The organism is Psychrosphaera sp. 1_MG-2023 (assembly GCF_030548245.1).
Lineage (GTDB): Bacteria > Pseudomonadota > Gammaproteobacteria > Enterobacterales > Alteromonadaceae > Psychrosphaera > Psychrosphaera algicola.
Genome location: NZ_JAUORW010000014.1, coordinates 1 through 57671, shown reverse-complemented (window position 1 = coordinate 57671; position 57671 = coordinate 1). Strand labels below are relative to the sequence as shown.

At 40.6% G+C, this 57671-nt stretch carries 56 protein-coding genes (1 of these 56 running past the window's edge); 31 read left to right on the top strand and 25 right to left on the bottom strand.

What is annotated here, in order from left to right; translation table 11 throughout:
* From pabC to yceD, 9 genes are all read right to left on the bottom strand, one after another.
* Positions 1-60 carry the beginning of an aminodeoxychorismate lyase gene (pabC, locus tag Q4575_RS14000; protein ID WP_215964782.1) on the bottom strand. 747 nt of this gene lie to the left of the window's left edge, so only the first 60 of its 807 coding nucleotides appear in the window; it begins with the start codon at positions 58-60; its stop codon lies beyond the left edge, outside the window.
* 99 nt (positions 61-159) lie between these two features.
* Positions 160-1398, bottom strand: coding sequence for a beta-ketoacyl-ACP synthase II (gene fabF, locus Q4575_RS13995; RefSeq protein ID WP_303523272.1), 1239 nt, complete (start codon positions 1396-1398; stop codon positions 160-162).
* Positions 1399-1525: 127 nt separating this feature from the next.
* Complete coding sequence (acpP, locus tag Q4575_RS13990) at positions 1526-1759, bottom strand: acyl carrier protein (RefSeq protein WP_215964780.1); 234 nt, start codon at positions 1757-1759, stop codon at positions 1526-1528.
* A gap of 156 nt (positions 1760-1915) precedes the next feature.
* The gene (gene fabG, locus Q4575_RS13985) at positions 1916-2659 is read right to left on the bottom strand and encodes a 3-oxoacyl-ACP reductase FabG (RefSeq protein ID WP_215964779.1); all 744 of its coding nucleotides are present in this window, start codon (positions 2657-2659) and stop codon (positions 1916-1918) included.
* 11 nt (positions 2660-2670) lie between these two features.
* Positions 2671-3594 carry an ACP S-malonyltransferase gene (gene fabD / locus Q4575_RS13980; RefSeq protein ID WP_215964778.1) on the bottom strand — a complete coding sequence of 308 codons (924 nt, stop codon included), beginning with the start codon at positions 3592-3594 and terminating at the stop codon, positions 2671-2673.
* A gap of 13 nt (positions 3595-3607) precedes the next feature.
* On the bottom strand, positions 3608-4570 hold the full coding sequence (locus Q4575_RS13975; RefSeq protein ID WP_215964777.1) for a beta-ketoacyl-ACP synthase III: 963 nt from the start codon (positions 4568-4570) through the stop codon (positions 3608-3610).
* Between the two features lie 33 nt (positions 4571-4603).
* A complete protein-coding gene (plsX, locus tag Q4575_RS13970) occupies positions 4604-5632 on the bottom strand; it encodes a phosphate acyltransferase PlsX (protein ID WP_215964933.1) in 1029 nt (342 codons plus the stop codon).
* A gap of 15 nt (positions 5633-5647) precedes the next feature.
* Positions 5648-5812: a 50S ribosomal protein L32 gene (gene rpmF, locus Q4575_RS13965; RefSeq protein WP_215964776.1), complete on the bottom strand. Its 165-nt coding sequence runs from the start codon at positions 5810-5812 to the stop codon at positions 5648-5650.
* Positions 5813-5821: 9 nt separating this feature from the next.
* Positions 5822-6355: a 23S rRNA accumulation protein YceD gene (gene yceD, locus Q4575_RS13960; protein WP_215964775.1), complete on the bottom strand. Its 534-nt coding sequence runs from the start codon at positions 6353-6355 to the stop codon at positions 5822-5824.
* A gap of 125 nt (positions 6356-6480) precedes the next feature.
* On the opposite strand from yceD, the gene Q4575_RS13955 reads away from it, so the two are divergent.
* A complete protein-coding gene (locus Q4575_RS13955) occupies positions 6481-7089 on the top strand; it encodes a nucleoside triphosphate pyrophosphatase (RefSeq protein WP_272182401.1) in 609 nt (202 codons plus the stop codon).
* 227 nt (positions 7090-7316) lie between these two features.
* Here Q4575_RS13955 and rluC read toward each other — a convergent pair whose 3' ends face one another.
* Positions 7317-8285, bottom strand: a complete 969-nt coding sequence (gene rluC / locus Q4575_RS13950) for a 23S rRNA pseudouridine(955/2504/2580) synthase RluC (RefSeq protein ID WP_303523271.1) — start codon at positions 8283-8285, stop codon at positions 7317-7319.
* Positions 8286-8813: 528 nt separating this feature from the next.
* Between rluC and rne the strand changes: the two genes are divergently transcribed.
* Positions 8814-11681 (top strand): ribonuclease E, encoded by a 2868-nt coding sequence (rne, locus tag Q4575_RS13945; RefSeq protein ID WP_303523270.1) that lies wholly within the window; start codon positions 8814-8816, stop codon positions 11679-11681.
* Between the two features lie 435 nt (positions 11682-12116).
* Here rne and Q4575_RS13940 read toward each other — a convergent pair whose 3' ends face one another.
* From Q4575_RS13940 to Q4575_RS13930, 3 genes are all read right to left on the bottom strand, one after another.
* Entirely contained in the window at positions 12117-12320 is a 204-nt protein-coding gene (locus tag Q4575_RS13940) for a hypothetical protein (protein ID WP_303523268.1), read from the bottom strand.
* A 366-nt stretch (positions 12321-12686) separates the two neighbouring features.
* Entirely contained in the window at positions 12687-13811 is a 1125-nt protein-coding gene (locus tag Q4575_RS13935) for a PilT/PilU family type 4a pilus ATPase (RefSeq protein WP_215964770.1), read from the bottom strand.
* Positions 13812-13823: 12 nt separating this feature from the next.
* Positions 13824-14885, bottom strand: a complete 1062-nt coding sequence (locus tag Q4575_RS13930) for a type IV pilus twitching motility protein PilT (RefSeq protein ID WP_215964769.1) — start codon at positions 14883-14885, stop codon at positions 13824-13826.
* A 34-nt stretch (positions 14886-14919) separates the two neighbouring features.
* On the opposite strand from Q4575_RS13930, the gene Q4575_RS13925 reads away from it, so the two are divergent.
* From Q4575_RS13925 to lipA, 15 genes are all read left to right on the top strand, one after another.
* Positions 14920-15624 carry a YggS family pyridoxal phosphate-dependent enzyme gene (locus tag Q4575_RS13925; RefSeq protein WP_303523267.1) on the top strand — a complete coding sequence of 235 codons (705 nt, stop codon included), beginning with the start codon at positions 14920-14922 and terminating at the stop codon, positions 15622-15624.
* An 18-nt stretch (positions 15625-15642) separates the two neighbouring features.
* Complete coding sequence (gene proC, locus Q4575_RS13920; RefSeq protein ID WP_215964767.1) at positions 15643-16485, top strand: pyrroline-5-carboxylate reductase; 843 nt, start codon at positions 15643-15645, stop codon at positions 16483-16485.
* 19 nt (positions 16486-16504) lie between these two features.
* Entirely contained in the window at positions 16505-17047 is a 543-nt protein-coding gene (locus Q4575_RS13915) for a YggT family protein (protein WP_215964766.1), read from the top strand.
* Positions 17047-17487 (top strand): DUF4426 domain-containing protein, encoded by a 441-nt coding sequence (locus tag Q4575_RS13910; protein WP_252736568.1) that lies wholly within the window; start codon positions 17047-17049, stop codon positions 17485-17487. The genes Q4575_RS13915 and Q4575_RS13910 overlap by 1 nt, the downstream gene beginning before the upstream one ends.
* A gap of 378 nt (positions 17488-17865) precedes the next feature.
* Positions 17866-18501: a GNAT family N-acetyltransferase gene (locus Q4575_RS13905; RefSeq protein ID WP_215964765.1), complete on the top strand. Its 636-nt coding sequence runs from the start codon at positions 17866-17868 to the stop codon at positions 18499-18501.
* 127 nt (positions 18502-18628) lie between these two features.
* Positions 18629-18958, top strand: a complete 330-nt coding sequence (locus tag Q4575_RS13900) for a DUF962 domain-containing protein (protein ID WP_215964764.1) — start codon at positions 18629-18631, stop codon at positions 18956-18958.
* Between the two features lie 102 nt (positions 18959-19060).
* Positions 19061-19399, top strand: a complete 339-nt coding sequence (rsfS, locus tag Q4575_RS13895) for a ribosome silencing factor (protein WP_215964763.1) — start codon at positions 19061-19063, stop codon at positions 19397-19399.
* Positions 19400-19414: 15 nt separating this feature from the next.
* Positions 19415-19885 carry a 23S rRNA (pseudouridine(1915)-N(3))-methyltransferase RlmH gene (gene rlmH, locus Q4575_RS13890; protein WP_272182398.1) on the top strand — a complete coding sequence of 157 codons (471 nt, stop codon included), beginning with the start codon at positions 19415-19417 and terminating at the stop codon, positions 19883-19885.
* Between the two features lie 20 nt (positions 19886-19905).
* Positions 19906-21840, top strand: a complete 1935-nt coding sequence (gene mrdA, locus Q4575_RS13885; RefSeq protein WP_215964761.1) for a penicillin-binding protein 2 — start codon at positions 19906-19908, stop codon at positions 21838-21840.
* Between the two features lies 1 nt (position 21841).
* A complete protein-coding gene (gene rodA, locus Q4575_RS13880; RefSeq protein ID WP_215964760.1) occupies positions 21842-22957 on the top strand; it encodes a rod shape-determining protein RodA in 1116 nt (371 codons plus the stop codon).
* 1 nt (position 22958) lies between these two features.
* Positions 22959-23726 (top strand): septal ring lytic transglycosylase RlpA family protein, encoded by a 768-nt coding sequence (locus tag Q4575_RS13875; protein ID WP_303523266.1) that lies wholly within the window; start codon positions 22959-22961, stop codon positions 23724-23726.
* Positions 23727-24205: 479 nt separating this feature from the next.
* The gene (locus tag Q4575_RS13870; RefSeq protein WP_215964758.1) at positions 24206-25360 is read left to right on the top strand and encodes a serine hydrolase; all 1155 of its coding nucleotides are present in this window, start codon (positions 24206-24208) and stop codon (positions 25358-25360) included.
* Between the two features lie 87 nt (positions 25361-25447).
* Entirely contained in the window at positions 25448-25720 is a 273-nt protein-coding gene (ybeD, locus tag Q4575_RS13865) for a DUF493 family protein YbeD (protein WP_215964757.1), read from the top strand.
* Between the two features lie 5 nt (positions 25721-25725).
* On the top strand, positions 25726-26421 hold the full coding sequence (lipB, locus tag Q4575_RS13860) for a lipoyl(octanoyl) transferase LipB (RefSeq protein WP_215964756.1): 696 nt from the start codon (positions 25726-25728) through the stop codon (positions 26419-26421).
* A complete protein-coding gene (gene lipA / locus Q4575_RS13855; RefSeq protein ID WP_215964755.1) occupies positions 26408-27379 on the top strand; it encodes a lipoyl synthase in 972 nt (323 codons plus the stop codon). The genes lipB and lipA overlap by 14 nt, the downstream gene beginning before the upstream one ends.
* A 156-nt stretch (positions 27380-27535) precedes the next feature.
* Here the strand turns inward: lipA and Q4575_RS13850 are convergent, their stop codons facing one another.
* The 3 genes from Q4575_RS13850 to Q4575_RS13840 form a co-directional block, all read right to left on the bottom strand.
* Positions 27536-28819, bottom strand: a complete 1284-nt coding sequence (locus Q4575_RS13850; RefSeq protein ID WP_303523265.1) for a vWA domain-containing protein — start codon at positions 28817-28819, stop codon at positions 27536-27538.
* Between the two features lie 153 nt (positions 28820-28972).
* Complete coding sequence (locus Q4575_RS13845) at positions 28973-30667, bottom strand: NAD-dependent malic enzyme (protein ID WP_215964753.1); 1695 nt, start codon at positions 30665-30667, stop codon at positions 28973-28975.
* A gap of 176 nt (positions 30668-30843) precedes the next feature.
* Entirely contained in the window at positions 30844-32634 is a 1791-nt protein-coding gene (locus Q4575_RS13840) for an alpha-amylase family glycosyl hydrolase (protein ID WP_303523264.1), read from the bottom strand.
* A gap of 210 nt (positions 32635-32844) precedes the next feature.
* Between Q4575_RS13840 and hisF the strand changes: the two genes are divergently transcribed.
* Positions 32845-33618 carry an imidazole glycerol phosphate synthase subunit HisF gene (gene hisF / locus Q4575_RS13835; RefSeq protein ID WP_215964930.1) on the top strand — a complete coding sequence of 258 codons (774 nt, stop codon included), beginning with the start codon at positions 32845-32847 and terminating at the stop codon, positions 33616-33618.
* Between the two features lie 105 nt (positions 33619-33723).
* Here hisF and Q4575_RS13830 read toward each other — a convergent pair whose 3' ends face one another.
* Positions 33724-34815, bottom strand: a complete 1092-nt coding sequence (locus Q4575_RS13830) for a PQQ-dependent sugar dehydrogenase (RefSeq protein ID WP_303523263.1) — start codon at positions 34813-34815, stop codon at positions 33724-33726.
* A gap of 155 nt (positions 34816-34970) precedes the next feature.
* Complete coding sequence (locus Q4575_RS13825) at positions 34971-35792, bottom strand: DUF3025 domain-containing protein (RefSeq protein ID WP_303523262.1); 822 nt, start codon at positions 35790-35792, stop codon at positions 34971-34973.
* Between the two features lie 216 nt (positions 35793-36008).
* Between Q4575_RS13825 and Q4575_RS13820 the strand changes: the two genes are divergently transcribed.
* From Q4575_RS13820 to raiA, 6 genes are all read left to right on the top strand, one after another.
* Entirely contained in the window at positions 36009-37637 is a 1629-nt protein-coding gene (locus Q4575_RS13820) for a M28 family metallopeptidase (protein WP_215964750.1), read from the top strand.
* Between the two features lie 280 nt (positions 37638-37917).
* On the top strand, positions 37918-39597 hold the full coding sequence (gene asnB, locus Q4575_RS13815; protein ID WP_215964749.1) for an asparagine synthase B: 1680 nt from the start codon (positions 37918-37920) through the stop codon (positions 39595-39597).
* A gap of 153 nt (positions 39598-39750) precedes the next feature.
* A complete protein-coding gene (locus Q4575_RS13810; RefSeq protein ID WP_303523261.1) occupies positions 39751-40137 on the top strand; it encodes a tautomerase family protein in 387 nt (128 codons plus the stop codon).
* A 365-nt stretch (positions 40138-40502) separates the two neighbouring features.
* Positions 40503-41063, top strand: coding sequence for a MotA/TolQ/ExbB proton channel family protein (locus Q4575_RS13805; RefSeq protein WP_303523260.1), 561 nt, complete (start codon positions 40503-40505; stop codon positions 41061-41063).
* Positions 41063-41416, top strand: a complete 354-nt coding sequence (locus Q4575_RS13800; RefSeq protein WP_215964746.1) for a DUF2149 domain-containing protein — start codon at positions 41063-41065, stop codon at positions 41414-41416. Before Q4575_RS13805 ends, Q4575_RS13800 begins: the two co-directional genes overlap by 1 nt.
* A 303-nt stretch (positions 41417-41719) precedes the next feature.
* Complete coding sequence (gene raiA / locus Q4575_RS13795; RefSeq protein WP_215964745.1) at positions 41720-42079, top strand: ribosome-associated translation inhibitor RaiA; 360 nt, start codon at positions 41720-41722, stop codon at positions 42077-42079.
* An 80-nt stretch (positions 42080-42159) separates the two neighbouring features.
* On the opposite strand, the gene Q4575_RS13790 is transcribed toward raiA, so the two are convergent.
* Positions 42160-43344, bottom strand: a complete 1185-nt coding sequence (locus tag Q4575_RS13790) for an acetyl-CoA C-acyltransferase (protein WP_303523259.1) — start codon at positions 43342-43344, stop codon at positions 42160-42162.
* A 562-nt stretch (positions 43345-43906) separates the two neighbouring features.
* Between Q4575_RS13790 and Q4575_RS13785 the strand changes: the two genes are divergently transcribed.
* The 7 genes from Q4575_RS13785 (at position 43907) to Q4575_RS13755 (ending at position 51866) form a co-directional block, all read left to right on the top strand.
* Positions 43907-44293 (top strand): MerR family DNA-binding transcriptional regulator, encoded by a 387-nt coding sequence (locus Q4575_RS13785; RefSeq protein ID WP_215964743.1) that lies wholly within the window; start codon positions 43907-43909, stop codon positions 44291-44293.
* Positions 44294-44384: 91 nt separating this feature from the next.
* Positions 44385-45554 carry an isovaleryl-CoA dehydrogenase gene (locus tag Q4575_RS13780; RefSeq protein ID WP_303523258.1) on the top strand — a complete coding sequence of 390 codons (1170 nt, stop codon included), beginning with the start codon at positions 44385-44387 and terminating at the stop codon, positions 45552-45554.
* A 158-nt stretch (positions 45555-45712) separates the two neighbouring features.
* Positions 45713-47320, top strand: a complete 1608-nt coding sequence (locus tag Q4575_RS13775; protein WP_303523257.1) for a carboxyl transferase domain-containing protein — start codon at positions 45713-45715, stop codon at positions 47318-47320.
* Between the two features lie 9 nt (positions 47321-47329).
* Positions 47330-48160, top strand: coding sequence for an enoyl-CoA hydratase/isomerase family protein (locus Q4575_RS13770; RefSeq protein ID WP_303523256.1), 831 nt, complete (start codon positions 47330-47332; stop codon positions 48158-48160).
* Between the two features lie 5 nt (positions 48161-48165).
* Positions 48166-50280 carry an acetyl/propionyl/methylcrotonyl-CoA carboxylase subunit alpha gene (locus Q4575_RS13765; protein ID WP_303523255.1) on the top strand — a complete coding sequence of 705 codons (2115 nt, stop codon included), beginning with the start codon at positions 48166-48168 and terminating at the stop codon, positions 50278-50280.
* Entirely contained in the window at positions 50277-51191 is a 915-nt protein-coding gene (locus tag Q4575_RS13760) for a hydroxymethylglutaryl-CoA lyase (RefSeq protein WP_303523254.1), read from the top strand. The genes Q4575_RS13765 and Q4575_RS13760 overlap by 4 nt, the downstream gene beginning before the upstream one ends.
* Positions 51192-51368: 177 nt before the next feature.
* On the top strand, positions 51369-51866 hold the full coding sequence (locus Q4575_RS13755; protein WP_303523253.1) for a GNAT family N-acetyltransferase: 498 nt from the start codon (positions 51369-51371) through the stop codon (positions 51864-51866).
* Positions 51867-51946: 80 nt separating this feature from the next.
* Here the strand turns inward: Q4575_RS13755 and Q4575_RS13750 are convergent, their stop codons facing one another.
* The 6 genes from Q4575_RS13750 to Q4575_RS13725 all read right to left on the bottom strand — a co-directional run bounded on the left by Q4575_RS13750 (position 51947) and on the right by Q4575_RS13725 (position 57360).
* Positions 51947-52405 (bottom strand): hypothetical protein, encoded by a 459-nt coding sequence (locus tag Q4575_RS13750; RefSeq protein WP_303523252.1) that lies wholly within the window; start codon positions 52403-52405, stop codon positions 51947-51949.
* A 421-nt stretch (positions 52406-52826) separates the two neighbouring features.
* Complete coding sequence (locus tag Q4575_RS13745) at positions 52827-53108, bottom strand: hypothetical protein (RefSeq protein ID WP_215963122.1); 282 nt, start codon at positions 53106-53108, stop codon at positions 52827-52829.
* 60 nt (positions 53109-53168) lie between these two features.
* Positions 53169-53747, bottom strand: coding sequence for a CBS domain-containing protein (locus tag Q4575_RS13740; protein WP_303523251.1), 579 nt, complete (start codon positions 53745-53747; stop codon positions 53169-53171).
* Positions 53748-53800: 53 nt separating this feature from the next.
* On the bottom strand, positions 53801-54103 hold the full coding sequence (locus Q4575_RS13735) for a hypothetical protein (protein ID WP_303523250.1): 303 nt from the start codon (positions 54101-54103) through the stop codon (positions 53801-53803).
* Between the two features lie 1338 nt (positions 54104-55441).
* Positions 55442-56230, bottom strand: coding sequence for a hypothetical protein (locus tag Q4575_RS13730; protein WP_303523249.1), 789 nt, complete (start codon positions 56228-56230; stop codon positions 55442-55444).
* Positions 56231-56637: 407 nt separating this feature from the next.
* The gene (locus Q4575_RS13725; RefSeq protein WP_215963126.1) at positions 56638-57360 is read right to left on the bottom strand and encodes a YebC/PmpR family DNA-binding transcriptional regulator; all 723 of its coding nucleotides are present in this window, start codon (positions 57358-57360) and stop codon (positions 56638-56640) included.
* Positions 57361-57671: the final 311 nt, after the last annotated feature.

Genomic DNA, 57671 nt, shown 5'->3' with positions numbered 1-57671 from the left:
AAACCAGTCGTCCGATAGGTCGACTTTATATCCGTCTGAATTAAAGCAAAAAAATGACATAAAAAAAGCCCAATAGATCCATTGGGCTTTTGTACCAAAATTTAGCGCAAAATTCACTAAACTCTGTATTTATTTAGTCGTTTTGTTACTACTTAGCGGTTACATCTTTTTGAAAAGCAATGAACCGTTTGTACCACCAAAACCAAAAGAGTTACATAACGCGTACTCAATTGCCGCATCGCGGGCTACGTGTGGAACATAATCTAAGTCACAATCAACATCTGGGTTATCCAAATTAATTGTTGGTGTTATTTTCTGCTCCAATAAACTCATTACTGTCACAATTGACTCAACAGCGCCTGCTGCACCTAATAGGTGTCCTATCATCGACTTAGACGAACTCACCATCACAGATGACGCACTATTACCAAAGACACGTTTAACCGCTTGAGTCTCAGCTTTATCGCCTGCCGCTGTTGATGTACCGTGAGCATTAATATATCCCACTTGTTCAGCATTCACTTTTGCGTCGTTTAGTGCATTTTCCATTGCACGACCTGCGCCTTCACCGTTTTCAGGCGGTGACGTCATATGATAAGCATCACCGCTCATGCCAAATCCGACTAATTCTGCATAAATCTTAGCACCACGGGCTTTTGCGTGTTCGTATTCTTCAACAACCATAATCCCGGCACCATCTCCAAGCATAAATCCATCACGGTCTTTATCCCAAGGACGGCTAGCCTTTGATGGATCGTCATTGCGTGTTGATAACGCACGAGCCGCACCAAATCCGCCAATGCCCATTTCAGTAGAAGCTTTTTCTGCCCCACCGGCTACCATCACATCCGCATCGCCGTAGGCAATCATTCGGGCTGCATGGCCGATGTTATGTACACCAGAGGTACATGCGGTCGTAATCGAGATATTAGGACCTTTAAGTCCGTACATAATCGACAAATGACCAGCAATCATATTAATAATGGTCGATGGCACAAAAAATGGAGATAGTTTACGTGGTCCTGAAGCAAGCATTTTAGTATGATTTTCTTCAATAAGACCTAAGCCACCAATTCCAGAACCAATTGCAGCACCTATGCGGTGTGCGTTTTGTTCAGTAATTTCAATACCCGAATCTTTTATTGCTTGCTGTGCAGCAATGATCCCGTACTGAATAAAAAGGTCCATTTTTTTAGCTTCTTTACGCGGAATAAAATCCGTCGTTTCTAAGCCTTTAACCATGGCGGCAAATTTAGTACCGTAATTAGTCGTATCAAAGTGATCGATAAACTGCGCGCCACTTTTACCCGCTAACATATTATTCCAGGATGTTGCCACATCATTACCTAATGGTGACAACATGCCCATACCCGTTATAACTATCCTACGTTTCGTCACGTTCTTTCTCCGGAAACTGCCAAGAATATTGATTCTGATTGTATTCTAAGTTTAAAACTCAAGCGGAATTTATATTGAGGCGAAAAAAAGGGCAGCGTGTGCTGCCCAATTTCAAATACAAAATCGATTATTCAGCGTGTGCTTTGATATAGTCAATTGCAGATTGAACAGTTGTGATTTTCTCTGCTTCTTCGTCTGGGATCTCTGTGTCGAATTCTTCTTCAAGAGCCATAACCAACTCAACAGTATCTAGAGAATCAGCGCCAAGATCATCTACGAAAGAAGACTCAGATTTAACTTCTTCTTCTTTAACACCTAATTGCTCAATAACGATCTTTGCTACGCGATCTTCAATACTCATTTTTATTTTCCTTATCATTTTATAAGATAATGTTTGAATGCGCGTAGTTTAAAAGAATGACTACGTCGTATTCAAGTTATAATTTTATTTATTGCGGTGGTCAAACCTGATGACAGTTTCGACCCTTTTGCTATCAAAATCAAACAATTTCAATAGCTATACCATATACATGCCACCATTTACGTGGATTGTTTCACCCGTAATGTAGCCAGATTCACTGCTTGCAAGGAATGCAACCGTCGCCGCAATTTCTTTCGGATCACCTAACCTGTCGGCTGGAACCTGATCTGAAATCGCTTTTCTTTGGTCATCTCCCAACGCTTTAGTCATATCTGTATCGATAAAACCAGGTGCAATTACGTTAACCGTAATGCCACGTGAGGCAACTTCTCGCGCCAATGACTTAGAAAAACCAATAACACCCGCTTTCGCTGCTGCATAATTAGCCTGACCGCCATTCCCCATAGTACCAACGACAGAGCCGATATTAATGATACGACCATGACGTTTTTTCATCATAGGACGTAATACCGCTTTCGACAAACGGAAGATTGAGGTCAAATTGGTTTGAATAATTTCATCCCATTCAGACTCTTTCATGCGCATCAAAAGATTATCGCGGGTAATACCAGCATTATTCACTAATACGTCAACGTCACCCATATCAGCTTTAATTGCTGCTAACGTTTCGTTAACTGAATCGATATCCGTTACATTTAATGCGTAACCTTTACCATTTTCACCCAAATATTCTGAGATATTCGCTGCACCACTTTCTGATGTAGCCGTACCTGCAACTTTCGCACCTTGGGCAACAAGTTGCTCTGCAACTGCTTTACCAATACCACGAGACGCGCCGGTAACTAATACCACTTTGCCTTCTAAACTAAATAAAGACATCTATATCCCTCTTATTTAACTATTGCCAACAAGCTATCGCTGTCTGAAACAGACACACAACTTACTGACTTATCGATACGTTTTGCTAGACCAGAAAGTACTTTCCCTGGGCCAAATTCAAAGCTGTCTGTGATCCCTTCAGCTGCAAAAAACTGAATGGTTTCTGTCCAACGTACAGGACTATATAACTGCTTAATTAATGCTTGTTTTATCGCTTCAGGGTCCGATTCAACTTTGACATCAACATTATTAACCACTGAAATTTCAGGTGTATTAAATTCTAAATTAACCAAATCCGCTGCCAACATATCAGCCGCAGGTTTCATAAGTGCACAATGAGACGGTACAGAAACTGGTAATGGCAAGGCACGTTTAGCGCCTGCTTCTTTACACAATTCCATTGCACGTTCAACGGCAGCTTTATTGCCCGCGATTACAATTTGACCTGGTGAATTGAAGTTCACCGGTGAAACGACTTCACCCTGAGCGGCTTCACTACAGGCCTTAGCAATTAAATCGTCAGCCAAACCTATAATGGCGGCCATTGCTCCGGTTCCTGCGGGAACCGCCTGTTGCATATATTGACCACGCTTCTCAACAAGTTTAACGGCATCTTCAAGACTTAGTACCCCAGCGCAAACTAAAGCTGAGTACTCACCTAAACTGTGGCCTGCTAAATAACGAGGAACAGAACCGCCTTCAGCAACGTAAGCACGCCAAACCGCAACTGACGCTGTTAATAAAGCTGGCTGAGTAAATTCGGTTTGGCTAAGTTTACCTTCAGCATCGTCTTTAACTAACGCCCATAAATCGTAACCAAGGGCATCTGATGCTTGATTAAACGTTGATTGTACAACATCAAACTTGTCATAGAGGTCTGCTAACATGCCTACAGACTGTGAACCCTGACCAGGGAAAATGATTGCTTTTGTCATCTAAATCTCTTTCTTAATATTTAATCAGTGCTGATGCCCAGGTGAATCCACCACCAAATGCATTAAACATTAGGTTGTGTCCACGTTGAATTCGGCCATCGCGAATTGCTTCATCTAGCGCGGTTGGTACAGTTGCGGCTGATGTATTGCCGTAACGGTCTAAGTTGATAACAACCTGATCCATTGACATATCGAGCTTTTTGGCTACCGCAGAAATAATTCTTAAGTTCGCTTGATGAGGCACTAACCAGTCAATTTGTGACTTATCAATACCATTGTGTTCAAGCGTTTCGTCTACGACTTCTGTTAATTTTGAAACCGCAACTTTAAATACTTTATTGCCTTCCATAGAACCCCAGTTCGTATGAACTGATGCTTCATCACCACGTGTCGGAATTCCAACTTGGAGTAATTCTGTGTAGTTGCCGTCTGAATGGATGTGTGTGGACAACACGCCAGGCTCTTCTGATGCCTCAACAATAACAGCTCCAGCAGCATCACCAAACAAAATCACCATTGAACGGTCTTCAGGACTCATTAATCGACTTAAACAATCAGCGCCAATGACTAAGGCTTTTTTTGCTTGCCCAGTTTTAACATAGGCATCTGCCACGCTAAGTGCATAAACAAAACCGGAACAGGCTGCTGATACATCCATAGCTGGAACACCTGACTTTAGCCCTAAATCTCGTTGCACTTCACATGCTGCACTTGGCAACGAGCGGTAATGACTCGTAGTACCAACAATAACAAAATCTATTTCATCAGCGTCTATACCAGCCGCTTCAATCGCCTTTTTAGACGCTTCAACAGCCATTGATGCCAATGTTTCACCTTCACCAATGATGCGGCGTTCTTTCATGCCAGTACGCTCTTGGATCCACTCATCACTAGTGTCGACCATTTTTTCTAAATCTGAATTGGTACGTATATGAGGCGGGAAATAACTACCTGTGCCTATAATTCTTGAAAACATGAATCCTCTCAATGTCGCTAAGACTTTTTGTTATTATTCCTCGTCTTTGAGGACCTGTTCCACTCTATCTTTAATTTTATGTGGAACTTGACGCTGCGCTTCTTTTACCGCTTCTTTAATCGCGCTATAAAAAGCTTTAGCAGACGCATTACCATGGCTCTTAACCACAATTCCGCGCAATCCTACCAGACTCGCACCGTTGTAGTGGTCGGGGTTCATCTTTGAAAACAGTTTTCTGATCCCTGGCATTAAGATACCAATCATTATTTTGGTAAACAAAGACTTTTCACTTAAGGCTCTAAGCTTAGATATAATAAGCTTTGCAACGCCTTCAATGGTTTTTAATGCCACATTGCCGACAAAACCGTCACAGACAATAACATCGGCTTTTCCTGAAAAAATATCGTTACCTTCAGCAAATCCAACATAATTAATGTGTTTGCATTTGGACAACATTTCTGCAGCTTGCTTTAAATGGTCACTGCCTTTGATCTCTTCTTCACCAACGTTTAGCAAGGCTACCCTAGGGTTTTCAATACCTTCAACTTCGTTTGCCATCACAGAACCCATTACGGCAAACTGAAACAAGGTCTCTGGGCATTGGTGTATGTTTGCACCTAAATCCAGCAAATAGACTTTTTCGTTTTCATAAGTAGGTAGTGAACTAATTAACGCGGGACGTTTGATTAACGGCAACGTTTTTAGTACATATCGCGCCATCGCCAATAAGGCACCGGTATTTCCGGCGGAAACGCAGGCATCCGCTTGGTCTTGCTCAACAAGATCGAGGGCTTTGCGCATTGATGAACGATTTTTACGACGTAAAGCAATATCAGGTCGTTCATCTTGATTAACAACTTGTTCCGTATGGACAACTGTCAAGCGAGGATGATTTAACGCATTATGCTTATTTAAAAACGTGTGAATACTTTGCGAATGACCACAAAGATATAGATGTAAATAGGGGTATTTTTCAACAGCGCGTATGGCTGCTGGAATAGTAGCTCGGGGGCCATAATCGCCCCCCATCATATCTAGCGCGATGCGAATATCACGCATAATTAAGTCTACTTTCGCTTACTTAATTTTACGGCCTTTGAAATAGCCGTCTGCAGTCATATGATGACGACGGTGAGTTTCACCAGTCGTTTGATCTACAGAAAGATTCTCTGCAGTTAATGCATCATGTGAACGACGCATGCCACGTCTAGCACGGGATTTCTTACTTTTTTGAACTGCCATTGCCGTCTCCTAGTTCTTAAGTTTTTTCAATACATCAAACGGATTCGATTTTTTCTCTTCCGTCGCTTCTGGCGCCAATTCACCAAATGTCATGTCAGTCTCTTTGAGTTGACAATCTTTTAGCTCATGCATTGCTACAATAGGTAGCGCCAACATTAATTCGTCTTCGATTAATTCAACGAGGCTGACCTCACCAAATTCATTTAGTTCGATTTCTTCGTACGCATCTGGTATCCGTTCGTCACTCTCTTCAGCCGACACATTTACCGGAGTAAATGCGAACTCTGTAGAAATGTGGGTTTTTAAACCCGTTCCACATCGTTGACATACTAATTCTAAATTAGCAGCCGCGTTGCCTTTAATCACAACTAAATTCTGGGCATCAATACCACATTCAATAGTCACGTTTATGTGATCGTCTAAAACAGTTGCCACTTCTTTAATACGAACAAACTCACTCTTAACGATAATACCGTCATAAGTCATTCGTTTAAGCGCAGCTCTTGCTGGTGCGATCGAGATAGGAATTTTTACCATTTGCATAGGGCGCGCATAATATAGTTAGTGTTCTCTATAGTCAAAAGAAAATAGTACGAAACACGAAAAAAAGCTAAACTCCGGACATAATCCACTATTAATTAACAAATTGCTAATTTTCTGAGCAAAACATGACTAAAATTAAAACACCCACAATAGTACTTGGTTCAACATCGCCATTTCGCAAACAAATTCTCGATAAACTTAATATCAAATTTGTTACGGATAAACCAGAAGTAGATGAAACACCTCTATTAAACGAAACACCACAGCAGCTTGTTGAACGTTTAGCGATTTTAAAAGCGAATGCTGTTGCAGTACGTCATCAAGATGCCCTTATTATTGGTTCAGATCAAGTTGCGGTTTTCGATAATCGTATTTTAGGAAAGCCACATACCCACGAAAATGCCGTCAAACAGCTTTCAGAGTTCTCGGGTAATAAAGTCACCTTTCTAACGGGTTTAGCGGTTACGTGCTCTGCTACTGGCAAAACAACGGCTATTGTAGAACCATTTGAAGTTCATTTTAAAGCGTTGAGTCGTGATCAAATAGAAAACTACCTGCTTGCAGAAAAACCATATAATTGTGCAGGCAGTTTTAAAAGTGAAGCATTGGGCATTTGCTTATTTGAAAAACTGGTTGGCGACGATCCAAATACATTAATTGGGCTACCTTTAATTAAATTAACTGAAATATTGTCGCAGTTTGGATTTCATGTATTAGAACAACAAGCCACATAAAATCACAAAAGCCACATTCAATAAATTAAGATGTGGCTTTTTAATGGCTATTCTTTTTAATTACGTTATCGCAATCGCCAAACGAAATGATTCAATTGTTATACCCACTAAACTTTACTTCTATTAGCACTTCTATTAGCACTTCTATTAGCACTTTTATTAGCACTTTCATCATATCGTTTTTGAACCGCGTTTGTATTAGCTACTCAACTGGTTTATAGCGCTGGTTAATCCGACTTAATCCTAAACGCTTCAATTGCATTTAGTAGAGCAGGTTCCAATTCGGCTTCAAATCGCACAGTGGTTTCAGACACAGGGTGGTAAAACGAAATTTCCTTGGCATGTAAAAATAATCGTTTTAACCCCAGTGAATTCGCTCGAGCCGCAAATGCTTTGTCACCATATTTATCGTCACACGCAATAGCATGACCTTTACACGCCGTATGCACTCGAATTTGATGAGTACGACCGGTTTGCGGTCTTGCTTCTATCAATGTTGCGCCGTCGAGCGGTTCGACAACATCAAACATAGTGCATGAGCTTTTGCCTTGTTCTCTATCAACAACAACGATGCGCTCACCAGATTTTGTATTGATTTTTAACAGGGGCTCTTGCACTGAACGTACTGACTTATCCCATTCGCCTTCAACCAATGCCCAGTAGATTTTGTTCATCGACTTACTTCTTAGTTGCTCATGTAGCGCCACTAAAGTAGAACGTTTTTTAGCAATCAATAAAATACCTGACGTGTCGCGATCTAATCGATGCACAAGTTCAAGCATCTTTTCTTTAGGTCTAAGTGCACGCAACCCTTCGATAACCCCAAAACTTAATCCGCTCCCCCCGTGAACAGCAATACCAGATGGCTTATTTAATACGATAAGATACTTGTCTTCATAAATGATCGCTTGTTCCAATTTTTGTACAGATTTCAGTCCACTAGATATATTTGACTCTTGGTCACTTTTTACTCTAACGGGGGGAATTCGGACAACATCGCCATTTAACAATTTGTATGTCTGTTTAATACGGCCCTTGTTAACTCGAACTTCGCCTTTTCGCAAAATTCGGTAAATAACTGATTTAGGAACCCCTTTCAATTTGGTAATGAGAAAGTTGTCTATTCGTTGCCCTTCATGTACCTCGTCAATTTCGACAAATTGAACTTTCGGGAATTCTGTGGTTTGTTCGGTCATAAAAACGTCATTACCTGTCATTTTTTCAACAATTATATGAAAAACTGCTTTAATTATGTTGCTATATCTGGCAATGCGACTGATAATGGCCGCGCTCAGTTGAGCAACTGATTGAACTGCCTCACTCAATGGACGTAAGAGTCATGTAACGGAGCAGGGTTTGAGAACTCGATAATATCAGAAAACTTCCACAGCGCACATCTATAATCGGTGCCAGGAACATAATCTCAAACCTCCACGCCACTTAAGTACGGTAATGCGTGTAACATATTACCCTCTTCTTTAACCGTTCAGACCTGTCAACTAAAAGAGGCGTTAATTTAACCAGTGCCACGTATTCCAAAAGCATTTTTAGCAATTGGCACATGAAGTATTCTGACAAATAGAATTTGAAACCCTTGATTACAATCGAGACGATTGAAATGAAGCAATAACTAGTTGAGAAACTATACAGCGCCTAGGTGTGTTCAATAGTGCAGGTAAAAATGTGTGAAACGTGGCCCTAAAAAATAAAGAGCTACTATATATATGAAACGCATGTTAATTAATGCCACGCAACAAGAAGAAATGCGTGTCGCGTTGGTTGATGGTCAGCGTTTGTATGACCTTGACATCGAAAGTCCAGGTCATGAACAAAAGAAGGCCAACATCTACAAAGGAACTATCACTCGAGTTGAACCGAGCCTAGAGGCGGCATTTGTCGACTATGGTGCGGATAGACACGGATTCTTACCTCTCAAAGAAATTGCCCGCAATTACTTCCCTGACGATTATAAATTTCAAGGCCGACCTAACATCAAAGAAGTGGTGAAAGAAGGTCAAGAAGTTATCATTCAGATTGAAAAAGAAGAACGCGGTCAAAAAGGCGCAGCCCTTACGACGTTTATCTCTGTAGCTGGAAGCTATTTGGTATTAATGCCAAATAACCCACGCGCAGGCGGTATTTCACGTCGTATCGAAGGTGACGAACGCACACAACTTAAAACAGCGCTAAACAAATTAGAATTGCCTAAAGGCATGGGTCTAATTGTTCGTACTGCTGGTGTTGGTAAATCGTATGAAGAACTTGAATACGACTTACGTGCACTACTATTACATTGGGATAAAATCCAACAAGCTGCTGGCGGTCGCCCTGCTCCATTCCTAATTCACCAAGAAAGTAACGTCGTATTCCGTGCGATACGTGACTATCTTAAGCGTGATGTAGGCGAGATTCTAATCGACAGCCAAAACGTATTTAATGAAGCAAAAGGTCATATCGAACTATTTAGACCTGACTTTGTTGAACGCGTTAAGCTTTATAAAGGCGACGTACCTTTATTTACTCATTACCAAATTGAGTCGCAAATTGAATCGGCATTCCAACGTGAAGTTCGTCTTCCGTCTGGTGGCTCAATTGTTATCGACCCAACTGAAGCCCTAGTATCAATTGATATTAACTCTTCAAAAGCAACTAAAGGTGGCGACATCGAAGAAACGGCCCTAAATACCAATTTAGAAGCCGCTGAAGAAGTTGCCCGTCAACTGCGCCTTAGAGATTTAGGTGGTTTGTTGGTTATTGACTTTATTGACATGACACCACCAAAACATCAACGCGAAGTTGAAAACCGTCTAAAAGACAGTGTTAAACAAGACCGTGCACGCGTGCAAATTGGTAAAATCAGTCGTTTTGGTTTGCTTGAAATGTCACGTCAACGTTTACGTCCTTCATTAGGCGATGCAAGTCAACATACTTGCCCTCGTTGTGATGGCCAAGGCACAATCCGTAGTAATGAGTCTTTAGCACTTTCTATTCTTCGTATTATTGAAGAAGAGGCTATTAAAGAAAATACAGCTCAAATTCAAGCGCAAGTGCCTGTTCCTGTATCGTCTTATTTGTTAAATGAGAAACGTGACTCTATTCGCCACATCGAAATTAACAATAAAGTTAACGTAATGATCATCCCTAACATCCATATGGATACACCACATTATGATGTTGTGCGTGTTCGTATAGATGAAGACATTGCTGACTCAAGCTTTAAACTTGTGACCAAACCTGAAACTGCAGAATCAACTCAAGAAATCGTTATTCCGATGAAAAAAGAGATTGAACAACCGGTATTAAAAGGTTTTGCAGCACCTGTTGCTCCGGCGCCGACTGCGGCTCCAGCAAAAGCAGCAGAACAGGCTAAGCCAGCTGGTCCAAGCTTATTTAGTAAACTTGTTAAGTTTGTTACTGACTTATTCAAATCTGAAGAAGAAACGACTAAGAAGACGCAAAATAAATCACGTAATACCAACAATGGGCCACGTGAAGACAATCGTCGTAATAACAACAAAAATCGCAGTCGCAATCGCAACCAAAATGCTGATGGCAACCGTAATCGTAATCGTAACAACAAACGCGATAACGAAGACCGCGATGACAAACGTGCAGAACAACCGCGTGGTAGAAAACCACAGGAACGCACGAATAAGCCTAAGAATGACAATCGTCAAAAGAATGCGCCTCGTACTAATGAAAACGAAGATGCAACGACAACCAAAACAGCAGCGCCTGCTCCTAAGAAAGAAGAGAAGCTCGCTGAACGTCGTCAGCGTCGTAACAATCGTAAGCGTGTTCGAGTTCAAAAAGACGACTCGGCAGTAGCGGCGAAACAAAACGTTAAACCTAAAGTTCAAAACGAACAAAAGGCGACCAACGTAGCAGAGCCTGCTAAAACTGAAGTTGCTAAAACTGACGTTGCTAAAAAAGCACCGACAAAACAGCCAGAAGCAGCTAAACCAGTTGTAGAAAAAGCGGTTGTTAAAGTGACGGGTTTAGATAGGTTTAAACGCCCACTAAGAACAGATAAAGTCTTTGTTACTAAAGCACAACGTTTATTGATTAAACAACTCGCATCTGTCAAAACTGTTGCTGAAGTTGAAAGTCGTTATCCTGAGTCTGATTCAACATTTGAGCAAACGCATGAACATTTGACACCTGCTGCCAAAACGATTGAAGAAGTTCAAAGCGTCGATGCTCCGGTATCTGTCCCTGAAGCTGAAGCGGCTCCTGAGGTGAAAACTGACGTTGTCGATACGCCTAAAGCTGAAGTAGAACAAGTTGAAGCACCAATTACGGAAGAGCCTAAACCGGCTGAAGAAGTAAAAGAACCTGCTAAAACCGAATTGAAAGCTGAAGTTGTAAAAGCTGAGACTAAGGTCGAAACTGAAATTGTTAAACCAAAATCAGCAACGATTGGCTTCGCTAGCGCACCGATGACAAAACCAACGCCTGTAGTAGCAGGTACTGGTGAAAGTTTAGTGGCTATGGCTATCGAGTCACGTCCTGCAATTACGGTATCAGGCCGCTCTGCTGGTGCATCTAATGCAACCAACAGTGCAACATCTGAAGCGACTAAAACACTTTAACGTTAAGTCGTTTAAAAAACCGCTCTGATGAGCGGTTTTTTTATGTCCAAAATTTGGGCTTTAATACTGACAAAATATGCCATCCCCACGCAACTACGACTTCCTTAGCTTTACTCATGAACATTTTAAATCAAGAATAAAAAAGTCATTCCTTAACTTGTAATAGCACCTAGCCACTGTGATATTTGGGATTTCTATCGGGTGTGGATGATTAAGTTAAGTTTATTTGTGATGAGTTACTCGTGGTGAGTTACTTTTGATGAGTTACTAAGTTAACAACTAAACACCAAATTTAAGACGAAAAAAAACCGTTTAACTAAACGGTTCTTTAATAATTCTTTATGTAAATCAGGATAAAACTAACGCGGATAAAAACTCAGCCATTGTGCATTTTGGAACCATATAATATATGGAAATGCTAATAAACTGGTGTAATTATTCAGCGTTTTCGTTAACTGATGTTTGTTTGTCAAGTTTAGCTGCAAATACAGGTTTTACTTGGTGTTCAAAATTAATCAAGCTAAGTTCTGATTGTAAAGAGTTTTGAATTTCAACTTTGATAATATTTTTATCAATTGCCGCTGCATCTATTGGAGTTGCTGTGATCAATAATGTTGTTGCGAGTTCTGCGAAAGTCATAATTGCTATCCTTTAAAAATAAATTAATGATTGAGTTTATACTCTAAATTAATAGAGTGTATATTCTAATCAATTTTTAGAATAAAAGCACTAATATATTGTGTTTATTTTACACTTTTAGTTATAAGCTAATTTAATGACCTATCGATTGCATTTATCACAGCAATTTACGTTTTCACAATGTGCTAGCTAAGCGTCTATGGCCTAGAGAGTCACATCAAACTAGGTTCCATTTAGCACTCATCGGATTTTGTTTCGAAGTTAAGAGGGATAATAATGCTTGAAGTTCGATTAGAATAACTATGCCGACTGTGCGTCGGCATAGTAAATAAAACTAAATTACAATTGTGAATGACAAGGCTATTTCTATTCGTCTTTCTCTAAGCCGTCAACAGTCACACCTTGAAGAAAACCAGAACCCGTCTGCTCATTGTTTCTCAATTTAATCATCAATCGTAAATCATTTGGTGAATCTGCATGATGCAAGGCGTCTGCATAACTGATCCGAGATTGCTGATACAATTCAAACAATGCCTGATCAAAAGTTTGCATTCCCATTTCTTTGGATTTGGCCATTACCTCTTTAAGTCCAGAAATATCACCTTTCTTAATCAACTCAGCAACCATAGGAGAGTTTAGCAGTACTTCTATGGCTGCCACACGCCCTAACCCATCAGATGTCTGAATAAGTTGTTGGGCGACGATTGCTCTTAAGTTCAAGGCCAAATCGTATTTAAGTTTGTCGTGTTTTTCTTTTGGCACTAAATGCATAATTCGGTCAATTGCTTGGTTCGCATTGTTTGCGTGTAATGTGGCTACACATAAATGACCTGTTTCAGCAAAAGACAGTGCATATTCCATAATATCTTGGGAACGAATTTCACCAATTAGGATCACATCAGGTGCTTGTCGCAACGAACTTTTCAGTGCAGATTCAAACGATGGTGTATCAATACCAACTTCGCGTTGGGTAACGATGCATTTTTTATGATCATGAACAAATTCGATTGGGTCTTCAATGGTTAAAATATGCCCTTTTGAATTACGGTTTCGATAGCCTAACAACGCGGCAAGACTTGTTGATTTACCTGTGCCAGTGCCGCCGACAAATAACAATAAACCACGTTTAGCCATGATCATGTCTTTAAGGATTGGTGGTAAGCCTAACTCATCCACATCAGGTATTTTGGTTACGATGCGTCTTACAACCATACCAACTTGATCGCGCTGCCAAAACGCCGAAATACGGAATCGACCGACATCATTCGCCACCGCGAAATTGCATTCTTTAGTTGTTTCAAACTCAGTTTGTTGCTTGCTACTCATGCAACTAAAAACAAGTTCCTGAGCTTCGTCTTTTGACAAAGGCTCACTTTCAAGTGGTGTTAATTCGCCATTAATCTTCGCACTTATTGGCAAACCTACCGTGATGAAAAGGTCTGACGCTTTTTGCATCGCCATCTTTTCAAAAATTTTATCTATAGAATCCATATAATTTCCGTCCTAGAATCCGCCGCCGCCAAAACCTTGGCTAAACATATTTTTGTCATTCGCTTTTGTTAATGCTTCATCTCGTGTAATCAAGCCCATATTAATGAGATTCATTAAACACTGATCCATTGTTTGCATGCCATGTGCTGCACCAGTCTGAATCGAAGAGTACATTTGCGCGACTTTGTCTTCACGAATTAAGTTACGTATTGCCGGAATACCAATCATTATTTCATGAGCAGCGGCACGTCCACCACCGACTTTCTTACATAAGGTTTGAGAAATTACCGCGCGCAGAGATTCAGATAACATCGACCTAACCATGCTTTTTTCTTCACCTGGAAATACGTCAATAATCCGGTCTATTGTTTTAGGGGCCGATGTTGTATGCAAAGTACCAAAGACTAAATGGCCGGTTTCTGCTGCGGTCATTGCTAATCGTATGGTTTCAAGATCTCGTAATTCACCAACTAAAATAACATCTGGATCTTCACGCAATGCCGAACGTAATGCATTACTAAAACTGTGCGTATCTCGATGTACTTCTCGTTGACTAATTAAACTGCTCTTATTGTTGTGAACAAATTCGATAGGGTCTTCAATTGTTAAAATATGGTCGTGACGTTTAGCATTAATATAATCAATAATTGCTGCTAACGTTGTTGATTTACCCGAGCCGGTAGGGCCGGTTACTAGAACTAGACCACGAGGGTTATCAGCAATATCTCTGAAAATATCAGGAGCGCCAACTTCTTCTAATGACAACACTTCTGCCGGAATTGTTCTAAATACCGCACCAGCACCACGATTCATGTTAAATGCGTTAACACGAAAGCGCGCCAGATCTGGAACTTCAAACGAAAAATCCGTTTCTAAATTTTCTTCGTATTCTTTACGTTGCTTATCATTCATAATATCGTAAATAAGCGATTGAACTTCTTTCGAGTCCAATGCCGGAATATTTACGCGCCTCACGTCGCCATCAACCCTAATCATTGGTGGTGAGCCAGCTGACAAATGTAAATCGGATGCTTTATGTTGCACACTAAACGCTAATAATTCGGTAATATCCATACTAATAACCTAGAGTTAATTAAAGTCAAAAATCATGTCGGAAAAAGAACTTATAAATACCATAGCAAATAGCCTGTCAACTGCCCACGACAATATTCAAATGGCGGCTCAAAAAGCTGAAAAATCAGCAACTAATGTAAAACTTATGGCGGTAAGTAAAACCAAACCCTTATCAAACATTATAGCGGCATATGAATGTGGGCAACGTATATTTGGCGAAAATTATGCCCAAGAACTAAATGAAAAATATAAGGCTCTGGCACATCTAAAGGACATTAAATGGCATTATATCGGCCCTATTCAAAGTAATAAGACGCAAATCGTAGCAGAAGCCGCTAATTGGGTAGACAGTGTTGACCGTGAAAAAATCGCAATTCGACTCAATAATCACGCACAACAACTGGAAAAAAATCTGAATATTTTGATCCAGGTGAACATATCAAACTCTGACAAAAAGTCGGGGGTATTAATAACAAAGGTAGAAGAGTTAGCAGACGTTATAAACAATTTACCGCACTTGACTCTAAAAGGCCTGATGGCTATTCCCGATCAACATGACGACAAACAACAACTTAAAAATGAATTTATCCAAATGCACACTTGTTTTATGCAATTGCAACATCAATATCCTACAGTTGACACTTTGTCGCTAGGAATGTCTGGTGATATGGATTTAGCAATCGCGAGTGGTAGCACAATGGTAAGAATTGGCACTGCCATCTTTGGCTCAAGAAACTAAAAAGACAAGAAACTATTTATGACATTAAATCAAACATTCGCATTTATTGGCGCAGGCAATATGTCTGGCGCAATTTTAACTGGTATGGTTAACGCTGGCGTCCCAGCCACACAAATTTATGCCACCAATCGAAGCAAAGAGAAAAACGAAAAACTGCATGCGGAGCTCGGTGTTATTACAAATTGCAGTAACCGTCAGGCTATCGAACACTCAGATGTTGTTATCCTTGGCGTCAAACCGCAAATGATGTTGCAAATGCTTAAAGAGTTGGTGGCAGACGGCGTCGATTTTAGTTCAAAACTTGTTGTCACCGTTGCTGCAGGTCTTAATAGTCAAAGCTATAAAGACATTATTGGCAATGTTAGGTTTATCCGCACTATGCCAAATACGCCGTCAGTATTAGGCCTTGGCATGACGGGCATTTATTCAGCGTCTGACATAACAACGTTTGATCAGGATGTAATCGAACAGGACAAAGCGGTTGCTGAGAATGTATTTAAATGTGTTGGCGAAACGGTTTGGCTAAATGAAGAAGCACAAATTGACGCTGTAGCGGCGATTTCGGGCTCCGGTCCGGCGTATTTTTTCTTGTTTATGGAAGGACTAATTGAAAAAGCTAAATCGCTAGGATTCTCTGACGAAGAAGCTAAACTGATGGTAAAGCAAACGGCTATTGGCGCAACAACAATGGCGCAACAAGCCACGATTGAAGTTGAGCAACTGAGAAAAAATGTCACTTCGCCCGGTGGCACAACCGCAGAGGCGATCCGTTGTTATGAACAGAATAATTTGTCCGCCATATCTGCCGATGCTTTAGATGCAAATATCGCAAGAGCAAAAGAGCTTAGCCAATTATCATAATTATTAAGGTACTTTATATATGCAAGCGTTTCACTTTTTAATTTCAACCTTATTTGATTTATATCTCATGGTTGCCATTCTGCGTGTTTGGCTACAGTTGGTTCGAGCTGACTTTTACAATCCTGTTAGCCAATTTGTAGTTAAAGCGACAAATCCGCTTTTAGTTCCGTTACGTCGAGTTGTTCCCGGTGTTGCCGGTATCGACTGGGCTGGCGTTGTACTTGTTTACTTAGTGGCGACACTAAAAATAGTCGCAATCCAAGCCTTGTTTAGTAACGGATTTCCAATTCCTGAAATTTTAATTGCTGGCTTATTTACTGTGATTAAAGAAATATTCACTATTGTTTTCTGGGTAACAATTATCCGCGCCATCATGAGTTGGATATCACAGGGTTATAATCCGGTCGAAGCGTTATTACACCAACTAACAGACCCTATATTGGCGCCCATTCGTAAAATCATTCCACCAATTGGTGGATTGGATTTAAGCCTAATTGTATTTTTAATCGGACTGCAGTTTGTTCAAATATTAGTTAATGAAATGTTAAAAATGGTATTTTAATGAGCAGTCAAATAAATTTAAAAACACTGTGTTTTATCTGCGTTATGGTCCTTACGTCATGGACTGTATCGGCAGAACAAAAGGTCGTAAAGGGTGATTGGGATATTCATTACATCGCCTTTCCAAGCTCCTTTCTAAACCCAACGGTAGCTAAAACTTACGAATTGCAGCGTAGTCGATATATGGGGGTTGTAAATATTTCCGTTCTAGACAATCAAAATAATGACGCTGCAAAAAATGTCTATGTTACCGGAACAGCAAGAAACCTACTTGGCCAAACTAAATCGTTATCATTTAGCAAGGTGAAAGAGGGAGACGCTATTTATTATTTAGCACAACTGAAATTTAGTAATGAAGAAATCTATAAGTTTGATATTGATATCAAATTAGGTGACCGGTCAGAAAAATTAAAATTTGACCAAAAATTTTATGTTGATTAACCCCCTCCTGAGGAATTTAGGTTAGCGTGAAACCATTAAGTCGTGAGGTCAATTCTTTTCAATTGACCTCACTTCTTGTTTTGACAGCCACACCTGTAAAAGCCAGCCCTAAAATCGACCTTTGCACTAGCCCTCGTTATACCTCTTTATACCTCGTTGTAACTGCCAAATAACATCCCAACATTCCATTATAAAAAAATTAGAACGGAGCAAAGTCATCTATCAATCAGAAAGCATATTGTGAACCAATCTTCAGAAATATTTTGCCGTTTTAAACTAAAAATTGTAAATTCAGTGAATCGTTGAATATTTATACTTGGCGATTTGAAAATATATTGGTACGTTATGTTCACTCAAATGAATAAGGATTGTAAACGAATGTCTGCTACACAAGAACACTCGGAAGACTTAGGAATTAAAGCAATTTTATTAACGGCAGAAGAAATTAATCTCGCAGCCTCGTTGCTTTATGTTGCTTATCACGAAGATCCTGTATTTAAACATATTTTCGAAAGTGAGCGTCCAGATTACGATAAGCGTCTTCGTGCTGCGATCCGCGAAGAACTTGCGGCTTTTTGGCAAACTGAACAGCCTATGATTGGCCTCTATTCTGATGAACATTTACTCGCTGTTGCGTGTTTAATTGAACCGCAAACCGGATTGGAACCAGAACGTTTTTGGCACTGGCGCTTAAAAATGATGATCAACGCAGGCTATTTAAGCACTAAAAACATGATCGAAAAAGAAAAACGTGTCGCCGCTGCTATCCCATTTGACCACTATCATTTATTAACATTTATTGCCGTTCACCCTGACCATCAACATTTAGGATTGGGCCATTATTTGATCAAAGCCGTTGATTCAATTGTTAATGAAAATAGCCTATCTAAAGGTGTTGCGGTTTTTGTTACAAAAGAAAAAAACAAGCCTCTGTTTGACGGTGGCAATTATAAAGAATTAGAAGATATCACCATCGGCGATGTTTGCGGTACGCTCATGTTTAGAGAGAAGTAAAACGTCATTCAATACAGACTTAGCGGCAAACAAGTTAACCTTATAGTCTGATAATGTTTTAGATAAACTGAATGTAAATTCGAAACAAAAGTGAAAAAGCATAACAACGACAAAGGGAGATGAATAGATGAACGATGCACCCCCTCAAAAATTTTCATCATTTGCTGAATTTTATCCTTTTTATCTTGCTGAACACAGCAAACCAATGTGCCGAGCCCTTCATTACGTTGGCTCAACATTGGTACTGTTAACTTTGTTTTATGGTCTGTTCACATCCCAATATTATGTATTTTGGTATTTGCCACTACTAGGTTATGGCTTTGCTTGGATCGCTCATTTTTTTATTGAGAAAAACCGCCCCGCCACTTTTACCTATCCTTTCTATAGTTTTCTTGGTGATTGGGTCATGTTAAAAGATTTTTTATTTGGAAAGCTTCCAAAATCCACCTCAAAATAAGGTTTGTGCCATTAATTTGGGATTAAATCCGCGAACACTTTTACAAATCGGGCTGTGACGCGTAAAATTACAAACCTTAATTATAAATAGGCCAAACTTACTTTGTTAAATAAAGAAATATTAAATGCTGTTTTAGAAAATATAGACAGTCTTAAAGCTCGTGATGTTCAAACTATAAATGTCAGCAAAACATCTTCGATTACCGATTACATGGTAATTTGTTCAGGCAACTCTAAAAAACATGTGCAATCTATTGCAGACCACGCATTAACTGAAGCTAAGCATTCTGACAATCCACCGATTGGTATTGAAGGATTTACTGAAGGTGAATGGGTTTTAGTGGATTTAGGCGGCGTTGTTCTGCATGTGATGCAAGATGCCACTCGAGACTTCTACCAATTAGAAAAACTTTGGCAAGCCTCCAGCTCAAATGACGAATAAATTGCGACTGACCAAATGAAAATTCAGTTAGTTGCTGTTGGCACCAAAATGCCCAAGTGGGTAGAAATCGGTTTTGCTGAATATCAGCGCCGATTTCCAAAAGACTGCCAGTTTGACCTCACCGAAATTGCCGCCGGGAAGCGCGGTAAAAACGCAGACATACCTCGTATTTTGCAAGCCGAAGGCGAAAAAATGCTAGCGGCTGTGCCTCAATCAAATCGCATAGTAACGTTAGAAGTTACCGGTAAACCTTGGGATACTCACCAACTGTCTAAGCAACTGAGTCGTTGGCAGATGGACGGTAGAGACGTCAGTCTACTTGTCGGTGGCCCTGAAGGTTTGTCACCTGAGTGTATTCAACGTTCAGAACAAAAATGGTCCCTATCACCTTTAACCTTGCCACATCCGATGGTTCGCGTTATCGTGGCGGAAAGTCTATATCGAGCTTGGAGTTTAAATAATAATCATCCTTATCATAGAGAATGATTTTTATATAATTCAATCATATGCGCCGTAACTCCTATCAAATCCAAGACCATTCTGCTGAAGCAAATTTATTTGCGCGTCGAGCTATAATCTCGTTTGTTTTTGTGGTTTGCATGATGGGGGTATTAATCGGTAATCTCTATTATTTACAAGTCGCTTCTTACCAATCTTACCAAACTCGGTCTAACGACAATCGAATAAAAGTCCAACCGATTGCACCTAATCGTGGTGTAATTAAAGACATTAATGGCAATGTGCTGGCAACCAATGAACCCACGTTTTCATTGGAGATCATTCCCGAACTCGTCGACGATATGGATGAAACTATCGCTGCGGTTAGTGAGGTTATCGAACTTTCAGAAGAGCACATCAGCGCGTTTAAAAAATCAATAAAATACCAGCGTCGCTTTAAAGGCATGCCGATTAAGACAAAATTGACTGAAAAAGAAGTTGCATCCTTTAGTGTTCACCAACACAAGTTTCCAGGTGTTTCTATCGAAGCTCGTTTAGCGCGTTATTATCCCTATGATTCATTTCTGACCCATGCAGTAGGTTATGTCGGAAAAATAAATAAAAAAGACATTCATCGCTTAGAACAAAACAGTCAAATTCAAAACTATGCCGCAACACGGAGTATCGGAAAATTAGGAATTGAACGTTTCTACGAGACGCAACTCCACGGCATAACTGGCAGTGAAGAAGTTGAAGTTAATCACCGTAGTCGAGTGATTAGACAACTTAGTGTCACGCCGCCTATTCCTGGCAGCGACTTACACCTGTCCATTGATGTTGAAATGCAGAAAAAGGCCCAGGAAATTTTAGACGGGAATCGTGGAGCTATTGTCGCAATGGATCCACGCGACGGTTCAATATTAGCTCTGTACAGTAATCCAAGTTATAACCCTAATTACTTTGTTAGTGGTATAAGCCAAAAACTTTATTCTAAGATTGTTAATTCTAAAGACAAACCTATGTTAAACCGGGTAACGCAGGGCCAATATCCACCGGCTTCAACCGTTAAACCACAATTAGCATTACTTGGTTTGCATAACAAATTGATTACCCCAGAAACCACTATATGGGATCCTGGCTATTGGCGATTTCCAAACCTAGATGTTAAACGTCGTTTTAGAGATTGGAAACCATCTGGTCATGGCCATGTTAACTTGTCATTATCTATCCGCCAATCCTGCGATATTTATTACTATGATTTAGCCTATCGGCTAGGGATCGATGAAATTAGTAAATTTGGGCATCGGTTTGGCTTTGGCAATTACACTGGCATCGACTTAAAAGAAGAATCCAAAGCCAATATGCCTTCGAGGGAATGGAAAAAAGAACGATTTAAGCAACCTTGGTACAAAGGCGATACAATTTCTATTGGTATAGGCCAAGGATATTGGACAGCAACGCCAATTCAACTTGCGATGGCAACATCGGTTATGGTCAACAAAGGTACGGTCATCGAGCCTAGGATCGTCACAGGGATCACTAATCAAGGCGAATATCAAGCAACCCCCGTTAAAATCCGTGAGCCAATTGATGACGTAGAAACTGAAAATTGGGATCTCATTTTAAAGGCCATGTACGATACTGTAAATGCTGATAACGGTACGGCCCGTTCGGCCTTCGTAGGGTCAGTTTATAGTTCTGCGGGAAAAACCGGAACGGCGCAGCTTTTCTCTCTTGGTGAAGACGAAGAGTATGAAGTAGAAAAAGTTGCTGAACGTCAGCGCGATAACGCCATGTATATTGGTTTTGCGCCTTTTGATTCACCGTCAATTGTTATCGTGGTTGCCGTCGAGAATGCTGGCGGTGGTGGTTCTAACGCAGCGCCGATTGCACGGCAAATGATGGATTTGTATTTTGCTCTAGGTATTCCGAGTAAACGAAAAGTTGCTCCGTTAATTGATATCGTAGCGCCCGTTTCAACTACAGTTAAGGCCGGAGAATAAGATGGCAAAAACTGAACACGAAAAACGTCGTAGTTCGTTGTTTTTTCGCTTTCATATCGACATTCCGTTATTGCTCGGAATATTGACACTAATGGCGCTGAGTATGTGCGTCGTATATAGTGCCGGCGGTCAAAACATGGATATGGTTATTCGACAAGCGGTTAGACTTGGCATTGGCATCGTTGTGATGATTGTCGTCGCACAAATATCCCCATTTACTTACCAAAAATGGGCACCCCACTTGTATATCCTTGGCGTTGCGTTTTTACTCGCTGTATTGTTATTTGGCGATATGGGTAAAGGAGCCCAACGTTGGCTCGATTTAAAAATCGTTAAATTCCAACCATCTGAAGTAATGAAACTCGCTTTACCTATGATGATGGCGTGGTTTTTAAGTGTATTTACCTTGCCCCCTTCGAGTAAAAATACGCTATTTAGCTTTATAATAATCGCTATTCCAACGCTACTTATTGCCAAACAGCCTGATTTAGGCACCGCCATATTAGTTGCCAGCAGTGGATTTTTTGTGTTGTTTTTGGCGGGTTTAAGGTTTCGGATAATTATCGGTTTGCTCAGTGCATCTGTGCCGTTCCTTTATATCCTCTGGAACTTCTTGATGCATGGATATCAAAAGCAACGTGTGCTTACTTTCTTAAACCCCGAAAGCGATCCACTCGGTTCTGGCTATCATATTATTCAATCAAAAATTGCCATTGGCTCAGGCGGCACAAATGGTAAAGGATTTTTACACGGGACACAGTCGCAACTGGAATTTTTACCAGAACGCCACACCGACTTTATCTTTTCAGTCTTTAGTGAAGAGTTTGGGTTTATTGGGGTTTTAATGCTGATGTCTGTATATGCCTTTATTATCGCCCGAGGTATTTATATTGCGGTTCGGGCTCAAGAAGGCTTTGCTAAATTGCTGGCTGGCAGTTTGATCTTAACCTTTTTTGTTTATCTCTTTGTCAATATTGGAATGGTTTCCGGCCTTCTCCCTGTCGTTGGTGTACCGCTTCCACTCGTCAGTTATGGCGGCACCTCTATTGTGACGTTAATGGCAAGTTTTGGTATTTTAATGGCAATTAGCACCAATAAACGTTTATTAGCGAGTTAACATGAAGTTTGTATTTATCTTTGTAGCCTTATTATTGGCGTCTTGTACCAGTGGTCGATATGATCACAAACACGATAGCGCACCCGTTCGCCCGCCAACGGCAATGGAACTCGAAGATGCAAAAGTAGTGCACGAGCCTGTGGGACGTGGCAATAATCCTTACATCGTTTTTGGAAAAAAATACAAACCAATGCGAGATAGGAAACCTTATTCACAGCAAGGCATTGCTTCTTGGTATGGCAAAAAATTCCATGGGCACTTAACCTCAAATGGCGAAGTTTATGACATGTATGCCATGTCGGCGGCGCATAAAACTCTGCCTTTACCTAGCTATGTAAAAGTAACCAACCTTTCAAATAATAAAACCGTAGTGGTCCGAGTGAATGACAGAGGGCCATTTCATGAAAGTCGTATCATTGACTTATCCTATTCAGCGGCAGTGAAAATTGGGGTTTTTGACACCGGTACTGCCAATGTGAAAATCGAAACGATATTACCACCCCCTCTCAAACCTAAAAAGCCTACTGTTGCGCTTGAATCGTCACAGTATCAAATAAGAGTTTCTGGGTTTCAATCTCGTGATGAAGTCCGCGATACCGCTGTAGGGCTTAGTCATATGTTACATATTGACTCAAAGTTTATTGACGACTCACATCACCAAACCTTGATAATTGGCCCATTTGGCTCAGAAAAAGATGCCAAGCAGCTTAAACAAAAAGTACATGACTTTGGTTACCCAGAAGCAACATTGGAAGCCTATTCAAAATAGTCGAATTTCCGATTTCAGACTTTTAGATTGCTTACATTTGGGTTCTCGACTTTTAGCACTCTTAATAAGAACATACTATTTATCATACCGCAGAGCTAAACGGACCCACTTTAGTTTTCGTATTCGTTGTCGTAAATTCGCTTTGACGACCAACAAACAGTTACTTTGACCTGAAATAGTCACGCCTTCACTCGACATTTGTGTTGCAATCTTCCTCTTGGCTAGGCAATAGGCAAATTTTTGCGTCCATTTAGGCCACCGCATGAATTTATCTCAAACCTTATTTATTTCGTAAAACCCTGAACTCCATAGCCATTAATTTGTCACTTGTTAGGGGTATACCATTAGATTAAACAAATTGTCGGTTATTTCACTGGTCTGCTAGACATGCTTAGCTAACGTGTGGATAATATCGACCCTAAATAACACGCCTCATCCTTTTGTATTTAACTACTGTTATTGGAATTCAATTTTAAAACATGAAAAAATTATTAACTCGAATTATCTTAGTATCTGCCACGGTTTTCACCCTGAACGTTAACGCCAACTTTTTAGTCCCAAACCCGCCTTTAGTTAATGCCAAGGGTTACATTCTAATTGACTTTGACACTGGTAAGGTTCTCGCTGAAAAAAATGCGGATGAGCAACTTAACCCTGCAAGTTTGACAAAAATGATGACGAGTTATGTTATTGGTCGTGAAATTCAAAACGGCACAATTTCATTAACGGACATGGTAACTGTTAGTCACAAAGCCTGGTCAAAGAACTTCCCAGAATCATCAAAAATGTTCATCGAAGTCGGGAAAGAAGTTTCTGTTTCTGACTTAAATCGGGGCATTATCATTCAATCAGGTAACGACGCATGTGTGGCAATGGCAGAACATATTGCCGGGAGTGAAGATCAGTTTGCACAATTAATGAACTTGTATGCTGAAAAAATTGGCCTACATGATTCTCATTTTGTGAATAGCCATGGCTTAACTGCAGATGGCCACATGACTACCGCCCGCGATATGGCTAAACTTGGTGCCGCTTTAATACGCGACGTACCTGAAGAATACGCAATCTACCAAGAAAAAGACTTTACGTTTAATAACATTTCTCAAATTAATCGTAACAGTTTGTTATGGGATAAAAGCCTCAATGTAGATGGTATTAAAACCGGTCATACAGACGCTGCTGGTTATTCACTTGTATCATCAGCAACCAAAGGCGAAATGCGCCTTATCGCGGTTGTTATGGGTACCGCAAGTAAGCGAGCGCGTAAAGTTGAAAGCAAAAAGCTATTAAATTACGGATTCCGATTCTTTGAAACTTTAACCGCTTATGAAGCCGGTACTGAGTTTGCCAAGCAAAAAATCTACATGGGCGACAAAGATGAAGTACGTTTAGGTATAAACCAAAGCACTCCAATTACTATCCCTCGTGGTTATAGAGAAAAATTAACAGCAAGTTTCACTCTTGATAAAGAGTTAGAAGCCCCAATTAATAAAGGCGCTGTTGTTGGGACTCTGACGTTAAAAATTGAAGACGAACTCATTACCCAATATCCATTAGTTTCACTCGATGAAGTGAATGAAGGCAGTGTCTTTAAAAAGATAAAAGACTTCGTCAAAAAGAAACTCGACCTATAATAAATACGTTGAGTAACAAAAAACCGGTCTAAAGATCGGTTTTTCGGTTTTATTAAACCTTACCCCTACGAAACATGAGGTTTTAACATGACAGTAAAAGATACGAAATTTGACGAGTTATTGGATTTTCCTTGTCAGCAAACGTTTAAAATCATGGGCGTGGCGCACGACGACTTACCGGTTCACGTCATAACCGTTTTACAAAGGCTCGCTCCGGGTGATTACGTCCCAAAAATAAAGCCGAGCAGTAAAGGCAATTACCATTCACTTTCTATATCGGTAACTGTGACAAGCAAAGACCATATGGAACTTGTTTATAACGAACTTGGTGCACTTGAACTTGTGCGTGTGGTACTTTAGTCGTCATGACCAACCTAAATGACAAGCTTGTTATTCGTCAACTTGGTCGTTCTGATTACGAGCCAATATGGCACAAAATGCAGGACTTTACAGACCGCAGAAACGACGACACCGTCGATGAATTATGGGTGGTCGAGCACAACCCGGTATTTACACAAGGCCAAGCAGGTAAAGAAGAACATTTGTTAAATACCGGTGGAATTCCGGTCATTAAAGTAGACCGTGGTGGTCAAGTCACTTATCACGGTCCCGGCCAACTTGTTGTTTACTTATTGCTTAATTTACGTCGCCGTAAGATAGGTGTTCGTGAATTAGTTACTCAAATTGAACAATCAATTGTCGACTTACTGGCACAATTTGATATTGAAGCATATCCAAAAAAAGACGCTCCTGGTGTTTATGTTGATCAGAAAAAGATCGCATCCCTAGGATTGCGGGTTCGTAAAGGTTGCAGTTTTCATGGCCTTGCGTTAAACGTAGATATGGATATGGAACCGTTTTTGCGAATTAATCCATGTGGCTACGCTGGACTTGAAATGGTCCAGTCTAATCAGATTGGCGGGCCTTCCCACGTTTCTGATGCTGCAGATAGACTGACAAAAATACTGGCGCTTTCGCTTAATGCGAAGGACATTGAAATCACACAAGGCATAACGGATCTTGAACAAAGGTTAGTTGAAAAAAACGATGAGCAGAATTAAAACATCTCAATTAGAAGCAGGCGTTAAATTACGTGATGCAGACAAAATGGCGCTAATTCCGGTAAAGATCATGCCGACTGAACGCGAAACCATGTTAAGAAAACCTGATTGGTTGAAGATCAGATTGCCTAAGTCGAGCGAAAAAATCGACAACATCAAAAAAGCGATGCGTAGCCAAGGGTTAAGTTCTGTATGTGAAGAAGCGTCATGCCCTAACCTGCCAGAATGTTTTACCCACGGCACGGCAACTTTCATGATTCTAGGTGACATTTGTACTCGCCGTTGTCCATTTTGTGACGTTGCTCATGGACGCCCATTGCCTCCAAGTGCTCAAGAGCCAGAAAAGCTCGCCATAACCATCAAAGAAATGGGCCTTAAATATGTTGTTATCACCTCTGTTGACCGTGATGACTTGCGTGACGGCGGTGCCCAACACTTTGCTGATTGTGTGACTGAAATTCGTAAACATAACCCTGGCATTAAAGTTGAAATTTTGGTTCCTGATTTCCGTGGAAGAATGGACACTGCTCTGGAGATTTTAGGGACCGCACCACCGGATGTGTTTAACCACAATTTAGAAACAGCGCCTCGTATGTATCGTTTAGCTCGTCCAGGTGCTAACTACAAGTGGTCACTAGAATTACTTCAAAAATTCAAAGCACAACATCCAGAGGTTGATACTAAATCAGGGCTGATGGTTGGACTTGGTGAAACAAACGAAGAGATAATTGAAGTACTAAAAGATCTTCGCGAGCACGACGTAGACATGTTAACTATTGGCCAGTACTTACAACCAAGTAAACATCACTTGCCAGTAGAACGTTATGTACCGCCTGCTGAGTTTGATATCTTTAAAGCTGAAGCTGACAACCTAGGTTTTAAACATGCGGCCTCTGGTCCATTTGTACGCTCTAGTTATCATGCGGACAAACAAGCAGCTGGTGAAGAGGTTAAATAAAAATAGTCGACTGTAAAATCAGTCTCTATTAGATAAAAGGCGCCCATTGCAATCACATTGGGCGCCTTTTTTACATCGCTTTATCGTATAACCAAGATTAATCATTTAATCCTAAAGTTAACACCTAAAGTGCGATATCACATGAATGATTGCGCACTATTCTCCACAGATGCCATTTTGATAGTTACCTTTGGTTCGGACAATTTCGTTTTCTGTTGGTTCAGTACGAACGCCTGTGAACAAATCCAATATCACTCGACGGATATTACTGTCGAGACGTGTCACAACATAACAGTCTGCTGTTGGCTCTTCATGGGTGCCACCAACGCCTGAATCATCGGTTAGGAATATATACCGACTGTGTGTTAGCGCCGCCAAACCGCGCATTACAAACTCAGCTTTTAACGCTACACCACTGGCTGCGATCGGGATGATATGAATTTGCTGTTCACGTGCCTGTTGGCCAAGTTCCCAGGTTGTTATTAACGCTTCGTCGTGTGGTGGCGCGTCAGCGACTAACAACATCATTTTGGTCGCCTGTCCACGCCATTGTTGTTGTAATGCCTCGCCAATACCTCGTTCCATCGCCTCTGGGTAATCACCACCACCATCGTAATTCTGTTCTGACAAGTCATCGAGAATTTGGTCGACATCACTTGATAGGTCAAAGACTCGAGTAACATAAAGATCGCCATCATCACGGTACATAACCAATCCTAAATTAAGGTCAATGCCGCCTAATGAAACTGAGAGTTCATTCAATATCGAAGCCAGTTCAACTTTAAGATAAGCCAGTTCGTCCCCCATACTTCCTGTTGTATCAATTACCACCATCAAGTCTAACATTGACGGCGAATTTGCAAAGTCTTCTATTTTGAAATCAACAGTACGTTGGTCGCCTAATTCGCTAATTTTTATTGTTTTTGAAACTGAATAAGTATCATAAGTAACCGTAATATCAACCGTATCTGATAGGCTATCTAATGCAGGATAAAGGTGAACCCAACCAGCGCTAGGTGTTGAAAGTGAATACCCAGTATCACCAGACTGTATTGAAATCGTTGCACCACCGAATGGTTTGTCATCCATATCAACAACAGACAATTTAATTGCATTAGTAATATCAAAGGTAGGAAATTCAGAAAATTCTTCTGACCCCTGTAAAATAGAGGTTATATAATCTGAATAAAGTGCAGGATTAAGTAAGTCGTCATAATCGCCAGACGTTAATGTGCCGGCTTGAATTTCGGTTTCCGTACCGGTAGACGGGCTGACTTCTCCAGACCATAAAGCATCAGAATCGACACTTGTTTTGTCTGTGCCATCAGCAACGGGAGTCTCTGTGACGATTTCTGTATCGGAGTCAGCACTTTCAGTAACCACTTCACCACAGCCTCCTAACAAAGCCAATACAAAACACATTGTGGTAATTTTATTCATTCTTTCGTCCTTAATTTAATCCAGTCCATAATCTAGCAGGTCAAGTAACACCATGATGTAATCATTTGTTATCGAATGTTACTTGACCATTAATGCAGCTAGAGCTTGCAACAAGCTTTAAATCCGAATGCGTTTATAACCACAAACGTTCGATTAAACACTTACCCGCTTATACGGTCTATATTCTGGTTGCCAGAAGTTTTTATTAATTTTATCGCGTAATTGTTCATCGGATAACGGCAGCGCTAAACCTTGCTCTATAGCAACTTTAGCCACATTAAATGCGATGGTTTTACTTAACTCTGGTAAATCCACCAGCTTAGGTAATAACGCGCCATCATTATTTTCTACAACCGGACTCGCGTCAGCCAAGGTAACACTTGTGGCCATTAACATTTCATCACTAATCAACTTAGCACCGACTGCAATCACACCTAACCCAATACCTGGGAAGATATAAGCATTATTACACTGGGCAATTTCAAACGTTTCTCCATCAACTTCAACTTTACTAAATGGGCTGCCAGTGGCAACGATGGCTTGACCTTTAGTCCATTTCAGAATGTCTTCCGGACGGGCTTCTATTTGTTTAATTGGATTACTTAGTGGGAATATAATCGGTTGTTCTGTGCCTTTTGACATGGCTTTAACAACTTCTTCGGTAAACAATCCTGGTACGCCAGACACCCCGATTAAAATTCCCGGTTTGGCACAATGCATAACATCCAATAAACTTGGGTAGTCACCTGAGTACTGCCAGTCTTTTAGATTTTCTGCACTTTGAGTCAAAACTTGCTGAAAATCTCGTAAGTCCGTCATACCTTCTGAAACCAAACCGTGGCGGTCAATCATAAAGACTTGGCTACGTGCAGTTTTGTCGTCAACCCCCTCTGCCTTCATCTGCATAATGATTTGCTCAGCAATCCCACAACCGGCAGAACCAGCACCTACAAACACGACTTTTTGTTCAGATAGTTTTTCGCCTTTTTTGCGACATGCGGCTAACAAGGTTCCAACGGTTACCGCAGCGGTTCCCTGAATATCGTCATTAAAACAACAAACTTCGTCTCGATAACGTTTTAATAATGGCATTGCGTTTGGCTGTGCAAAATCTTCAAATTGGATCATAACGCCAGGCCAACGCTTTTGAGCCGCGCGTATAAACCGTTCAACAAATGCATCATATTCCTGTTGAGAAACTCGTTTGTGACGTTCGCCCATATACATTGGGTCGTTTAATAGCTTTTCGTTATTTGTGCCTACGTCTAATGTGATAGGCATAGTATATGCGGGGCTGATCCCACCACAGGCTGTATAGAGACTCAATTTACCAATTGGGATCCCCATACCACCAATACCTTGGTCACCTAAGCCTAAGATCCGTTCGCCGTCGGTAACTACGATAACCTTAACTTTTTGTTTAGTTGCGTTGCGTAGGATATCTTCCATTTGATCGCGTTCGGTATAGGAGATAAACAATCCCCGGTTACTGCGATAAATATCAGAGAATTTCTCACAGGCATCGCCCACCGTCGGGGTGTATATAATCGGCATCATTTCTTCAATATTGCGCTGCAACAATTTAAAAAATAAAGTCTCGTTATTGTCCTGAATTGCACGTAAATAGATGTGTTTGTTGATCGGATCGTCAAAACTTGAAAACTGGCGGTAAGCACGATCGACTTGTTCTTCTATCGTTTCATAACGAGGTGGTAGCAACCCCATCAAGTTAAAATTAGTTCGTTCCAATTTACTAAATGCTGTGCCTTTGTTTAACAACGGCGTTTCAATCAGTGCAGGACCGGAGTGGTGAATATACAGTGCGCTTTTTGGCTCAGGCTGGATCATTACTTTCCTAATTATTATTGTTGTCGGGTATCTGCCTATTTTAGTAATTTTTTAGCCATTTGTGAAAGACTTAGCGGTATTAATAGCAATTAATTTTAATTTAGTTAAAAACACCTTTAAAACAAAAAAGTCCCGAGCAATTTATTTGTCCGGGGCTTTTTCTGCGTTAGCGTAAACTATCGACCAATTCGGTATATACTCATACTTAATGCAGGTAACGTCGTCGAAACATCCCTGTTTTTCACATTCGCCTTTTTACCATAAATTAATTCAGCTGAATGACCTTCAATTGATTGGGTAAAGTTTTTTTCCTCAGTTGCAGAGTTAAAAACAACGATATAGTCTTCGTTATTAGCAAAAGAACGTTTGATCGCAAAAATCCCTGGTTCATCACTTGTTTGTAAAACCGTTTGTTTGCCCTGACGAAGTGCTTTGTGCCCATGGTATAACTCAGCATATTTAGCAAACTGCTGGTAAATAGGATGCGAAGGGTCAAAATTGTCATCGGCTGTGGTTTTACTCGTGCCATACAGATTATTATCATTATACTCTGGCGTCACTGAAGGCATCATGTCTTCGCGCGCACCGCGGTCCCCACCGTCGCCAGTGAATCCCTGCTCATCACCATAATAAATAACAGGAATACCGCGCGCAAAATACATCATCGCATTGGACAATAAAAAGCGTTGTATTTTTTCGTCTTCATCTGCATTTGGCAACGATTGGTCAAGCGTATAAGCAAGTCGTCCCACATCATGGTTACTGACAAAATTCATCAACAGATCAGCAGAGCTATTATGATCTTCGTATTTTACATCATGGCTAAATAAGTCCGCCAAATTGTCAGTGCCTTTTTGACTGGCAAATACATCCTTAACTCGATATTGAAATGCAAAATCTAAAACAGAAGGCATATCACCTGTAGTTGTGTAATGACTTAATACGTCGGTATCACCAGAGAAAACTTCACCAAACACAAAAAATTGTGGGATCCCAATAGACTGAGCAAACTCAGTTATCGCGGGAGTAAATTGCTGCCAAAATTCAATATTCACGTGTTTGACGGTATCAATTCGAAAACCGTCTGGTTTAAATTCTTTAATGAGATTATTGAATATTTCAATCATGCCTTTTACAACTTCAGGGTTGTCGGTATCAACATCATCAAGTCCCATAAAGTCACCATAAACAGAGTTTTCGCCCTGCCATGTACTATCACCTTGATTGTGGTAAAACTTAGGGTCATTTAACCATGCAGGGCTTTTTAACTCAGCGGTCCCCTCAGGTAAATATGGCGTATAACCCTTACCAGCTTTTGTATCGGCGATTGAACGATAATCACATAATGCGGTAGAAGTACTAAATTGAGGTTGGTCACTGCCATGGCATTCTTTGAATTTAATCACATCTGCGGTGTGGTTTGTGATGATGTCAAAAAACACTTTTATATTTTTAGCGTGGGCTTTGTCTATAAACTCTTTTAGATCCACATTGGTACCCAAATGAGGGTCAATTTCCGTAAAATCTAACGGCCAATAACCATGATAACCTGACGAATCGCCCTGCACTGCTTGATTACGGAGGATAGGCGTAAGCCAAATTGCCGAAATCCCTAAATCTTTTAAATAATCTAAACGCTTAGTAAGCCCCTTAATGTCGCCACCATGGTAATGCCCAGTGCTTTTTGGATCGAATCCACCAGAGCTAATTTTGATGGTTTTAGATCCTAAGTCATTGCTCGGATCACCGTTATCAAATCTGTCTGGCATAACAAAATAAAACACATCATCACGGACATCCCGAGTCAGATAATGTTCTGAAAATTCTATATCACCCGTAGCGTTTATTTTATTGCTTGCGTCTATTGATGTTTCCATCGAGCTTTTACCGCAACCACTTAACATTAAAAGAGAAGTTGTCACGGCTGCCATGCTAAGTATTTTCATACCTAAATATCGTTTTGTCATAAATTTAAAGCCAAATCCACTGTTGTTGTGACGTCAATTTAGCCGATCACAGGGGGCTTTGGGAACCTATTTACTGATGACTACGTATGCACTTTACGGATGTTAGGCATTTAATATAATTAATTCCTGAAAATAAAATTCTAGAGTCTTGACACTAAACATGTGGTCAGCGACCATTACGGTCCAGAATTTGTCATAGTTGAAGTATATATGTTAGCCAAACGGATCATTCCTTGTTTAGACGTTAAAGACGGTAAAGTTGTTAAAGGTGTTCAATTCAGAAACCATGAAACGATTGGCGACATAGTGCCATTAGCTGAACGTTATGCTGCCGAAGGCGCTGACGAACTTGTCTTTTATGATATTACCGCCTCTAGTGACGCTCGCGTTGTTGATAAAAGTTGGGTTTCTCGAATTGCTGAGGTTATCGATATTCCATTTTGTGTTGCCGGTGGAATTAAGAGTGTTGAGCAAGCCGGTGAAATTTTGGCAATGGGTGCAGACAAAATCTCAATAAACTCCCCAGCCTTGTTAAACCCAAGTTTAATCACTGAGCTGCATGACCGATATGGTCAACAATGCGTTGTAATCGGGATTGATTCATTTTTTAATGCGGAAACTGGTGAGTACGAAGTCTACAAATTTACCGGTGATGAATCTCGAACTCAAAAAGCAGGTTATCGTACACTTGATTGGATAGAAGAAGTGCAGTCTCGAGGCGCAGGAGAAATTGTATTAAATTGCATGAATCAAGATGGCGTTCGTAAAGGATATGACATCGAACAACTCGCTAAAGTTCGTGAGAAATGCAAAGTCCCTCTCATTGCTTCTGGTGGCGCTGGTGAAATGTCGCATTTCTATGACGTTTACCAACAAGCTGGTGTCGACGGAGCCCTTGCTGCGTCAGTATTCCATAAAAAAATCATCGACATTCAAGAGCTAAAATCGTATTTAATTAGCAACAATATTCCAATCAGAACCTAATAGTTAACGGAGCGAGTTTACCTAATTCGCTCCTTTTATCATCATAAACATTTTGTCGCAAAGTCAGTTCCACTGCCTGCTAGGGGTTTAGTGAAACTGATTTAACTAAGGTTTTGTCAGGCGAAGTAACTTACCACTGTCGGTGATCAAATATATCCGGCCAACGTCATCCAATTCAATATCTCTAATTCGCTCGCCGCGGTCTTTTAAATACACTTCTTGTTTCACTACTGACACTTGACCATTTTTATCGTTTAATCTAACAACTCTCATCTGCGTAAACTTTAACGCTGTTGCCAATATATGGCCATTTAGATCAGGGAACATTGCGCCATAATAAACCAACATAGATGACGGCGCGATGGACGGTGTCCATTGCAATAAAGGCTGTTCCATCCCCGCTTTATGAGTTAAATCACTGATGATATCCCCAGAGTAATCAACACCATAGGTAATTGCAGGCCAGCCATAGTTTTTCCCAGCCTGGATGATATTAATTTCATCACCGCCTTTCGGGCCATGTTCGTTAGAAAATAGAATTTTGCGTTTGTTGTCAAAAAACATGCCCTGTGGATTACGGTGGCCATAGGAATATATTTCAGGCAGTGTGTTCTTTTTACCAATAAACGGATTATCTGCCGGAATAGAACCATCGTCATAAAGCCGTATAATTTTACCAAGGTGTGAGTTTAGTTCCTGAGCTTGTTCTTTGTATAGGTAACCGTCTCCAACCCCAAAAACCATTGAATTATCTGCTAAAAAGCTAATTCGCCCTGCGTAGTGCAACGCTTGTTTTTTAGTCGGGGAAGCCATAAAAAGTGTTTTTACGTCGACAAACTCAGATCCCGTAAATTTTGTTCGGATAAGTTTAGTGTAGTTTTTCGTCGCCGTCCCTTCACCAAATGTAAAGTAAACGTACTTGTTTGATGCATAATTAGGGTGAGCATATACATCTAACAAGCCTCCTTGCCCAACATTATAAACGGAGGGTAAACCTTGAAGTGCAGGCAGCATAGTTTTGCCATCATAGAGTCGCACATCACCATCTCGTTCAGTAATTAACATTTTGCCACTGCCTATGTGACTTATGCCCCAGGGCCGTTGCAAATCGTCGGCTAATACATCTACTTTAAAGTCGAATTCAGCATGACTGTAAAAACTAACCACAGCCAACATACTCAAAATCATTTTTAACATACTGGTTCCTAGATAGTTATGAAATTAGCTCATCAAAGTTTGGCATATGACTCTAACAAAAAAATACCAATTAGTGCCCACCGGTTATGCTCTATCAGACAAACACTAATGATATAAACTCTACATTCAACCGCTGTTACTTAAATCGCAATTAATTATTTTCGTTTTGGCTGAAAATAATCTTCATTTAAATAAAAATCAGGATGTTCATTTTCAGAATACCAGTTAGGTACGCCTAACAATGGCAGCGGGAATAACTTTTGATTGTCGTCAAGGGCACCGGATTTAATATACTTTGCTAGTCTTTCGTCCACCATTCGATATTGAACGTTTAATGGTAACGACAACAACTCAGCGCTCATCTCTAGCGCTAGCCATTTTCCGGTTAAGCCGATATACGGTTTTGTTAACATCTCATAATTTGCATGTCCAAACTGAAACACACCAACCCCGTCGGCTTTAGCGCAGTGCCAAAGTTCGCGATTATCAACAAACGTTTCAGTCCATTGATGCGACTCCAATTTCGTTAAAACCTCTTTGTTTGTCGTTACCAATACGACTCCGCATTCATCAAACAAAGTTAAGGCGTTTCGTAATTTAGAACGTTGTTCCTTGCCATTTTTTTGGATGTCGTCAAAGTGCAATTTGTTAATTAACGCTTTAGTCTGCGGGAACAAACTCCATGTTAACGCGCCAAACACATCGTGCCACGACTGTTCACGAGTCGGTATTTTACCGGTTGTGTAAATCACTTCTTCGTAGGCCACAGCGCTAAAGTTTTCGCTGACCTTTTGCGGCACAAATTCAATCGCTTTGTTATTTAGATTGGTAATGTCATAAGGAAAAAGCGTCGCAAGCTCTTCACACGTTGGCCAGTTAGACCACTCGTCAAAGGCGACCAATCGATTAATATCGTCAAAAACACCTTGCGCTGCAAAGTCAGTGGTCCAATGGGTAAGTGGTTGGAATTTTTTCATTATTAAATATTACGCTTATTAAATACTTCCTCAATCAATAACTTAAAACAATATAATCGAGGATAAAATCGAATAAGCTGAGTATATCAGAAACGAAAAGTTTACACTTTCCAATATCTGAATTACTGCAGCATTATTTGCCACACGGTTCGCCTTGCGTATACTGATGAAGTTAAATGTTTCATTTTAAAACATTGCATTTATAGGAAATTGTTCATGTTTCGACACCCAGCTTTAAGAAAATGGATTGTTGCTTTATCCGTTGTAACAAGTCCATTGTTTGCTGCCAATGACAAAATGTCAGCTGCATACCTTTCTATTTCTGATCAAGACCTCGCCACTCACGTTAAAGAAATTGCCTCAGACAAATACATGGGCCGATTGCCTACTGGTCCGGGAGAGCAATTAATGCTTGATTATTTAACGACTAATTTTAAAAAATATGGTTTTCAACCTGGTAATGGCGACAGTTTTTTACAACCTGTTGATCTGGTCGAAATCGTTGCAAGTGAAGACCAAGTATTAACACTTGGCAATAAAAAATATCAATTTAGAAAAGACATGGTCATGGGCACCAGTCGCACAAGTGAACTTGAAAAACTAAAAAACTCAGAGCTTGTTTTTGTAGGTTATGGCATTAACGCACCAGAATATAACTGGAATGACTACGCCAATGTCGATATGAAAGGCAAAACCGCCGTTATACTTGTCAACGATCCGGGGTTTGAATCCGGCGACGACAGTAAATTCCAAGGTAAAACCATGACCTATTACGGTCGTTGGACATACAAATATGAAGAAGCGAGCCGTCAAGGTGCTGCCGGAGCTATTATCATTCATGAAACAGCGCCGGCATCATATGGCTGGAGCGTCGTAGAAAATAGCTGGACAGGCCCGCAATATGGACTTTGGAAAGACGACGGTAATAAGAGTCGAGTCGCCGTTGAAGGTTGGATCCAGCGTAATGTTGCCGTAGAGCTATTTAATCAGGCTGGACTCGATTTTGAAACTTACAAAAAACAAGCAATGAAAAAGCCAACAGCTGTAAATTTGAGTGGTTTAAAAGCTTCGGTCGTTGTTAATTCAAAAGTAAAAAAATCAACCAGCTATAACTTTATTGCAACCCTACCCGGCGCTAAACGCCCTGACGAACACATCATTTACACCGCCCACTGGGATCATATTGGTTTTGACGACACTAAAAAAGGCGACAAAATCTATAATGGGGCCCATGACAATGCTACGGGCATTGCTGGCTTATTGGAGTTAGGACAAGCATTCAGCATATTAAAAAATCGGCCAGACCGCTCAATTACTGTGCTGGCCGTTACAGCGGAAGAGCAAGGTTTGTTAGGCTCTAAGTTTTATGCTGAAAACCCAATTATCCCACTGAATAAATCCGTCGCGAATATCAATATGGACAGTCTTAATATTCTTGGAAAAGTCAAAGAAGTGGCTGTTCAAGGCTTAGGTAAATCAGAACTCGACAATTACCTTACTGTTGCTGCAGCAAAACAAAACCGAACTTTAATTAAAGGTAAAAACCCATCTGCGGGTTACTATTATCGCTCGGATCATTTTAACTTTGCCAAAGTGGGTGTTCCAGCCCTTTACGCTGGCAATGGCGAAACCCCTGTCGATGAAAAAACGGCGAAATACAGTAAAAAAATGAAGTTGGTTGTGCGCGGTTGTTACCACCAACCATGTGATGAATATCGTCGTAATTGGGACCTCACCGGAGCGCAACAAGACGTACAACTCTTTTTCGATATTGGCTATTCATTATCGACTAACGAAGACTGGCCAAAATGGTCAAAAACGTCCGAGTTTCAACGTTCAAAATAGTCAGATATTTAGTATTGTCTAATCTTCTGCGGCCCTTTCAATACGGGCCGCTTCAATCGAGTCCCAACCTCCAAAATTGTTCAATAAGTCTTCGTTTAATCGCCTACATTTATTAATTGCACAAAAATCACTTGGCATAATTTAAAGTTTATGACAGTGTGCGATAAGAGTTAAAGTACTAACTCTAATTACACTTATACAACTGCTTAGGCCAGTGACCGCGCCAAAGTCAAACCTAAGCACCGTGATTTTGATTATTAATTTTTGGAGTACAACACCTATGTGTTCGATTTTTGGAATTCTGGACATCACTACTGATGCCACAGAATTGCGCCCTAAAGCGTTAGAATTATCTGGTTTATTACGTCACCGTGGCCCTGATTGGTCTGGTATTTGGAGTAACGACAATGCGATTTTAGCCCATGAGCGGTTAGCGATTGTCGATTTAGAGAATGGCGCGCAACCTCTATTAAATAATAATCGAAATCACATATTAGCCGTTAATGGCGAAATTTATAACCACAAAGAATTGCAGGCCGAACTGACCGTCGACTATCAATTTCAAACCCAATCTGACTGTGAAATCATTTTAGCGCTATATGAACAGGAAGGTTTAGGGTTTATCGACAAGCTTAAAGGCATGTTCGCGTTTATCTTAGTTGATGAAACAGATAACAGTTACCTAATTGCACGTGATCACATGGGGATCATCCCTCTGTATTATGGTTATGACATGCATGGTCAACTGTATGTGGCTTCTGAAATGAAAGCACTTGTACCAGTTTGTCGTACCGTAACTGAATTTCCTCCTGGCCATTACTGGTCAAGCCGTGACGGCAAAATTACGCCATATTATTCGCGTGACTGGAGAGAGTTTGACAACGTTAAAGACAACAAAGGTTCTGCAAAGGAAATTCACGACGCATTATCTAACGCTGTTAAGTCTCATATGATGTCTGACGTACCATACGGCGTATTACTTTCAGGTGGCCTTGATTCATCTGTAATCTCTGCTGTTGCGCAAAAATACGCGCAAAAACGCATTGAAGATGATGGCCAATCAAAAGCTTGGTGGCCACAACTGCATTCATTTGCTGTTGGTCTTGAAGGCGCACCGGATTTAATCGCAGCGAAAAAAGTTGCCGACGCGATTGGTACGATCCACCACGAAGTGCATTACACTGTACAAGAAGGTATCGACGCCATTCGTGACGTTATTTACCATTTAGAGACATACGATGTAACAACTATCCGTGCCTCTACTCCAATGTATTTGATGGCGCGTAAAATTAAAGCGATGGGCATTAAAATGGTTCTTTCTGGTGAAGGTGCAGATGAAGTGTTTGGTGGTTATTTGTATTTCCACAAAGCACCAAATGCAAAAGAATTCCATGAAGAAACCATTCGTAAATTAGACCGTTTGCACATGTTTGACTGTGCTCGTGCTAATAAAGCTATGTCGGCATGGGGTGTTGAAGCCCGTGTACCATTCTTAGACAAAGAATTCTTGGATATCGCAATGTCGATAAACCCTGAACTAAAACTTTGTGGTAGCAATGGTAAAATGGAAAAACACGTTTTACGTGAAGCGTTCGAAGGTTATTTACCTGAAGAAGTATTGTGGCGTCAAAAAGAACAGTTCTCTGACGGCGTTGGCTACAGTTGGATTGATTCTCTTGTTGAAGCAGCGGAATCTAATGTGACTGACCAAATGATGGCAAGCGCGGAATATCGCTTCCCTCATAACACACCACAATCTAAAGAAGCGTATCATTACCGCACAATTTTTGAAGCGCACTTCCCATTAGATTCAGCAGCTGAATGTGTCCCTGGCGGTAAGTCAGTTGCATGTTCAACGCCTGAAGCGATTGCATGGGATGCTAAATTTGCAGCCAATGCTGACCCATCTGGCCGTGCTATGTTTGATGTTCACTCGTCAGGATATAACGACAAATCGTAATACCGACATAACACAAAACAAACATTAGAAACGGCGCTCAATTAGCGCCGTTTTTTTATACCTATTTAATCAAACTGTACAATCTGCTGGAATAAGAAAACAAGAAGTTATTATTAATATTAATGTATTAACAGGATCAAAAAAGGAAACATTATGATTGTCATTTATGGAATTAGAGAAACGTTAAACCCAATAAAAGCCACTCTATCTGATGTCATCCACGCGAGCCTTGTCGCCGTATTAGGATTGCCTGAAGATAAACGTATTCAACGATTTATGCCGATGGACGCTGATAATTTTTATTACCCAAGTGACCGAAGCACCCAATATACCATCATTGAAATTAACATGATGGAAGGACGCACCATAGAAACCAAAAAAGCGCTAATCAAGCGCCTATTCACGTCGATTGAATCGACATTAGGTATCAAACCTATTGATGTCGAGATTACCATTCATGAGCAACCAAAACATTGCTGGGGATTTAGAGGCATTACTGGAGATGAAGCAAACACCTTAAGCTACAAGGTAGATGTTTAACACACAACGAATTGCAATTGATTTCAGGGACTAGCTTTAAATGAAAAAAGCCAGTGTGTGCGCACTGGCTTTGACTTCCAACATAAACAAAAACTGCTCTATTAACTTCGATGTTAATAAACCAAAAATTAAACTACCACGTCGTAGTTTAATCTTGATTTGGTACGGATATAAATACCAAAGGCCTGTAATCCAAAGTATTTAATGTGTCATACCAAACCACGGAAAGATAATGACACACCGCAAAATTTAAGTCAAATGATAATGATTCGTATTTACATTTTATTTTATTACTTTACAATACAGCTCTGAAATCAATTTATTAAGTAAGGTCCACCGTGTTAATCAGTCAAATTGAAACTCTAATGGCAGACATGTCAGAACTATTTATCGTTCCGGTACTATTTTTAATTTGCGGCATGTTCATCTATGCCCTTTTTGAACTGGGTAAGTTTATTTCCCAATCAATATTACGTCGTAAACATTCGGTACAGTACGAAACAAGTTTAAAACGAGGACTAGCCAAACCTATTGCAGGTTACCCAATTCATAATTATTTTATTGCCAACCCTCAATGTGATGAAGATGAAGTCGATGTGTTTGCTTTAAAGCAGTTGGAGTCATTAAGGATCGTCACTAAATTGAGCCCAATGTTAGGCTTAATTGCAACAATGATCCCAATGGGACCGGCACTAAAAGCACTTGCTGATGGTAATATTCAAGGGATAAGTGAAAACCTCATCATTGCTTTCGCTGCGGTTATTTGGGGATTATTGGTTTCGACCATTACATTTTGGCCTGCGTCAGTTAAAAAGCGCTGGTACGCCACTGAGCTGATCAATATTCGCAAATTCAGACGCAATGATGATCAAGTGACAACAAATGAACCTGAATTTGAAACCGAGCTTGTACAAGGAGCAGCGTAATGCGTTTGCTCAATGAAGACGAAGAATTAAACCCAATGAGCAGTGCGGTCAATTTGGTGGATGTATTTTTGGTAATCATAGCGGCCCTGCTCATTGCCTTAGCCCAAAACCCGCTAAGTGTGTTTTCCAGTGATGATGTCACAGTCATAAAAAATGCCGGTAAACCAAATATGGAGGTTATTGTTAAAAAAGGAAAAGAAATTAAAGAATACAAGTCCACCGGGGAAATGGGTTCAGGTGAGGGGTCACGTGCTGGGGTTGCCTACAAAATGGCAGATGGCAGTTTTGTTTATGTCCCTGAAGATGGTGACACAAAAAACGATCCCACGAAAAATAGTCAACCTAAGAATTAATCGCTGAAAGCAAAACCAGCATGTAATACCAACACAATTTATTGCCCTTTTGTTATGTTAAATTAACTCACCACAAACCGCATAAAAATGGCTTAAAAATGACGTTAGAAAGTTACTGCGACATTGCATAAAAAAAACCGCCTCTTTATGGCGGTTTTTTAACTTTTATAAAACTAAATTTGTAATAAAATCGTCAAGTTGGTGAAATAAACAGCAAACAAACCAGTTAGCACTGGAAAAATAAAATAAGAGGGCCATAGTTATTAATGAGCGTATGCTCTGCATATCTAAGGACAAAGTTTTATGAAGATAAATATTTCTGGTCATCACCTCAGTGTTAAAGATTCTATTAAAGAACATGTTGAGGAAAAACTAGCAAAAATCAGTGAGCACTTTCCTGAACTTATTTCGACAAACGTCATACTCACTATAGATAACAAGAAAAATGCGATTGCTGAATTTGAAACCGTATATCACGGACACAAAGTCGCAGTTAAAGATTCAAAGGACAATATTACTGTTGCCATAAACAGAGCAACCGATAAGCTTCACCGTGTATTAGTCGACCGAAAAGGTATCGAACAAGCCGCACGCAACGATAAAATAGAAGAAGTAGAGCAAGATCATACCCATGAACATCTGCAAAACTTGCAGCTAAATTAATCTCACTTCCAAAAAAAAACGCTAGGTTCTATCCTAGCGTTTTGATTTACAGACAAGACATTCGTCTAACACCGCAACGATTACAACAATTCGAAAGCCATTGCAGTCGCTTCACCACCGCCAATACACAACGACGCTACACCGGTTTTTAATCCACGATTTTTAAGAGCATGTAATAAAGTGACAATAATTCGTGCGCCCGATGCACCTAATGGATGACCTAATGCACAAGCACCACCATTGATGTTCACTTTCTCTGATGACAACTCTAAATCTCTAATGGCCGCCATAGTTACCATTGCAAACGCCTCGTTAATTTCAAACAAATCAACGTCACTGGCCTTCCAACCGGCTTTCTCTAATACCGATTGCATGGCCCCAACAGGCGCAGTAGTGAATTTCTCAGGTTCAATAGAATTTGTCGCCTGGGCAACAATTTTTGCCATTGGCGTTAAACCACGTTTTTGTGCTTCAGATAACTTCATCACAACTAATGCCGCAGCACCGTCACTGATTGAAGAAGAGTTAGCCGCAGTAATAGTGCCATCTTTCGCAAAGGCTGGACGTAAGGTTGGGATCTTATCCATCTTGGCATTACCCGGTTGTTCATCGACGGATACGGTTATATCGCCACGACGGGATTGTATGGTTACAGGTGATACTTCATTATCAAATCGACCACTGGCAATTGCCTCTTGAGCTCGAGTCAGTGAGCGAATGGCGTATTCGTCTAATTGCTCGCGGGTAAATTGGTACTCATTAGCCGTGTCTTGAGCAAAACATCCCATTGCTTTGCCTTGGTAAGCATCCTCAAGACCGTCTAAGAACATATGGTCCATGGTTTTGCTATGACCCATTCTCATGCCTGAGCGAGCTTGCGGTAACATATATGGTGCATTGGTCATTGATTCGAAACCACCAACAACTGCAATATTAATAGAACCTGCCGTAATAAAATCATTGGCCATCATGACCGCTTTCATTCCAGAACCACAAACCTTGTTTATCGTTGTGGCGCCAGCAGCTAATCTAACATCTGCTTTAATGGCCGCTTGTCGAGCTGGCGCTTGCCCTAGTCCTGCGGGTAATACACAACCCATAATGACTTCATCGATGTCATTACCTGAGATGCCTGCATGGCTAATTGCAGCTCGAATTGCACTTGCACCTAATTCCGGTGCTGTTGCGCCACTTAACGCGCCCTGAAAACCGCCCATTGGCGTCCGTTGTGCAGATACAATAACGATTGGATCAAGATCAGACATAATGCTTACCCTTCTATTTTGTTGATGACCTAATTGGTACTAAAGCGTGGGGCTTAGTTTACCCCTTATAATTTATGCTGGGGATACTACGATGGTTGCATGAGTAAACCAATTTTCAACACTGATTTGCTTAACCACCAGTTGGAAAATATTATTTACACAAAAACAAAAAAGTTATTTAAATACATCAACCTAAGCACAAACCAACAGATAAACACCCCTTAAAACGCCGCCTCGAAGAAAGACTTTTACCCACATTTTTAATTTCAACGACATTAAATTCACTTATAAACCAATAGATAAAACCTAAATGATCATATTAGACGCTTATTTGATCCCTGCCGAGAGTTACTAATTCAACGTCTATTCAACACCATCGTTTACAAACATGCCGTTGTGTACCTGAGTCATTGCCAAACAAAGGAAATGAACTGAAATACAAATCTAAAACGACATTGTGCGAATTTATTTACAGTTGGAGAAAATGATAAAAAACATCTAACTTTACGTTTACGTAAACTTACCCTAATATTTGTAAAAATTAATTTGTAGGAAGTTCTTAATGACAACTCAAAACCAAACAACATTCACTATTGGTGAGTTAGCAAAAGAGTTTGATGTCACGACCCGTAGTATTCGTTTTTACGAAGACGAAGGATTGTTATATCCCAGTCGTAAAGGGCAATCGCGAGTTTACAGTTCAAAAGACAGAACTCGTTTAAAGCTCATTTTACGTGGCAAACGTTTAGGCTTCTCATTAGGCGAAACTAAAACGATATTTGAACTATACGATAATGAACCAACAGAAGAAAAACAATTAAATAAAATGTTGGAACTCATCGCCGCCAAAAAACAACAACTTATCCAACAACAAAAAGATCTGGAAGATATTTTACACGACTTAGCGGCACTCGAAGATAGCTGCAATGAATCATTAGCTAAAATTTAGAACTACACTAGTTGTTACAAATATTAAAACTGAAAAATAGAACAAAAATCAATCAACAGAACCCTATTAACATAAGAATAAGAGAACCATCATGATCAGTCCTTTCACGTCCCTAAATTTTAATCTTGGCGAAACTGTCGATATGATCCGCGACCAAGTTAATGCCTTTGCCCGCGATGAAATTGCACCACGAGCGGCGCAAATTGACATCGACAACGAATTTCCAAGCGACCTATGGCGTAAGTTTGGAGAAATGGGATTGCTTGGCATGACAGTGGAAGAAGAATACGGTGGTAGTAATTTAGGTTACATAGAACATGTAATTGCAATGCAGGAGATCAGCCGTGCATCGGCGTCTGTTGGTTTAAGTTATGGTGCAATGTCTAACCTTTGTTTGAATCAATTGCGTAAAAATGGCAGCCATGAGCAAAAATTAAAATACCTTCCTAAGTTATGTACAGGCGAACATGTTGGCGCATTAGCAATGTCAGAACCGAATGCGGGCTCAGACGTTGTAAGCATGAAATTAAGAGCCGACAAAAAAGGCGATAAGTATATTCTTAACGGCAACAAAATGTGGATCACCAATGGTCCCGACGCTGATGTTTATGTTATTTATGCAAAAACTGATGTAAATGCAGGTTCTAAAGGCATTTCAGCATTTATCGTTGAACGCGATTACCCTGGGTTTTCCCGTCACCAGAAACTCGACAAATTAGGTATGCGCGGTTCGAACACCTGTGAATTAGTGTTTGAAGACTGTGAAGTACCAGCAGAAAACATACTTGGTCAAGAAGGCAAAGGCGTTCGCGTTTTAATGTCTGGTTTGGACTACGAACGTGTTGTCTTATCCGGTGGTCCACTTGGAATTATGGATGCATGTATGGATATTGTAGTGCCATATGTCCACGACCGAAAACAGTTTGGCCAATCTATTGGTGAATTCCAATTAATCCAAGGCAAACTAGCAGATATGTATACCCAAATGAATGCGGCTAAATCTTATGTTTATGCTGTTGCCGCTGCATGTGACCGCGGTGAAACGACTCGTAAAGACGCCGCTGCTGTCATTTTATATTCAGCAGAACTTGCCACCAAAATGGCCCTTGATGCAATTCAACTCCTTGGCGGTAACGGCTACATCAATGAATTCCCAGTTGGACGTTTATTGCGTGACGCCAAACTCTATGAAATTGGCGCCGGAACATCTGAAATTCGTAGAATGTTAATTGGTCGTGAATTATTTAACGAATCCAAATAAGGTCTGCCCACGCGACTATTTTGAATTTGGAATTACATCGACACGATTCAATATTTGCAATATGAATAGGGTTTGAATCGGACAAATAAACGTAACGAGACATCCGTTGATGTCTCTAGATAGAGGCCTCCGATACGGGCCTCCAAAGAGAAACTGTCATGGCGAAATTAGTTACTAAATTGAACCCACGCAGCCCAGAGTTTATCCAAAATGCAGAACATATGCAGGCTCAGGTTGACGACTTAAAAACCACATTAGAAAAAATCAAGTTAGGTGGCGGCGAAAAAAGCCGTGAGCGCCACTTATCCCGTGGTAAGTTATTACCTCGTGATCGGGTGACTCAATTGCTGGACCAAGGTTCACCATTTTTAGAATTGTCACAACTTGCTGCACTTGATGTTTACCCAGACAATGTCCCCGCTGCTGGTATTATTACCGGCATTGGTCAAGTGGGTGGGCAAGAGTGTGTCATCGTTGCTAATGATGCAACAGTAAAAGGCGGCACCTATTACCCGCTTACGGTAAAAAAACATCTTCGCGCGCAAACCATAGCGCAGGAAAATAACCTGCCTTGTATTTATCTGGTTGACTCAGGTGGCGCCAATTTACCCAATCAAGACGAAGTATTCCCAGACCGGGAGCATTTTGGCCGGATCTTTTTTAATCAAGCTAATATGTCCGCTCAGAACATTCCACAAATTGCTGTGGTAATGGGGTCGTGTACCGCCGGTGGTGCGTATGTCCCAGCAATGGCTGACGAATCCATTATTGTAAAAGAACAAGGCACGATATTTTTAGCTGGCCCGCCTCTAGTAAAAGCCGCGACGGGCGAAGTTGTCACGGCGGAAGAGCTTGGCGGCGCCGACGTGCATTGCCGAACATCTGGCGTGTCAGATCATTATGCTCAAAACGATCACCACGCATTAGAGTTAGCACGCAGTGCCATAAGCAATCTAAATCGAGTTAAGCCAATGCAACTGGCGGTTAAAGATGTCACGCCACCGGCCTACCCAACTCAAGACATTTATGGCGTGATCCCTAAAGATCCACGCCAGCCATATGATGTAAAAGAAATCATCGCACGGGTCGTCGACAACAGCGAATTTGACGAATTTAAAGCACTTTACGGTTCAACATTGGTTTGTGGTTTTGCCCACATTTACGGTTACCCTGTTGGTATAGTTGCTAATAATGGCATTTTATTTGGCGAATCCGCAGAAAAAGGCGCGCATTTTATTGAGCTATGTGCCCAACGCAAAATTCCACTGGTCTTTTTGCAAAATATTACAGGCTTTATGGTTGGCAAACAGTATGAAGCCGGCGGTATCGCCAAACACGGCGCAAAAATGGTAACGGCCGTTGCCTGTGCCAAAGTTCCTAAATTTACCATATTAATCGGTGGCAGTTATGGTGCCGGAAACTACGGTATGTGTGGGCGCGCCTACGACCCACGATTTTTATTTATGTGGCCAAATGCCCGCATTTCGGTCATGGGCGGTGAACAAGCCGCTGGCGTATTAGCGCAAGTAACCCGTGATCAAAAAGCCAAACGTGGTGAAGACTGGAGCGATGAACAAGAAGCTGAATTTAAACAGCCAATTATCGACGCTTACGAGCACCAAGGGCACCCATATTACGCTTCTGCTCGATTGTGGGACGATGGTGTAATTGACCCTGCGGAAACTCGACAAGTATTAGGTCTTGCCATTTCGGCTTCCCTTAACAAACCAATAGAAGATACCAAGTTTGGTATTTTCAGAATGTAAGGGGCTGACATGACTGAATTCTCGACTCAAAACAACGCAGTTTTATTTACTGTGGATAGCCGTGGTGTTGCGACGGTGACCCTCAATAATCCTGATAAACACAATGCTTTTGACGATACAATAATTGGCGTATTACAACGTACTTTTGATCATATCGCCACACGGCAGGACATCAGCGTGGTTGTACTTGCAGCAAACGGTAAAAGTTTTAGCGCCGGTGCGGACTTAGGTTGGATGAAACGAATGGCAAGTTATTCTTTTGAGGATAATTTAACAGACGCCAATGCCCTCGCATCGATGTTATACGCATTAAATTACCTCCCACAACCAACAATCGCTAAAGTCCAAGGTGCAGCGTTTGGCGGTGCGGTTGGACTTGTGAGTTGCTGTGACATTTCCCTCGCGTCTGAAAAAGCCAGCTTTTGTTTAAGTGAAGTTAAACTCGGCCTGATCCCAGCAACGATTAGCCCTTACGTTGTAGCCGCGATTGGTGTTAAGGCCAGTCGACGTTACTTTGCCACTGCGGAACGTTTTTTTGCGGCAAAAGCCCAGCAAATTGGCTTAATTGACGAAGTTGTTGCGGCCACTGAACTAGACGAACTAACTGAAAACATGACCAACCTTTTACTCAATAATGGTCCTACAGCAATTCGTGAAGCTAAAGCGTTGATTTTTGATGTTGCAGGCCAAGATGTGGATGACACGATAATGGCAGAAACAAGCCGTCGAATCGCAGAAATTCGAGTATCAGCCGAAGGCCAAGAAGGGTTAACCGCCTTTTTTGAAAAACGCCAACCAAATTGGCAACGTGGGTCTACAGCTAATAAGCTACAGGAATAATCTCAATGTTTACTAAAATACTTATTGCTAATCGTGGTGAAATTGCTTGCCGTATAATAAAAACGGCGCGCGCTATGGGGATAAGCACAGTGGCTGTTTATTCCGACGCAGATAAAGATTCACTCCATGTCAATATGGCGGATGAAGCGGTCTATTTAGGCCCTTCGCCATCTCGTGAAAGTTATTTATTGGGTGATAAAGTCGTCGACGCCGCTAAACAAACAGGCGCTCAAGCAATCCACCCAGGATATGGTTTTTTATCTGAAAACGCAGATTTTTGTCGCCGATGCGAACAAGAAAACATTTGTTTTATTGGACCGCCAGTTTCTGCTATTGAAGCGATGGGCAGCAAATCCGCCGCTAAAACGATAATGGAAAAAGCCAATGTACCTCTCGTTCCCGGTTATCATGGCGATGATCAGTCAGATGCTATTATTAAAAAAGCCGCGGACGACATGGGTTACCCAGTATTATTAAAAGCCGCTGCCGGTGGCGGCGGTAAAGGCATGCGTCAAGTCTGGTCAGCGGATGAATTTGCCGAAGGCCTTGCGGCGGCAAAACGTGAAGCGCGTTCATCTTTTGGTGACGACATCATGTTAGTTGAAAAATACTTAACACAACCCCGTCATGTGGAAATTCAAGTATTCTGTGACAGCCATGGCAATGCAGTTTATTTATTTGAGCGCGATTGTTCTGTGCAACGTCGCCATCAAAAGATCATTGAAGAAGCGCCCGCATTTGGTATGTCCGAATCGCTTCGTCAACAAATGGGTGAAGCGGCCATCAAAGCAGCTAAAGCGATTGGTTATTGTGGTGCGGGGACAGTGGAATTTTTATTAGACGTAGACGGTTCGTTCTACTTTATGGAAATGAATACCCGTCTGCAAGTTGAACACCCCGTAACGGAAATGATCACCGGCGAAGATCTCGTGGAATGGCAATTGCGAGTCGCCTTTGGCGAATCGTTACCGAAACAACAGTACGAGCTTGCCATTCATGGCCATGCTTTTGAAGCACGTATTTACGCCGAAGACGCCAACAATGACTTTTTACCGGCAACGGGTTTGTTGGAATTTATGCAAACTCCTGAGCAAAATAAATTTGTGCGGGTCGACACGGGCGTACGTCAAGGCGACGAGGTCAGCGTGTATTACGATCCTATGATAGCAAAGCTCATTGTATGGGGCGAAACCCGTCAAAAGGCGTTACAGCGACTATCAAAAGCACTCGCGGCCTTCCGCATTAGTGGTGTTACAACTAACATTGAGTTTTTGTATAATTTAAGTACATGCGAGCCTTTTATTCGTGAAGAAATAGATACAGGCTTTATCGACAAAAACCAAGACCAGTTGTTCCATTCAACAGAACAAGCCCTTAGTAAAGAGCTACCAATGGCAGCACTGGCATTAGTCTTAACCGAGAAAAATGACGCAAAAATTGTCGCAGAGCACAGCCAAGACCGCAACTCACCATGGCATCAACGCAACGGGTGGCGACTTAATGAGCCACATACGCAGTCGTTTGTGCTCAGTCATGATAATCGCGAATATCAAATCTCGGTTGAACAAAAACGCACGGCCCACCTTTGTTATTATTTAATATCTATCCAAGGCGAAGCATTCTCTCGTTTAGCTGTCGACTGCCAAGGTTCGTTGCACACGCAACTTGATAGCGCCCATTCAACGGTCACCAATGCTAAGTCTAACAATACATTAACTTGTTATATTGACGGCTATCGGACAACGGCAGAGTTGGTTCAAAATGGTTTAGAAATGAGTCTTTATCACCCAAGTGGTGTTTTTCAGTTTAGCCGCGTACTGCCAAGTTTAGGTGAAGTTGATGATGTGGCTGGTAACGACGGATTACTTGCACCAATGAACGGCACACTTGTCAGTAACTTGGTTACCGTCGGTGAACCGGTAACTAAAGGCCAGGCTCTCGTGATCATGGAAGCGATGAAAATGGAGCATACCATTCGAGCCTCAGCAGATGGTGTCGTCACTGAATTTTATTATGCAGAAGGCGATATGGTCGACGGTGGATCGCCATTATTGGCGTTTGACCTTGTTACAGAAGCACCAAGTTCTGTGACCAAAGCCGAACAGGAAACAAATAAATGAATACAACAGTAACAGGCTTTCCACAATCGGTAAAAATTGTTGAAGTCGGTCCACGTGATGGTCTTCAAAATGAAGTTCCGGTCACATTAGAAGATAAAATTAAACTGATCAACAGCTTATCTGAAACTGGCTTGCAGGTGATTGAATCGGGATCTTTTGTGTCCCCTAAATGGGTGCCGCAAATGGCGGGTAGTGCAGACATTTTCAGCAGGATATCCCGTAAAACCAATATCAGCTACCCTGCCCTCACTCCAAATATGAAAGGTTATGAGGACGCGATTCGTGCTGGAGTTGATGAAGTCGCTATTTTTGGTGCTGCCAGCGAGTCGTTTTCACAAAAAAACATAAACTGTTCAATCGCAGAAAGCTTACAGCGCTTCGAACCCATTATGGCTCAAGCCAAATTAGAAAACGTCAAAGTCCGTGGTTATGTATCTTGTGTTTTAGGTTGCCCCTATGAAGGTAACATTGACATCAACAATGTCGTGAACGTTGCACAAACCCTGTATCAAATGGGTTGTTACGAAATATCATTGGGCGATACTATTGGCGTTGGCACACCACAACAGGCAAAAGCGATGTTGCAGGCGGTTGCAGAGGTCGTACCGATAGAGCACTTAGCGGTGCACTTTCATGATACTTATGGTCAAGCGTTAGCCAATATTTACGCCTGTCTAGAGCTTGGCGTCAGTGTCATAGATTCGGCAGTTGCTGGTTTAGGCGGTTGCCCGTATGCCAAAGGTGCATCGGGTAATGTAGCCACCGAAGACGTCGTTTATATGTTAACTGGGTTGGGGATCACCCATGGTGTCGATTTAACTAAACTGGCACAGGCAGGACTTGATATATGTGCTGCATTGGGAAAACCGCCACAATCAAAAGTAGCAAACGCATTAGCGGCCAAGTCATAATAGAAAAACAGTAAAAAATGGCGGTCAATGATAACCACTAAATACTAAATTAGTGAACAAAAACAAGGACGATTTTGTTCGCTTTAAAAATGATTTCCTCATAAAATTTCATTTCCTCTACTTGCCAATAGCACGTAAAGTAATCCAATAGACTAAATGTAAAATCAAACGCCAAAGATGAATATAACCACCGACCGTATCAACATTCGTGAATTAACCTTAAAAGATGCGCCTTTTCTGGTTGAATTACTTAATTCCAACGGCTTTATCGAAAATATTGGTGACCGCGGTATTCGTACAGTGAAGCAAGCTGAGGAAATGATTTTAGAGAAGTATATTGTCAATTATCCAACCCATGGCTTGTTTATAGTTGTGCGGCGTAACGATCATACTGCGATTGGTTCTGTGAGTTTTTTAAAAAGGGATTTCTTAGCATTTGAAGATATTGGCTATGCCTTTTTACCTGACTATTTTGGCAAAGGTTACGCCTTCGAAGCCGCTTCAGCTTTGGTCAATTACGCAAAAAGAAAAGGATTAACAGCCCTAAATGGCGTAGTCGACTTTCCTAATATTGCATCTCAAAATTTACTGCTTAAATTAGGTTTTAAAGAAGACGGGGTTGTTGTTATGGATGGCGAAGAGGAGCCGATCAAAAAATACACGTTAATATTCTAATTATGCAGATACTATCCAATTCGACAACCGAATTACTCGACTTACCGTTTACTTATCGGGACTCGTCTCAACAATAGAGTTTAAAAAACATAAGTGTAGGTAATAGTGGCTTTATCTTCTGTCACGCCAAAGCTCTGCAATCGGCTTCGTACTTTAACTGACAACAAATGATTGTCTTTTTTAAGTCGTGTCGATAGAAAGGGACTCGATGCGTCACAACGATATTGTGAATATGGCGTTAAGTCAGTTAAGCCACCACAAGCTTCTACACTTCGGTCTAATGGTCTATTTCGGTCAGGGTAAAACGTATTGTAGGAAATTTGTTGTTCAAACCCAAATTGCAGATTCATCCAATCTAGATACTTTTCAAATTCAAAATTCCGAGCCACACTAATACTGAGATCACCACCAGACGTCCCCGTATCCGCACCACCATAATCATATGAGCTTAGAATATTATCAAAATTGGCCCACTCAATATTGGCCTGCACATTAAGGGTCATATTCCACGGTAATGTTTGTCGGCGATAATAACTCAAATAAACTTTCCAAAAATTAGCAACTGCGTCTCTAGTCTAAATTCTGGGCTGAAATTTTTACGTGACTTCTTAGCCATTATCTTCACCTAATACTGCTATGATTCAATCATAACATCCTCTAATTAAGTGGCCAAAATCACTATGCCACTACAAGCAATTTTTACAACTAAATAACTTCATATCCGATGATAAAAATAGTCGATTCCAGCCTACGTTCTTACTGCATTCAGGGCATTTAGAATTAGTCATAATTATCCTTTTATTGAAATGATTAACGCCCAACACTCATAAATGTTAATTTTTCATTAGTTAAAAGCATGTGTTGTGCACGCTCCACGACAATATGTAAGACATTTTATTTTCTAAAACAGAGCGATATTGAGTCGATTAAAAATACGAATTTGGCAAGATAGTGGACAAATTAGATCGTCCACGACTTGCCAAGAGGACTAATTGCTCGTATAGAATTTACCGCTATCTCAAAAGCTGTCAGTTCATCGCTATCGACTCCCATACTGCAATTGAGCAAGGTCCCATTATTAAATAAACTAATTTTACTCATATATACATTTTCATTGTCTATATATGAGCACACCACTTCGACGGTCGTTTGGGCGGCTTTAAATTTATTGGCTAATGTCCTAGCTGAATTTCTAATAAGGTCGGCACGTGAACTGGCATATTGCAAAACAATGACGTTCATACACCCCCTCCCAAAAGACAATTTTGTCTTTTGGGAGAGAACTCCTTTATTTTTAAATACTTAAGCCGCATGTTTGTCTAAAATATGAATTGCGTTATTTACCAATCTAAAGCTAACTGGCAGATTTAAGTCGACATCAAGATGTAATGCTCTTGCAACATCAGAGGCAGAAATTAATCCCCTTAACGTATTGCCATCATTATCTGTCACTAAGATATGTTGCTCTGTGCAGTTTGCTAAAGTTTGAACGAGGGATCGAATTGACGTTTGTTCTAACGTAGCCCAATCAATCGATTTCAAATGCGCTTTAAAGCGCATAAAGTCGGCGACACGAAGTTCCGATCTAACGTCACCTCGTGCGACCTTTTTTACGATTTCTTGATTATTTAAATCATTAAAACTCAATGTTCCAATAAAATTACTGTGCTCATCTAACACGAGTTGTAATTTAACATGAGCTTTTTTCATAATGTATTCAGCTTCGACCGCCTTCGTGTTTGAGTCGATTACAAGTGGGCTGTTTAGCTTAAAGTCAGTTGTGATTTCTGTAGCTTTACTATGCATAGAAACGGCTAATGATTGGCAAGGCCATTCTATTTGCGACACGCGATCGCATGATAAAAACGATAATTTATTCATTTCTTTGTACCTAATATAATTAATAATTGTGGGGAGTTTTTCCCAAATACAGATTAACTAGCCAAAGAAATAGGTGGTGCGCGGATTAAATAATCTCGTTGAGTTGGAGGGTTGTGAAAAGTGATGATAGAAGCAGGAGAAGTGCAACATTGTGCTGACAACTCAAAATCAAACTTCGATAAAAAGAACTTGTCTTCAAATTCTTCAGAGCCAAGAGAATCAATATCACATGATAAAGTGGCATTAATTGTTGTCTCTAGTATTTGATATTGATGACCATAGCTGCCGCCTTGCGAACTTGGGAAGTTCGCAATTAATATAAAGGCTAGAAATAAATAACTCGAGATTAATCTCATTTACTTTCCATATCGCTACAAATCAAAATAGATAGGATTTAAACTAAATCCGTAACTACACAATTAACTAATTCTATTAGTGTAGTTGATGTTAAATCTATTAACCAAAATATGAATAAAAAAGCCTACCTCGGCTTCCCAATTGCACAAGCTAGCTCAATGCGTTTTTACTATATAAACGTTTTAAAATTTATTGTAAAGCTTATATGGGAACAATTATCAGCCATTCCAACCCCCACAAACAAATATGTATCTAATGGCGATAGTACATGTTGCTGACTTTACTTCTGGGACAACAGCTATCTAGTTAAAATATCGCCGTGGCTGACTCTTATTACTAGCTTTGGGGATGACGTTTTTCTTTCTGAAATTATGAGCCAATTGAAAGACGAATTATGGACTTCCTCTGCACTTGGTTGGAGATCCCTAATATCGCCGTGGCTCTTTTGGGATGACGTTTTTTCCGTTTAATTGTGCTCAACAATGACTTTTTGTTCTGGCTATTATGAGCAAATTTAAGGTGGATTATGACATTCTTCTGCACCCGGTTGGAGGTTCCAAGTATCGCTCCGCTCTTTTGGAATGACAGGTTTTTTCTATTGATTTGGAATGATTATTTTCACTAAAGCAATACGTTGTTACACCTAAAGTTCAGGCAACATTTACCTTCGTCTAAATCCCCCTTAGTAGAGATTTATATCTCGAAGTGAACGGCAGGGACGCCGTTGCAAGGAATGTTTTCACTTCATGGACGAAGGGAATTCGTCAGTACATGGATGTACGTCAGACGAACCATGGACGAAATTACATTCCGTCTTCGACGATAATATAAATCTTAAATAAGGATTCGGGATTTGGCCGAAAGCGGCCTTTTTGCCTACTTTTGGGGCTGTTGCAAAAAGTATGGTCGACGCAGTCGAAATAGCTGCCTGCAAGACGAATTATGGACTTCCTCTGCACTTGGTTGGAGATCCCTAATATCGCCGTGGCTCTTTTGGGATGACGTTTTTTCCGTTTAATTGTGCTCAACAATGACTTTTTGTTCTGGCTATTATGAGCAAATTTAAGGTGGATTATGACATTCTTCTGCACCCGGTTGGAGGTTCCAAATATCGCTGTGGCTGACTAATTTTACAAGCTACGGGTATGACGGTTTTTTATGTTCCCCGTCATCTCAAAATCGCGAAGCGATATTTGAGATCTCCTTCAAAGTGCAGAGGACGTTTTTTGTAACTAAATAAAGCAATTAAAACCAAATGCCCAACACCTATAGTAACTCTATAACTGTCGAGCAATATTCGACATGCACCTGTGAAACGTCATAACTTGTTTTAAGCTTTAAAAGCTATAACTAATACCTGCAATAGACTTAACGACTGCCGTGTCTGTCGTGCCTTCCAGAATTGCTTTAATGTGCCAATTCAAACCTTTACTTCTATGGGCTAACCCAATTCCGGCACTATAAAAATAATCGTCGCCACCGGCAAATTGATACTGAATTTTGATATCGTCAATCAAGATCCCAGTGCCATAACGACTAATACCTGAAGGCGAACCATTCTGGTATGGGATAAATATACTTTTATATTGCACCATAAGGCCATAAGCATCTTTAACTTCTTCAGACGAATAATCATTGCTGTTACTTATGATTTCTCTTTTATTATTATGAAGAAATACCCCGTAACTCACGCCTATGCCCGTGGATTCACTGGTACTAAAACGCCCAAGAAACAACTGCTCTTGCAGGTAATACTTTGAATATGATTCATGTTGTAACTGATAAACGTCTTTAGAATATTCGACATAAAGGTTACTTAACAGATCACTATCGAGAAATGCTAATGGCTTTAAACCAGCGGTAATCTTTTCATTGTAATCTTCGAGTTCCGTAACTCTATTTACATAGTCAGATAGATTACTTGGTTCATTCCCCTGTGGCGCTTCGTACTCAAAATAAAAAGTATTAAACAAGTTCCCCTCGATACCAACGGCATTAATACCTTGGGCGACCTCATTCGTTACTGTATCTGTTAAGGAAAAGTTTTTGTAATATATTTCCACTTCCGAGCTTTGCACAGACCAAGATAACGCTAAGCTAAAACTTGTAACTAGTATTTTTTTCATCAAATTTCCTTTTAGATACACAACCATTACATTCCAAACCACTATTTTATATGTGAAAATTGTTTATTATTAACTATTTTATATTTGTAACAAATTACTTAACTCATTGCTAGATATCAAGTTTAAACATTTCTATGGGGTAAGCATCGCTGAAATTTGTAGTTTCCCCAGCACTTGGTTGGAAAACCCTAATATTGCTGTGGCTGACTAATTTTACAAGCTTTGGGATGACGGTTTTTGTTTTGAGCTTTTGAGCCAGTTGAAATCTGAATACAAAAAAGCCCTGCCAACCGGCAGGGCTTCTTAAAGTCAAATAGCAGCTCTTAATTAACTATTTAGCAACAATTAACTTAGTTAGTTTAAAGGTATTAGTGAATCACTTTAAACAACTTAATTACTATAAAAAATTAGCGTTCAACTTCTGCATTGTGATAAACATCTTGTACATCTTCGCAATCATTCAGCATATCCATAAATTTATCAAACACAGCAACATCATCGCCTGATACCGTTGTCATTGTTTGAGGTTCCCAAGAGATTTCCTGAGTATCGAAGTCAATGCCTTCAAACGCTTCTTCAAGGGCGACTTTAACTTTATTAAACTCAGTATGCGGCGCAATAACGGTGACTTTACCATCTTCAACTTCGATTTCGTTAGCGTCGGCATCCGCGTTCATTAGTGCTTCGAGTACCACATCTTCGTCGTCACCGTCAAATTGGAAAATCGCAACGTGGTCAAACATATGTGCAGCAGATCCCTGAGCACCTAATTTACTGTTTGTTTTAGTAAAGCTATTTCTAACTTCCATGATAGTTCGGTTGTTGTTATCGGTAAGGCAATCCACTATGACCATACAACCACCTGGACCGAAGCCTTCGTATCGAGCCGCTGAATAATCTTCTCCAGCGCCGCCTAGGGCCTTATCTAAGGCATTTTTAATTACGTGCGCAGGTACCTGATCTTTTTTAGCTCGGTCCATTAAGCTACGAAGTGCTAGATTACCGTCTGGGTCAGAACCGCCATTTTTGGCAACGACATATATTTCTTTGCCGTATTTAGAATATATTTTAGTTTTCATAGCAGCCGTTTTGGCCATTGAATCTTTACGGTTTTGGAATGCTCTTCCCATGACTAACTCTTCTTATTTAAATTCTGACTACTGACAACACATCAACATAAGGTGTTATCTAAAAATTGAAAGGTGGCTAAAGTAATCTATTTTGCGACAAATTTAAATCACTACAGCGTAAAAAAGCCGAGTTAATTTGATTTTATCAAAGATTTATAACTAAAAATTAGAATTGATTATTATATGTGAGATTAAGAAGATTGCAGATGAATCCCAATTTTGACAAAACTATCGAAAAAATTGGAGCGAGTAACGAGGCTCGAACTCGTGACCTATACCTTGGCAAGGTATCGCTCTACCAGCTGAGCTAT

What these genes read in the sequence shown, in the direction of transcription:
- Q4575_RS13775 (WP_303523257.1), top strand. Translation starts at nt 45,713, where the DNA reads ATGGCGAAATTAGTTACTAAATTGAACCCACGCAGCCCAGAGTTTATC.
- Q4575_RS13725 (WP_215963126.1), bottom strand. Translation starts at nt 57,360, where the DNA reads ATGGGAAGAGCATTCCAAAACCGTAAAGATTCAATGGCCAAAACGGCT.
- Q4575_RS13845 (WP_215964753.1), bottom strand. Translation starts at nt 30,667, where the DNA reads ATGATCCAGCCTGAGCCAAAAAGCGCACTGTATATTCACCACTCCGGT.
- Q4575_RS13820 (WP_215964750.1), top strand. Translation starts at nt 36,009, where the DNA reads ATGTTTCGACACCCAGCTTTAAGAAAATGGATTGTTGCTTTATCCGTT.
- Q4575_RS13900 (WP_215964764.1), top strand. Translation starts at nt 18,629, where the DNA reads ATGAACGATGCACCCCCTCAAAAATTTTCATCATTTGCTGAATTTTAT.
- Q4575_RS13870 (WP_215964758.1), top strand. Translation starts at nt 24,206, where the DNA reads ATGAAAAAATTATTAACTCGAATTATCTTAGTATCTGCCACGGTTTTC.
- proC (WP_215964767.1), top strand. Translation starts at nt 15,643, where the DNA reads ATGACATTAAATCAAACATTCGCATTTATTGGCGCAGGCAATATGTCT.
- Q4575_RS13780 (WP_303523258.1), top strand. Translation starts at nt 44,385, where the DNA reads ATGATCAGTCCTTTCACGTCCCTAAATTTTAATCTTGGCGAAACTGTC.
- raiA (WP_215964745.1), top strand. Translation starts at nt 41,720, where the DNA reads ATGAAGATAAATATTTCTGGTCATCACCTCAGTGTTAAAGATTCTATT.
- Q4575_RS13930 (WP_215964769.1), bottom strand. Translation starts at nt 14,885, where the DNA reads ATGGATATTACCGAATTATTAGCGTTTAGTGTGCAACATAAAGCATCC.
- fabD (WP_215964778.1), bottom strand. Translation starts at nt 3,594, where the DNA reads ATGACAAAAGCAATCATTTTCCCTGGTCAGGGTTCACAGTCTGTAGGC.
- Q4575_RS13910 (WP_252736568.1), top strand. Translation starts at nt 17,047, where the DNA reads ATGAGCAGTCAAATAAATTTAAAAACACTGTGTTTTATCTGCGTTATG.
- Q4575_RS13825 (WP_303523262.1), bottom strand. Translation starts at nt 35,792, where the DNA reads ATGAAAAAATTCCAACCACTTACCCATTGGACCACTGACTTTGCAGCG.
- Q4575_RS13830 (WP_303523263.1), bottom strand. Translation starts at nt 34,815, where the DNA reads ATGTTAAAAATGATTTTGAGTATGTTGGCTGTGGTTAGTTTTTACAGT.
- fabG (WP_215964779.1), bottom strand. Translation starts at nt 2,659, where the DNA reads ATGTCTTTATTTAGTTTAGAAGGCAAAGTGGTATTAGTTACCGGCGCG.
- rodA (WP_215964760.1), top strand. Translation starts at nt 21,842, where the DNA reads ATGGCAAAAACTGAACACGAAAAACGTCGTAGTTCGTTGTTTTTTCGC.
- Q4575_RS13940 (WP_303523268.1), bottom strand. Translation starts at nt 12,320, where the DNA reads ATGACTTTCGCAGAACTCGCAACAACATTATTGATCACAGCAACTCCA.
- lipA (WP_215964755.1), top strand. Translation starts at nt 26,408, where the DNA reads ATGAGCAGAATTAAAACATCTCAATTAGAAGCAGGCGTTAAATTACGT.
- ybeD (WP_215964757.1), top strand. Translation starts at nt 25,448, where the DNA reads ATGACAGTAAAAGATACGAAATTTGACGAGTTATTGGATTTTCCTTGT.
- Q4575_RS13915 (WP_215964766.1), top strand. Translation starts at nt 16,505, where the DNA reads ATGCAAGCGTTTCACTTTTTAATTTCAACCTTATTTGATTTATATCTC.
- Q4575_RS13745 (WP_215963122.1), bottom strand. Translation starts at nt 53,108, where the DNA reads ATGAACGTCATTGTTTTGCAATATGCCAGTTCACGTGCCGACCTTATT.
- Q4575_RS13955 (WP_272182401.1), top strand. Translation starts at nt 6,481, where the DNA reads ATGACTAAAATTAAAACACCCACAATAGTACTTGGTTCAACATCGCCA.
- Q4575_RS13755 (WP_303523253.1), top strand. Translation starts at nt 51,369, where the DNA reads ATGAATATAACCACCGACCGTATCAACATTCGTGAATTAACCTTAAAA.
- Q4575_RS13760 (WP_303523254.1), top strand. Translation starts at nt 50,277, where the DNA reads ATGAATACAACAGTAACAGGCTTTCCACAATCGGTAAAAATTGTTGAA.
- Q4575_RS13925 (WP_303523267.1), top strand. Translation starts at nt 14,920, where the DNA reads ATGTCGGAAAAAGAACTTATAAATACCATAGCAAATAGCCTGTCAACT.
- Q4575_RS13800 (WP_215964746.1), top strand. Translation starts at nt 41,063, where the DNA reads ATGCGTTTGCTCAATGAAGACGAAGAATTAAACCCAATGAGCAGTGCG.
- rne (WP_303523270.1), top strand. Translation starts at nt 8,814, where the DNA reads ATGAAACGCATGTTAATTAATGCCACGCAACAAGAAGAAATGCGTGTC.
- Q4575_RS13740 (WP_303523251.1), bottom strand. Translation starts at nt 53,747, where the DNA reads ATGAATAAATTATCGTTTTTATCATGCGATCGCGTGTCGCAAATAGAA.
- rlmH (WP_272182398.1), top strand. Translation starts at nt 19,415, where the DNA reads ATGAAAATTCAGTTAGTTGCTGTTGGCACCAAAATGCCCAAGTGGGTA.
- Q4575_RS13765 (WP_303523255.1), top strand. Translation starts at nt 48,166, where the DNA reads ATGTTTACTAAAATACTTATTGCTAATCGTGGTGAAATTGCTTGCCGT.
- acpP (WP_215964780.1), bottom strand. Translation starts at nt 1,759, where the DNA reads ATGAGTATTGAAGATCGCGTAGCAAAGATCGTTATTGAGCAATTAGGT.
- Q4575_RS13785 (WP_215964743.1), top strand. Translation starts at nt 43,907, where the DNA reads ATGACAACTCAAAACCAAACAACATTCACTATTGGTGAGTTAGCAAAA.
- asnB (WP_215964749.1), top strand. Translation starts at nt 37,918, where the DNA reads ATGTGTTCGATTTTTGGAATTCTGGACATCACTACTGATGCCACAGAA.
- Q4575_RS13850 (WP_303523265.1), bottom strand. Translation starts at nt 28,819, where the DNA reads ATGAATAAAATTACCACAATGTGTTTTGTATTGGCTTTGTTAGGAGGC.
- Q4575_RS13805 (WP_303523260.1), top strand. Translation starts at nt 40,503, where the DNA reads ATGGCAGACATGTCAGAACTATTTATCGTTCCGGTACTATTTTTAATT.
- Q4575_RS13975 (WP_215964777.1), bottom strand. Translation starts at nt 4,570, where the DNA reads ATGTTTTCAAGAATTATAGGCACAGGTAGTTATTTCCCGCCTCATATA.
- lipB (WP_215964756.1), top strand. Translation starts at nt 25,726, where the DNA reads ATGACCAACCTAAATGACAAGCTTGTTATTCGTCAACTTGGTCGTTCT.
- Q4575_RS13875 (WP_303523266.1), top strand. Translation starts at nt 22,959, where the DNA reads ATGAAGTTTGTATTTATCTTTGTAGCCTTATTATTGGCGTCTTGTACC.
- Q4575_RS13770 (WP_303523256.1), top strand. Translation starts at nt 47,330, where the DNA reads ATGACTGAATTCTCGACTCAAAACAACGCAGTTTTATTTACTGTGGAT.
- Q4575_RS13790 (WP_303523259.1), bottom strand. Translation starts at nt 43,344, where the DNA reads ATGTCTGATCTTGATCCAATCGTTATTGTATCTGCACAACGGACGCCA.
- hisF (WP_215964930.1), top strand. Translation starts at nt 32,845, where the DNA reads ATGTTAGCCAAACGGATCATTCCTTGTTTAGACGTTAAAGACGGTAAA.
- Q4575_RS13730 (WP_303523249.1), bottom strand. Translation starts at nt 56,230, where the DNA reads ATGAAAAAAATACTAGTTACAAGTTTTAGCTTAGCGTTATCTTGGTCT.
- rluC (WP_303523271.1), bottom strand. Translation starts at nt 8,285, where the DNA reads ATGACCGAACAAACCACAGAATTCCCGAAAGTTCAATTTGTCGAAATT.
- yceD (WP_215964775.1), bottom strand. Translation starts at nt 6,355, where the DNA reads ATGCAAATGGTAAAAATTCCTATCTCGATCGCACCAGCAAGAGCTGCG.
- Q4575_RS13840 (WP_303523264.1), bottom strand. Translation starts at nt 32,634, where the DNA reads ATGACAAAACGATATTTAGGTATGAAAATACTTAGCATGGCAGCCGTG.
- Q4575_RS13935 (WP_215964770.1), bottom strand. Translation starts at nt 13,811, where the DNA reads ATGGATTCTATAGATAAAATTTTTGAAAAGATGGCGATGCAAAAAGCG.
- Q4575_RS13810 (WP_303523261.1), top strand. Translation starts at nt 39,751, where the DNA reads ATGATTGTCATTTATGGAATTAGAGAAACGTTAAACCCAATAAAAGCC.
- Q4575_RS13905 (WP_215964765.1), top strand. Translation starts at nt 17,866, where the DNA reads ATGTCTGCTACACAAGAACACTCGGAAGACTTAGGAATTAAAGCAATT.
- mrdA (WP_215964761.1), top strand. Translation starts at nt 19,906, where the DNA reads ATGCGCCGTAACTCCTATCAAATCCAAGACCATTCTGCTGAAGCAAAT.
- rpmF (WP_215964776.1), bottom strand. Translation starts at nt 5,812, where the DNA reads ATGGCAGTTCAAAAAAGTAAGAAATCCCGTGCTAGACGTGGCATGCGT.
- Q4575_RS13735 (WP_303523250.1), bottom strand. Translation starts at nt 54,103, where the DNA reads ATGAGATTAATCTCGAGTTATTTATTTCTAGCCTTTATATTAATTGCG.